The 46,624-nt window shown below is 29.2% G+C and carries 35 protein-coding genes, 1 other RNA gene and 1 pseudogene; 19 read left to right on the forward strand and 18 right to left on the reverse strand.

Annotated features, from left to right (window positions below; translation table 11 throughout):
• Positions 1-72: pseudogene (locus QM495_RS03580) on the reverse strand (30S ribosomal protein S12); the annotation flags it as partial.
• A gap of 160 nt (positions 73-232) precedes the next feature.
• Here QM495_RS03580 and QM495_RS03585 point away from each other — a divergent pair.
• The 10 genes from QM495_RS03585 to rlmB all read left to right on the forward strand — a co-directional run bounded on the left by QM495_RS03585 (position 233) and on the right by rlmB (position 15,332).
• Positions 233-1,918 (forward strand): hypothetical protein, encoded by a 1,686-nt coding sequence (locus tag QM495_RS03585; protein ID WP_408670738.1) that lies wholly within the window; start codon positions 233-235, stop codon positions 1,916-1,918.
• Positions 1,919-2,156: 238 nt separating this feature from the next.
• On the forward strand, positions 2,157-5,285 hold the full coding sequence (locus tag QM495_RS03590; protein WP_408670739.1) for a SusC/RagA family TonB-linked outer membrane protein: 3,129 nt from the start codon (positions 2,157-2,159) through the stop codon (positions 5,283-5,285).
• A gap of 25 nt (positions 5,286-5,310) precedes the next feature.
• Positions 5,311-6,741 (forward strand): SusD/RagB family nutrient-binding outer membrane lipoprotein, encoded by a 1,431-nt coding sequence (locus tag QM495_RS03595; protein ID WP_408670740.1) that lies wholly within the window; start codon positions 5,311-5,313, stop codon positions 6,739-6,741.
• A gap of 28 nt (positions 6,742-6,769) precedes the next feature.
• Positions 6,770-7,621: a hypothetical protein gene (locus QM495_RS03600; protein ID WP_408670741.1), complete on the forward strand. Its 852-nt coding sequence runs from the start codon at positions 6,770-6,772 to the stop codon at positions 7,619-7,621.
• Between the two features lie 16 nt (positions 7,622-7,637).
• The gene (locus QM495_RS03605) at positions 7,638-8,891 is read left to right on the forward strand and encodes a hypothetical protein (protein WP_408670742.1); all 1,254 of its coding nucleotides are present in this window, start codon (positions 7,638-7,640) and stop codon (positions 8,889-8,891) included.
• Between the two features lie 330 nt (positions 8,892-9,221).
• Entirely contained in the window at positions 9,222-12,269 is a 3,048-nt protein-coding gene (locus QM495_RS03610; protein ID WP_408670772.1) for a SusC/RagA family TonB-linked outer membrane protein, read from the forward strand.
• A gap of 17 nt (positions 12,270-12,286) precedes the next feature.
• Entirely contained in the window at positions 12,287-12,541 is a 255-nt protein-coding gene (locus QM495_RS03615) for a hypothetical protein (RefSeq protein ID WP_408670743.1), read from the forward strand.
• A 7-nt stretch (positions 12,542-12,548) separates the two neighbouring features.
• The gene (locus QM495_RS03620; protein ID WP_408670744.1) at positions 12,549-13,766 is read left to right on the forward strand and encodes a hypothetical protein; all 1,218 of its coding nucleotides are present in this window, start codon (positions 12,549-12,551) and stop codon (positions 13,764-13,766) included.
• A gap of 28 nt (positions 13,767-13,794) precedes the next feature.
• Positions 13,795-14,463 (forward strand): hypothetical protein, encoded by a 669-nt coding sequence (locus QM495_RS03625; protein WP_408670745.1) that lies wholly within the window; start codon positions 13,795-13,797, stop codon positions 14,461-14,463.
• Between the two features lie 122 nt (positions 14,464-14,585).
• Positions 14,586-15,332, forward strand: coding sequence for a 23S rRNA (guanosine(2251)-2'-O)-methyltransferase RlmB (gene rlmB, locus QM495_RS03630; protein WP_408670746.1), 747 nt, complete (start codon positions 14,586-14,588; stop codon positions 15,330-15,332).
• 5 nt (positions 15,333-15,337) lie between these two features.
• On the opposite strand, the gene QM495_RS03635 is transcribed toward rlmB, so the two are convergent.
• Positions 15,338-16,039, reverse strand: coding sequence for a hypothetical protein (locus QM495_RS03635; RefSeq protein ID WP_408670747.1), 702 nt, complete (start codon positions 16,037-16,039; stop codon positions 15,338-15,340).
• Positions 16,040-16,113: 74 nt separating this feature from the next.
• A complete protein-coding gene (locus QM495_RS03640) occupies positions 16,114-16,785 on the reverse strand; it encodes a rhomboid family intramembrane serine protease (RefSeq protein WP_408670748.1) in 672 nt (223 codons plus the stop codon).
• A gap of 124 nt (positions 16,786-16,909) precedes the next feature.
• Between QM495_RS03640 and QM495_RS03645 the strand changes: the two genes are divergently transcribed.
• Positions 16,910-18,184, forward strand: coding sequence for a replication-associated recombination protein A (locus QM495_RS03645; RefSeq protein ID WP_408670749.1), 1,275 nt, complete (start codon positions 16,910-16,912; stop codon positions 18,182-18,184).
• Here the strand turns inward: QM495_RS03645 and QM495_RS03650 are convergent.
• From QM495_RS03650 to QM495_RS03665, 4 genes are all read right to left on the reverse strand, one after another.
• Positions 18,181-19,086 (reverse strand): hypothetical protein, encoded by a 906-nt coding sequence (locus tag QM495_RS03650; RefSeq protein WP_408670750.1) that lies wholly within the window; start codon positions 19,084-19,086, stop codon positions 18,181-18,183. The two genes, QM495_RS03645 and QM495_RS03650, sit on opposite strands and share 4 nt — an antisense overlap.
• 57 nt (positions 19,087-19,143) lie before the next feature.
• Positions 19,144-20,514 carry a DUF5723 family protein gene (locus QM495_RS03655; protein ID WP_408670751.1) on the reverse strand — a complete coding sequence of 457 codons (1,371 nt, stop codon included), beginning with the start codon at positions 20,512-20,514 and terminating at the stop codon, positions 19,144-19,146.
• Positions 20,511-21,017 (reverse strand): hypothetical protein, encoded by a 507-nt coding sequence (locus QM495_RS03660; RefSeq protein ID WP_408670752.1) that lies wholly within the window; start codon positions 21,015-21,017, stop codon positions 20,511-20,513. Before QM495_RS03660 ends, QM495_RS03655 begins: the two co-directional genes overlap by 4 nt.
• Before the next feature lie 76 nt (positions 21,018-21,093).
• Positions 21,094-21,777 carry a YjjG family noncanonical pyrimidine nucleotidase gene (locus QM495_RS03665; protein WP_408670753.1) on the reverse strand — a complete coding sequence of 228 codons (684 nt, stop codon included), beginning with the start codon at positions 21,775-21,777 and terminating at the stop codon, positions 21,094-21,096.
• A gap of 81 nt (positions 21,778-21,858) precedes the next feature.
• Here QM495_RS03665 and QM495_RS03670 point away from each other — a divergent pair, with 81 nt between their 5' ends.
• Complete coding sequence (locus QM495_RS03670; RefSeq protein WP_408670754.1) at positions 21,859-23,088, forward strand: oligosaccharide flippase family protein; 1,230 nt, start codon at positions 21,859-21,861, stop codon at positions 23,086-23,088.
• On the forward strand, positions 23,063-23,680 hold the full coding sequence (locus QM495_RS03675) for an acyltransferase (protein ID WP_408670755.1): 618 nt from the start codon (positions 23,063-23,065) through the stop codon (positions 23,678-23,680). The genes QM495_RS03670 and QM495_RS03675 overlap by 26 nt, the downstream gene beginning before the upstream one ends.
• Here QM495_RS03675 and QM495_RS03680 read toward each other — a convergent pair.
• Genes QM495_RS03680 through radC form a run of 3 tightly spaced genes read right to left on the reverse strand, consistent with a single transcriptional unit; the run spans position 23,672 to position 26,568 of the window.
• A complete protein-coding gene (locus QM495_RS03680) occupies positions 23,672-24,550 on the reverse strand; it encodes a hypothetical protein (protein WP_408670756.1) in 879 nt (292 codons plus the stop codon). The two genes, QM495_RS03675 and QM495_RS03680, sit on opposite strands and share 9 nt — an antisense overlap.
• Complete coding sequence (locus QM495_RS03685) at positions 24,550-25,848, reverse strand: DUF7033 domain-containing protein (RefSeq protein WP_408670757.1); 1,299 nt, start codon at positions 25,846-25,848, stop codon at positions 24,550-24,552. The genes QM495_RS03680 and QM495_RS03685 overlap by 1 nt, the downstream gene beginning before the upstream one ends.
• Before the next feature lie 21 nt (positions 25,849-25,869).
• The gene (radC, locus tag QM495_RS03690; protein ID WP_408670758.1) at positions 25,870-26,568 is read right to left on the reverse strand and encodes a DNA repair protein RadC; all 699 of its coding nucleotides are present in this window, start codon (positions 26,566-26,568) and stop codon (positions 25,870-25,872) included.
• A gap of 56 nt (positions 26,569-26,624) precedes the next feature.
• Here radC and trkA point away from each other — a divergent pair, with 56 nt between their 5' ends.
• Both trkA and QM495_RS03700 read left to right on the forward strand, forming a co-directional pair.
• Positions 26,625-27,971, forward strand: a complete 1,347-nt coding sequence (gene trkA / locus QM495_RS03695) for a Trk system potassium transporter TrkA (protein ID WP_408670759.1) — start codon at positions 26,625-26,627, stop codon at positions 27,969-27,971.
• A 3-nt stretch (positions 27,972-27,974) separates the two neighbouring features.
• Positions 27,975-29,474, forward strand: a complete 1,500-nt coding sequence (locus QM495_RS03700) for a TrkH family potassium uptake protein (RefSeq protein WP_408670760.1) — start codon at positions 27,975-27,977, stop codon at positions 29,472-29,474.
• Here QM495_RS03700 and QM495_RS03705 read toward each other — a convergent pair.
• From QM495_RS03705 to murC, 4 genes are all read right to left on the reverse strand, one after another.
• Positions 29,471-29,788, reverse strand: a complete 318-nt coding sequence (locus QM495_RS03705; RefSeq protein WP_408670761.1) for a metal-sulfur cluster assembly factor — start codon at positions 29,786-29,788, stop codon at positions 29,471-29,473. The two genes, QM495_RS03700 and QM495_RS03705, sit on opposite strands and share 4 nt — an antisense overlap.
• Positions 29,781-31,070 (reverse strand): hypothetical protein, encoded by a 1,290-nt coding sequence (locus tag QM495_RS03710; RefSeq protein WP_408670762.1) that lies wholly within the window; start codon positions 31,068-31,070, stop codon positions 29,781-29,783. Before QM495_RS03710 ends, QM495_RS03705 begins: the two co-directional genes overlap by 8 nt.
• Positions 31,071-31,074: 4 nt before the next feature.
• A complete protein-coding gene (locus QM495_RS03715) occupies positions 31,075-31,881 on the reverse strand; it encodes a DUF2249 domain-containing protein (protein ID WP_408670763.1) in 807 nt (268 codons plus the stop codon).
• A gap of 89 nt (positions 31,882-31,970) precedes the next feature.
• Positions 31,971-33,323: a UDP-N-acetylmuramate--L-alanine ligase gene (gene murC, locus QM495_RS03720; RefSeq protein ID WP_408670764.1), complete on the reverse strand. Its 1,353-nt coding sequence runs from the start codon at positions 33,321-33,323 to the stop codon at positions 31,971-31,973.
• Positions 33,324-33,488: 165 nt separating this feature from the next.
• Here murC and QM495_RS03725 point away from each other — a divergent pair, with 165 nt between their 5' ends.
• Positions 33,489-40,115 (forward strand): MG2 domain-containing protein, encoded by a 6,627-nt coding sequence (locus QM495_RS03725; RefSeq protein ID WP_408670765.1) that lies wholly within the window; start codon positions 33,489-33,491, stop codon positions 40,113-40,115.
• 75 nt (positions 40,116-40,190) lie between these two features.
• The gene (gene kdsA, locus QM495_RS03730) at positions 40,191-41,015 is read left to right on the forward strand and encodes a 3-deoxy-8-phosphooctulonate synthase (RefSeq protein ID WP_408670766.1); all 825 of its coding nucleotides are present in this window, start codon (positions 40,191-40,193) and stop codon (positions 41,013-41,015) included.
• On the opposite strand, the gene QM495_RS03735 is transcribed toward kdsA, so the two are convergent.
• On the reverse strand, positions 41,012-41,389 hold the full coding sequence (locus QM495_RS03735; RefSeq protein ID WP_408670767.1) for a DUF1801 domain-containing protein: 378 nt from the start codon (positions 41,387-41,389) through the stop codon (positions 41,012-41,014). The genes kdsA and QM495_RS03735 overlap by 4 nt on opposite strands.
• Positions 41,390-41,450: 61 nt before the next feature.
• Positions 41,451-44,000 (reverse strand): adenosylcobalamin-dependent ribonucleoside-diphosphate reductase, encoded by a 2,550-nt coding sequence (locus QM495_RS03740; RefSeq protein WP_408670768.1) that lies wholly within the window; start codon positions 43,998-44,000, stop codon positions 41,451-41,453.
• A 165-nt stretch (positions 44,001-44,165) separates the two neighbouring features.
• On the opposite strand from QM495_RS03740, the gene QM495_RS03745 reads away from it, so the two are divergent.
• The gene (locus QM495_RS03745; RefSeq protein ID WP_408670769.1) at positions 44,166-44,732 is read left to right on the forward strand and encodes a hypothetical protein; all 567 of its coding nucleotides are present in this window, start codon (positions 44,166-44,168) and stop codon (positions 44,730-44,732) included.
• 18 nt (positions 44,733-44,750) lie between these two features.
• Here the strand turns inward: QM495_RS03745 and QM495_RS03750 are convergent, their stop codons facing one another.
• Entirely contained in the window at positions 44,751-44,969 is a 219-nt protein-coding gene (locus QM495_RS03750) for a DUF3820 family protein (protein ID WP_408670770.1), read from the reverse strand.
• Positions 44,959-46,161, reverse strand: coding sequence for an NAD(P)-dependent oxidoreductase (locus tag QM495_RS03755; RefSeq protein WP_408670771.1), 1,203 nt, complete (start codon positions 46,159-46,161; stop codon positions 44,959-44,961). The genes QM495_RS03750 and QM495_RS03755 overlap by 11 nt, the downstream gene beginning before the upstream one ends.
• Before the next feature lie 121 nt (positions 46,162-46,282).
• Here QM495_RS03755 and ssrA point away from each other — a divergent pair.
• Positions 46,283-46,624, forward strand: a transfer-messenger RNA (tmRNA) gene (gene ssrA, locus QM495_RS03760); the annotation flags it as partial.

Raw genomic sequence — 46,624 nt, forward strand, 5'->3', positions numbered from 1 at the left:
TAAAGCAGCCGATTTACTCTTCTTAGTTATTTTGGTTCTTCCTTTTCGTACTAATTGCGAAATTGTTGGCATACTAAAATTTTGTTATTAATTGTTTTTATTCTCTTAGCTCTTTTCTAAGAGTTTGCAAATGTACAAATATTTTCTGCTTAATCAAATATGATTATATTTTATTTTAAAATGATTTTTCACCATATATATCATGTATATTCACCCCTTAATTAGTTAGGGTTTGAAAATAGTACTTAAAACCATTATTTACTTCTTTTTAATTACTATTTCTTTTGTTGAAATGCATGCTCAAGATTTTGAGTTAAGAATTCACACAAAGGATAGTACTACTATGTATGTTTTAAAATCTTTTGAGTATTTAAAAAATCATAAATCTAAGCAAAGTGTAATAAACGAAGTTAGAGATATTTCAAAAAAAATAGCGCTAAAAGGTTTCATTAATAACAATTATTATTTAACCCAAAATGATTCTGTTTTTAATTGTTTATATGTATTTAATACTAAAATTGACAGTGTGCGTATTTATTATAACAACAAACTTATTGACAAAACTATTTTAAATAGATTAACAAAAAATTATACCAATACCTATTTTGAAATACTCACAAGTGATATTGAGTATTCTTTGAATTATATCGTGGCGTATTTTGAAAATAAAGGTGCTTCATTTACTTCAACTTCATTAATTAACTTATCACAAGAAAAAAATAAATTAACTGCAAACCTTCAATTAAATATTTCTGCAAATCGAAAAATAAATACTGTTATAATTAAAGGGTATTCTAATTTTCCGAAAAAATATTTGAATCACTATTTAAATTTGAATCAAAAAGCTACTTTTAATTTAAAAACTTTAAATTTAGTTGGTCAACTAATAAATACGATTCCTTTTGTTGTACAATTTAAAAAACCAAAGGTTTTATTCACTAAAGACTCAACAACCCTTTATTTATATCTAAAAAAGAAACAGATTAGCACTTTTGATGGAGTTATTGGTTTTTCAAACAAAGAAGATAGCAATAAACTTATTTTTAATGGCTATTTAAATTTAAATTTAAACAACATATTTAATAAGGGTGAATTATTTAGCTTAAACTGGAAAAACAACGGTGAAGAAACTCAAACTTTAAATTTAAAATTTACAACACCTTATATATTTAACTCTAAATTTAACACTTCTGGTGAATTCTCAATTTACAAACAAGACTCAATATATGTTAATACTACCTCTAAAATTAATATTAGCTATAACATTACTAGAAATAATTATATTGATATAATCCTAACAAATGAGAATTCAAATTTAACTTCAACAAGTACTACTTTAGATATTTCCGACTTTAAAAATACATTTATTGGAGTATCATACGCCTACAAGTCACTTCAAAATATAAAAAACTCAAACAGTCCTAAAATATTTATAAATATAGAATATTTAAAGGGTAAAAGACTTATTAATAACACAAAAAATAAGCAAGACAAAATTAAACTCTCAGGAGCATATCTTTTTGAATTAAATCAAAAAAATTCAATCTTTATAAAAAGCACGAACGAATTATTGATTGGAAAAAACCTATTACAAAATGAACTTTATAGAATTGGTGGAATAAACTCTATAAGAGGTTTTGATGAACAAAGTATATTTACTTCCAAATATGCTGTATCTAATATTGAATACCATCATAGTATAAGTCAAAACTCTCAACTATATTCAATAACAGATGTTGGTATTTTATTAGATCCTATTACAAATTCAACTTCGAAGTTATATAGTATTGGTTTAGGCTATACCACAATTTCAAATAATAGTATCATAAATTTGAGCTACGTAATTGGAAAAAGCAAAAAAACTTCACTAAACTTTAATACATCTAAAATACACATTAAAATAACATATCCATTCTAAAAGTATTCCATTCAATCTAGAACAGCCAAAATCTAGCGCAACCTTTTAAAAAAAATGCATCTATTTTAATAGGTCGAGTATATTTTAATAAGTTTATAACCGCTTTTAGGCTTAATTTAACATGTTTAATAGAAAACACTATTAAATATTAACATATTTTAAGACTTTAACACTCAAAAGTTTGGTTTATTAACAAATTATTAAGATTTTTGACATAATTAATTCAAATAATTATATAATGAAAACAAAGTTTAATGGTTTTTTAACGCTTATACTAGCGTTTATGGTGCAAATAACATTTGCACAAGAAAAAACTGTTACAGGGAATGTGTCCGACGCAAGCGGACCCCTACCTGGTGTAACAGTTCTAATTAAAGGTGCCAATGTAGGTACTCAATCAGATTTTGATGGAAACTTTTCAATGAAAGCCAATGTTGGCGATGTGCTGCAATTCAGTTTTATGGGAATGCAAACAGTTGAAAAAACCGTTGGAACATCTAATAGCATAAACGTTGTTATGCAAGAAGATTCCCAAGCATTAGAAGAAGTTGTAGTTACTGGATTTGGTCGTAAAGTTGAAAAAAGATCTGCCACATTTGCCGTTCAACAAGTTGGAGGTGATGAAATGACACAAGCTCGTGAAACTAATATTGTAAACTCTTTGTCAGGTAAAATTGCAGGGGTACAAATTACAAATAGTTCTGGTGCTGTTGGTTCTTCTTCAAGAGTTATACTTAGGGGTGCTGCTTCTATTACAGGTAATAACCAACCACTATATGTGGTAAATGGTGTGCCTTTAGAAAGCGGAAACATTGGTAATTCAGATAGTAGTGGTGGTGCTGATATTCCAAATGGTATATCAGATATTAACGCAGATGATATTGAATCTATTTCTGTTCTTAAAGGACCTGCTGCTGCTGCACTTTACGGTGTAAGAGCTGCAAATGGAGTAATTCAAATTAAAACAAAAACCGGTAGAAAAGGACAAGGATTAGGAATTTCTTTTAACAGTACTATGTCTGTTGAAGATCCTTTATTGTTACCAGATTACCAAAATTCTTATGGTCAAGGTGGAAACAATACATCTTTTGAATGGGTTGATGGACAAACTGGAAGTGGTTCTGTAGATGAAAGTTGGGGACCTCCATTAGATGTAGGTTTAAACTTTGTTCAATGGAATTCTTATACTGTTGGTGGTGCACCATTACCTTGGGTATCTAGACCTAATAATATAAAAGATTTCTACGAAACAGGGGTGACTCTTAACAACAGTATTTCTTTTACTGGTGGTGCAGAAAATATTGGTTATAGATTATCTGTTGGTTCAATGGATCAAACAGGTATGGTACCAAATACAGATCTTAGACGTTTTTCAGTAAGTGGATCTTCTACATACACTATGTCTGATAAATTCACAACTTCTATTGATATTAATTATACACGTTCTAAAAGTGATAACTTTGTAACTCAAGGTTATAACAACGAAAACCCAGTACAACAAATGATTTGGTCTGGTAGAAACGTTGACTTTAATGCATTAAGAGATTGGAGAAATCTTCCATTAGCAGCAGCTGGAACTGCAGCGGCTGGTACTCCTCTAAACTGGAATACAGTTTTCCAAAACAACCCTTATTGGGTGTTAGATACCAATACAAGAGAATATAGTAGAGATAGAGTTGTTGGAAACATTGCTTTAAACTACGAAATTAATGATCACTTTAATTTAAGTGGTAAAGTTGGTACTAACTTCTGGAGCACAAGACAAAACTTCAGACAAGCTTTTGGTAGTAATAATGCACCGAATGGTTATTATTCAGAAACTAACCGTACTTATATGGAGAGAAATTCTGAAGTTATAGGATCTTATAATACAAAAATAACTGAGGACTTAGCTTTTGAAATGAGTGTAGGTGGAAATTCAATGTATCGTAAATCTGAGTTAGCATATACTGCAGCTCCACAATTACAATTACCTGGATTATATAATGTGAGTAACTTAGCAGCTGGAAGTAGTTGGGTAGTTTCTAACTCTTTTTCAGAACAAAAAATTAATAGTGTATTTGGTTTTGGTAAATTCTCTTACAAAAATTATTTATTCTTAGAATTTTCTGGAAGAAATGACTGGTCTAGTTTATTACCTAAAAGTGATAATAATTTCTTCTACCCTTCTGTTACAGCAAGTGCTGTAGTTACAGATATGGTTGACTTTAATTCAGATGTAATTTCTTTCTTAAAAATTAGAGGTGGATGGTCTGAAGTTGGTGGTATTGGAGCATTAAGCCCATATCAATTACAACCTACTTTTGCATTATCTACTGAAACTTGGGGTGGTAACTCTGTAGCTTATTTACCAGGTACTTTAAACAATCCTAATATAAAATCAGAATCTACAGTAGGTACTGAATTTGGTTTAGACCTTAGATTATGGAATAGTAGAGTTCGTTTTAATGCTACCTATTATGACCAAACAAGTTCTGATTTAGTAGTGCCAGTTCAGGTAACTGCTGCTTCAGGTTATACTAATGCGGTACAAAATGTAGGGGAAATGAATAATAAAGGTATTGAATTACAATTAGGAACTACTGTTGTTGAAACTGGTGATTTTAAATTTGATTTAGATTTAAACTTTGCAAAAAATACCAATAAAGTTGTTTCTTTAGGAGGCTTAGAATCTTTAGTGTTAGGTGGACAATGGTCTATGACATTAGAAGCTAGAGAAGGTCTACCTTATGGGTCTATTGTAGGTTCTTATTTTGAAAGAAATAACGGAGACATCGTTTTTGAAAATGGATTACCTAAAATTGCTTCTGGTACGAAAGTATTAGGAAATATTACTCCAGATTGGACAGGTGGTGCAAATTTCACTTTTAGCTACAAAAACTTAAGTTTCAATGCTTTAGTTGATGCTAAAATTGGTGGAGATATTTACACAATGACAACAACTTGGGGTAGATACGCTGGTGTATTAGAAGAAACTCTTTTAGGTAGAGAAACTGGTATTATTGGAGACGGTGTTATGCTAGAAAATGGTGTTTATGTACCAAATAATGTAGTAAGAAGTGCTGAAGACTATAATAAAAGAGCTTATTCAAATAGTATTGTAGAAAGTTCAGTATTTGATGCTTCTTATGTGAAATTAAGACAAATAATGTTAACATATAAATTACCTAAAAAGCTAGTTGCTAAAACGTTATTTACCAATATTAATTTTTCAGTAGTAGGTCGTAACTTGGCTATATTGTACAAAAATATACCACATATTGATCCTGAATCTTCTTTTAGTGATAGTAATGAAAATCAAGGTCAAGAGTTTGGACAATTGCCTTCTGCAAGAAGTATTGGTTTTAACATTCAGTTAAAACTATAAAGTAACAATTCTAAAATATTAAAATATGAAACGATTTAAAATTATAACAATTCTCTTCTTAAGCTTACTGGTTTCAGTTGGTTGTGATAGTGATTTTGAAGAGATAAATCAAGATCCTAACAACCCACTAGAAGTTCCTTCTAGTTTATTAATACCAGGTGTTGTTAGAGCTGCTCAAAACGAATCTTACAGTACTTTTACTGGAGGAGATATGGGAGCATGCTGGTCTCAACAATTTGCAAAAGTGCAATACAATGACGAAGCAAGATACATCCCTAGACAATCTGTAATCTCTAGAGTATGGAATACATATTATGCGGTAGTTATTGCAGACGCTGATGCAATGTATAGCATCGCTGAAAGCGAAGGAAATAACAACATGATGGGTGTAGCCTTAACATTACAAGCGTATGGGTATGCTTTTTTAACAGACGTATATGGATCAATTCCTTTTACTGAAGCTATTCAAGCTGCTACTGAAGGAAATATAGCTCCTGTTTACGATAGTCAAGCTGATGTTTATGCAGGTACTTTAGCAATGTTAGATAATGCTATTTCTTTATTAGGAACTGGCGGAACTATTGATGGTATCAATGATATTTTATATGGTGGTAATGCTAACTTATGGAAGAAATTTGCAAGTTCATTAAAATTTAGAATGCTTATGAGAGCTTCTGGACAAATGAGTGTATCAGGAGATTTACAAGCTTTAGTAAATGCAGGAAATTTATTTCAAAGTAATGCAGATGAAGCTAAATTAGTTTATTTAGGTGCTGATCCAAGTGCTAATCCATTATATGAATCTATTGTTTTTGGAACAAGAGGTGAATGGAAAATCAACTCAGAAATGGTTGATAAATTAGCTTTTGATGCGGATCCTAGATTAGCAGTGTATGCTGGTTTAAATGATGCTGACGAATATAGAGGTAAACCTTCTGGATTTGTGGATGTGCCAAATGATGATTATAACTATACCAATGTATCAGCTTTAGGAGATTTCTATTTACGTCCTGAATTACCAGGTGTATTTGTTTCAAATGCTGAATTAAAATTCTTAATGGCAGAAGCTGCTCAAAAAGGATTCATTAGTTTAGATGCTGAAGCTTTATATATGGAAGGAATCACTGCTTCTTTAGATTATAATGAAGTTCCTGGTCCAGATGCTGCTGCTTTTTTAGCACTTCAAAATTTACAACCAGATACTGCAACTGCTTTAAAACAAATTGCAGAACAAAATTGGGTTGCTTTATTTTCTCAAGGTGTAGAATCTTGGAACGAATGGAGAAGAACAGGTTACCCTGTATTGTCTCCTGCTGCTGAAGCAGATTTAAACCAAATTCCATCTCGTTACAATTATCCAACGACTGAGAATTCAATTAACAAAGCAAATCTTGATGCTGCTGTTGCTGCACAAGGTCCAGATAATTTAACAACACCAGTTTGGTGGATGAATTAAGACAAATTAATATTAAAAACTTATAATTATGAAAAAAATATTTAAGCTGTTTGTAGCGGTATCTTTATTACTTGTGTACTCTTGTAATGATAATGCTGATTATAATACAGACGACTATTTAACAGGTACAGCTAGCGAAGGTGGTGCCATTGTAGCTGTTAACAAAGATACAGGAGGTAAACTTTTAGGAATACCTTCTTCAACAGATTTTGCAACTGCAACTGTTTCATTTGCAGCTTCAGAATTAGACTTTAGCGTTATACTAATGTCTGGAGGAAATGATGTTAGTGGTTATGAAATTATGAAATCCTTAAATGGAGGTACAGAAGTTTCAGTAGCAACTAGTACAACACTTCCTATTTCTTTAAGTTACTCAACTCCAGAAGAGTTTGTAAGTAATTTAGGAATAGCTCCTACTGATTTAAGAATTGGAGATGTTATTTCATTTAGAACTAAAATGATTAGAACTGACGGCTCTGTTGAATTTGCAGGACCAAATGAAGGTACTTTTTCAGTAACTATTAGTTGTTCTTCAGACTTAGCAGGAACTTACCATTTAACTGTTGTTAGAAGTAACGGTCCAGATGTTATTTTCCCTAACGAGAAAATTATTGAAGTAAGCCCAGGTGTTTACAAAACAGAATCTATCTACAAATGGGACGTAGGATCTATTGCTCCAGATCAAGGATTTAACTTCCAAGATATTTGTGGTGAATTAACAGTTCCTGAACAAGGTTTAGCGCAAGGATATTATAGTAATGTTGTTATTGGTACAGAACCTGGTTTTGTAGATGGTGCTACAGGTGATTTGAAAATATTTTACTCTGTAGATTTTGCATCAGGACCTGTAACTTGTATTGGAACATACGTGAAATTATAATTTAAAAAATAAAAAGATGAAAATAAAATTTATAAAAAAGTTCTTATCACTTTTCGTTTTAAGTGCTGTACTATTTAGTTGTATTGATGATGATCAGACTGGTGAAAGCCAGTTGACTCCTTCATCTCCAACTCTTTCAGTAAATTTAGGATTTACAAATCCTACGCTAGTTGAAGATGACACAGAATATACCTATACGGTTACTCTAAGTGAAACTCAAATAGTTGATGTAAAACTTCATGTAACACAAATTGGTGGTACTGCAAGTGCTGATGACTATGAAATGACTACTTCAATTACAATACCTGCAGGATATACTTCTGCAAGTGGAAGCATTAAAATACTTAATGACGAATTAATTGAAGATACAGAGACATTACAAATCCAAATTGGTGATAATAGAGTTGCGAATGCAGCTTTTACTGCTGTAACTACTGAATTTACCATTTTAAATTATACTGAAGGAGATTTAGTTATAGATATGGATTGGGCGTTAACAGCTATTGCTACTGATGATTCTGGTGAAGAAATTAGTGCAACAGATTTTGCTGATATGCGGTTATTATTAACGGATGCTCCAACTAATCAAGCTATTCTTGATGGTGCTGATGGTGGAAGTTTTGAAACGTATGTTTTATCAGGTAATGCTCCAGATGGTGACTATTATTTAGTGGCAGATTTTTACGATGCAAATGCAGATATCGTTAGAACGTTGGATATTAACCTAGAGTTTAACCAAGCGGGTGTTATTAATGGAGATGCGCATGCGTTTCCTTCAGCAATAACTAACGACTTTATTTGTGGAGCTAACTTCTTTGTATTAACCAAAGTAACTAAAGCTGGAACTACATATACATTTGAAGATATGGGTATTAACAACATGCTGTCTAGCCATAAAGTTTGGTTAGGTACTGATGCAGGTTTTGATAGCCAAATTGAAACTGGTGTTGATTGTACAGGAGGTTTAACTATTTCTAATGTAATTGCAGGTTGGATGTTAGATTTTTGGGGTGAAGAGGTACAAGTAGCTGGAGATGTATATTATACTATAGATGCTAGTGGTGTTATTACCATTGCAAACCAATTTTTATACACTACTATTTGGAATGGTGGTGTTCAACCAGATTATTATATAGAAGGTACTGGTACTTTAGATGAAGCTAATGGTACTTTAGATATCGCTTACAAATTAATCCAAGATGGTTGGGATGTTAGTGGTGATTATGGAGAAGCTGATGGTTTTTTCCATGCAACTTTAACATTAGATTAAACTAAATAATAGTAATACACTATAAATTAAATTAAAAACCACCCATTAAAATGGGTGGTTTTTTTATGTAAAAAACAACTAAGAAATAAAATGATACTATTTTATATTTAGTTATGTCATAATTGTTACATATAAACTCTATGCTACGCAACCATTTAAATTTTTATCATCTATTTATTAATAATCTTAACATAATTTTTGGTTTTTTTTAACATTAAATTAGGAAATCAACTATTTAAGTAAGATTTTTGATTAATTAATTCAAATAATTATATAATGAGAACAAAATTTAATGGTTTTTTAACGCTACTTCTAGCGTTATTAGTGTAAATAACATTTGCACAGGAAAAAACTGTTACAGGTAATGTTTCCGATGCAAGCGGTCCCTTACCAGGTGTAACAGTTGTAGTAAAAGGTACTAATACAGGTACACAAACCGATTTTGATGGGAATTATTCAATTGTTGCTTCCTCTGGAGATGTATTACAATACAGCTTTATGGGTATGCAATCTATTGAAAAAACAGTAGGTACTTCAAATACAATAAATATTGTTATGAAAGAAGATGCCGAAGCATTAGAAGAAGTTGTTGTAACTGGTGTTGCAGGTGCTACTTCAAGAAAAAAATTATCTATAACTGTTGCTTCAGTAACTGCAGAAGAGTTACAAAAGGTACCGGCAGGTTCTGCGGCAAGTGCTTTGCAAGGTAAAGTTGCAGGTATTTCTGTAACTAACTTAGGTCGCCCAGGTCAAGGTGCTACTATACTTTTACGTGGTGCTGCTAACTTTTATGGATCACAAGCTCCTTTAGTAATAATGGATGGCGTTTTTGTGGAAGGTGGTTTAGCTGATATTAACGTAGATGATATTGCTTCTTTCGAAATTGTAAAAGGTGCATCTGCATCTTCATTATACGGTTCTCGTGCAGGAAATGGTGTAATAGTAATTACTTCAAAGAGAGGTAAATTAGGTAAAACTCAAATTACAGTACGTTCAGAAATTGGTTATTCAGAAATTAATAATTTTATTGATACAAATCAATCTCATGGTTTTGAATTAGCTTCTGACTGGCAAAACTTCCAAGGACAATACACAAAATATGAAGGAGTTACTTATGGCCCTAATTATCAAAGTGTTTATGCAGCTTCTGGAGATAATGCAGTTGTAGGTACAAGAATTCAATCTGCCGACCATTATTCTGATAATCCTTATGGAGTATATAATAATTTCCAAGATTTGTTCTTCCAAACTGGAAGTAATATGACAAATTATGCTTCTATTTCTAATGGTAATGACAAATCAAAAGTATTTATTTCAACAGAAAACACTGAAGTTGATGGTGTTTTAGCTGAAGTAGGCGGATATACAAGAAATAGTATTCGTTTAAATGCTGATTATTATTTTAATGACTGGTTAAAATTTAGTGCTAGTAATAATTTCATAAAAATTAATGACAATAGTCCTGTAGGTGATTCTGATATTTATAGAATTGTTTCTAGATTAGCTCCAGATGCAAACGTATTATTAGACAATCCTGATGGACAACCTTATTATTTCAAACCTGATCCATGGGAAAATGAAATTGATAACCCATTATATGATTTATATGTAAGAGATGCTGTTGCAAAACAACAACGTTTTTTAGGTGGTTATAAATTAAATTTAAAATTTACTGAAAATTTAAACGCAGATTTAGAATACTCATTTGAGAATAATAATTATAGATATACACGTCATAATAAATATGAAACTTATACAACTACAGGAGACCCTATAGGTTTTGGGTACAGTAAAGGTTCTATATACAAACAAAGTTCTTTAGAATTATCTCAAAAATTACAGGCTACACTAAACTACGCTCAACAATTTGGAGAATTAGACGTAAAAGCAAAAATTAGTTATTTAGCAGAAGATAGAGCTTATGAAGAATTTCATGCAGCTGGTAATGATTACCTATATTCAGGCTTACCAACATTAGATAACTTTAACAATACTAATGTAACTGCAGGGTCAAATAAAGAAGATGTAAGAGCACAAAACATGTTTGCAATTGCAGGGTTTGTTTATAAAGATCGCTATATTTTTGATGGTTTATTTAGAAGAGATGGTTCTTCATTATTTGGAGAAAATGACCGTTGGAATAACTATTATAGACTTTCCGCAGCATATAGAATTACTGAAGATATAGAAATTCCTGGTGTACAAGAATTAAAAATTAATGTAGCTACAGGTACTTCTGGACAACGCCCTGGATTCTCTTGGCAATATGAACAAACTGGAATTGCTGGTGGTGTTTTATCAACTAATAGAATTAAAGGTAACCCAGATCTTAAACCTTCTTTAACAACTGAGACAGAAATAGGGTTGAATGCTTCTTTCTTAGATCGTTTTACGTTAGAATTTGCATATTCAAATCAAGTATCTTCAGATCAATTTATGCTTGTGAATCTATTTGCTCCTGCTAATGCTGGAAAAAATAAACAATGGCAAAATGTTGGTAATTTAGAGTCTAATACCTACGAATTTACATTAAATTCTAAAATCATTGATAAAGAAGATATGAAATGGAGAGTTGGAGTTAACTTCACGAAGTCTGATTCTCAGATTACAAAATTAAATGCTCCAGAACAACTTGTTGGTACAGATGGTTTATTCTTACTAAGAGAAGATACTGAATTTGGATCTATGTTTGGTAGAAGTTTTGTAACTGATTTGGAAACAATGGCAAATCAATTACCAGCTGGAACGTCCATTACCGATTATGTTGTTAATAGAGATGGAGTTGTAGTAAGAGCTGATGCTATTGGTACTATTAATGAATCTGCAATCATAAAAGTTGATGAAAATGGTGTTGCTACCTTTGAAAAAATTGGGAACCAAAATGCTGATTTTAGAGTAGGAATAGTATCTAATTTCTCATATAAAGCTTTCGATTTCTACATGCTTTGGGATTGGAAAGGTGGAGGAGACATTTATAATAGAAATGGACAATGGACAACAATTAGTGAACGTAATGGTATGGTAGATCAAGCTGGTAAAGCTGAAAGTGAAAAGAAAACTATAGATTATTATGCATCATTATATGATGTTAACCAAAATCAAGCTTTTTGGGTTGAAGATGGTACTTACGTAAAATTAAAAGAAGCATCTGTTTCTTATACTTTTGACACTGACAAACTATCAAGTATTGCTAACGGATTCTTTGATGAAGTTAAATTTAGCCTTATTGGAAGAAACCTATTAACTTTTACTGATTACCTTGGTTGGGATCCTGAAGTAGCGAATTATGATTCAGCTACACAACAGTACTTTAGTGTAGATTATGGTGTGTACCCAACAAATACATCATACTCATTATCTGTACAATTTAAATTTTAATTAAAAAATATTTAAAAATGAAATACATAACAAAAATATTTTCAATCGTGTCAGTGCTACTTTTTGTAGTTTCTTGTCAGGATTTTAATACAGATTTGGATGTTAAGAATTTAGAAAATCCTAATGACTTCATCCTAACCTCAGATCCTGTTGCACTAGAAGCAACAGCAGGTACTTTATTACAAAATTGGTTTATGTCTGTACATAGTACCAGTGCGCCAGGTGCAGCTTTTGCAACTATGGCTGATAGTTTCTACATGTTCTTGGGGTAACTTTGGTATGAGAGATACTTCAAGCGAACCTAGAGTGGCCTTTAACAATAGTAGTTCTTATAGTTATGCATATATAACTAATTCTTATTTCAATGCATTGTATTCTGTACTTTCAGATTCTAATACATTAGCATTAGCAATTCAAAATGGTACTGAATTTTCAAACAGTAATCAAATTGAAGTTATTGCCAAATTAGGGCAAGCTTTATCTATTGGATATTTAGCACTAGTATTTGATAAAGTTTGGATATCTGATGAAAATGGCGCTGTTGAAGGTGCTGAAGGTGATGGTGCTTCAACTTATGCTGAAGCTATGACATTTGCTCTTACTAAATTAGATGAAGCAATTGCGATTGCTCAAACGAATGGTGTTTCTGTTCCAGAAGCATGGTTACCTAACAATGGAGGAAATAGTAGTCAATTTATTGCTTTTATGAATAGTATGGGTGCTCGTATGCAAGTTAATAATGCACGTAATTTAACTGAAAAAGGTGCTACTGACTGGAATAAAGTGTTAACTTATGCTAATAATGGACTTACTTCCGATTTAGAAATATTTATGGATGATGTTACTTGGTATGATTTAATTCCTAAAACATATTTAGTATTTCCTGGCTGGGCACAAGTTGATATGAGAATTATTAGTATGATGGATCCAAGTATGCCAGACTATTGGACTGATGATATTACAGTAATACCAGAATCTTCATATGGAGCTGGAGTTGATGCAAGATTGGCAACTGATTATGGCTATTTATCTGCACAAAGTTTTAGACCTGATAGAGGTATTTATCACTTTAGTAACTACCGATATAGTAGATACGATAGCTATATAACTAATTGGGTTGAGAATGTAGTTGAATTTTCAGCTGCTGAAAATGATATGTACAAAGCTGAAGCTATGGCAAACTCTGGAAATGTAGCTGGAGCCGCAGCAATTATCAATGCAGGTACTAGAACAACAAGAGGTGGTTTAGCTAATGTAGCTACTGATCTTACTGCTGTTAAGGCTGCAATATTCCATGAAAGAATGGTAGAATTTTCTTTTACAGGAATGGGGCTTGGTTTCTTTGAAATGAGAAAAGAAAACTTATTACAAGCTGGTACATTATTACATTTTCCAGTACCAGGGCAAGCTTTAGAATCTATTCCTGCTGATGGATATACTTTTGGAGGTTCTGAAGGTATAGCTGGTGAAGATTATTCAAATGGAGGTTGGAGATAATTAAAATTAATAATTTAATAATTATAATATGAAAAATATTTTAAACAAATATATTTATTTAAGCTTATTCTTAGCTTTAAGTTTAGTAATCACATCTTGTGATGATGATGACTTAGAAAGTGACGCCTCAAAAGTTGTCCCAATAGTAACAGCTATAAATGGTGAGGTAGTAGCATTCATAGGAGATACATATACTTACACCTTAAAACCATATAGAGGTGGATCAGAGTATATTTGGAGTATAACAGGAGCCGAAATACAACCTGTTGAAGGAAGAAAAGATCAAATTAATGTTCATTTTAATCAATTCAGTGAACCTGTTTCACTTTCAGTGTATGAATTGGCATTTAATGGGAAATCTTCCGATCCAATTAATACTGGAATCACTGTTTTTGGAACACCTTGTGACTGGACTATAGAAATGCAAGATGCATTTGGTGATGGATGGAATGGAGCTTCACTTTCTTTTACCTTTGATGGCTTTGATGGAGGTGAATTTACTTTAGATGATGGAGACGAATTAACACAAAAAGTGCCTGTTCCTGATGGTAGTGTCGTTGAAATTAAATTTAATTCTGGAGATTGGGACGAGGAAGTCACATTCCAAATTTATGATGGAAATGGAACATTGGTTTTAGATGCTGGGCCTACGCCTACTATAGGAACTATCGTGTCAATGACTAACTCATGCAACTAATATAAATGATGTGATTTAAATTATTTAGTGAAAACACCTTTAAATCAATAAATTTTATGCATAAAAAAACCACCTCAATTGAGGTGGTTTTTTTATTCCTACAATATAACTACATTTGCAGCATGGAAAATGAAGTTTCAAAAATATTTGGTATTAGAGCTGTTATAGAAGCAATTAATTCAGGAAAAACTATTAGTAAAATATTTTTACAAAAAGATTTAAAAGGTCATTTGTTTTCAGAATTAAATGTACTTATAAAAAAGAATAATATTGCAACAAGCTATGTCCCTATTGAAAAATTAAACAGACTTTCAAAAAATAGCAATCATCAAGGTGTTGCAGCACAAATATCACCTGTTGAGTTTGCAGATTTAGATACATTAATTACTAATACACTAGAAAAAAAAGAAGCTCCTCTATTTTTATTACTCGACCAAATTTCTGACGTTAGAAATTTTGGTGCAATTATAAGAACTGCAGAATGTACAGGTGTAAACGGTATTGTAATTCAAAAACAAGGAAATGCACCTATAAGTGCAGATACTATTAAAACTTCAGCAGGCGCTGCTTTTAAAGTTCCAATTTGTAAAGTTGATCATTTAAAAGATGCTGTTTTTCAATTTCAAGCTGCAGACATTCAACTTGTTGCAGCTACAGAAAAAACTGAAAATTTAATTTATAATATTGATTTAACAAAACCCACTGCAATAATTATGGGATCAGAAGATAGAGGTATTAATCCTTCAATATTAAAAATTGTAAACCACAAAGCTAAACTTCCTTTATTAGGTGAAATAGCATCGTTAAATGTTTCTGTAGCGTGTGGTGCTTTTTTATATGAAATAACCAGACAAAGAATTGTAAAATAACTTTCTTACAAAGAATAATAATAATTTACTAATTTAATTATATCACCTTCTTTTCTGAAATTTATTTTATGTGCCTTTATAAAAGAACTAACTAGTTTAGAATTCGCATTTAAAACTTCAAGAATACTTTTCTTCCTAAGTTTAACATGAACATATAATCCCTGACTGTTTTTAATATAATAGGTAACCTTTTCCTGAAATTCAAGAGGGAAATTATTTTCGGTTTGACTCCCTTTACTTCTATTAGGATCAAATACTATTTTTTGGTTTTTTTTAATAAAGTAATTGGTATTTTCTAAATTAAACACTATCTCATAAAAACCTCCTTCATCTAGTGAATTAAAGTTGTTACTTTTAAGTTTCACAAAATCATGCTTTAACATTCTTCCTTTTTCTAAAATCGAAAACCCTGTTAATGAGTTATCCGTAATTTCGATAATTTCATCAAAATTTTTCATATTTTTAATTAAAACTCTGTTTTTATAAACATCATATTGCAAATAATTTTGTTTAGAAAAAATACTATCATTCAAAACTAACATACCATCATTCCACTCATTATATATGAAATTATCTCCTTTAATTTTATCACTCCTTTTAATAATGTATTCTCTAACTACTTTACCACGATAATCTAAATTCTGCGCAGTTTGTGAAAATACATTTGAAAAAATAAACATTAATACGATACTTATAATTGGTTTCATAATTACTTTTTTTTAATTTAAAATAAATATACAAAAATTATGCCCAAAACATAAAATGCTAACTTTTAACTCTTTTATGAATTTTCGTTCGTAGTATTAGTTACATCAATTTCAATAAAATTTCCATCTTCATCAAATTGATTTTCAAACTCTTCATTTTTTGTGAATATAAATTTTTCTGGTTGTGGTCCTTGTTTTCTAAAAAGAAAGGCAAAAAGAAAACCTACTACAAAACCCGATAAATGACCTTCCCAAGATATACGTTCTTCCGTTGGAAAAATGTACCAAACCATACTTCCGTATAAGAAAACTACAATAAGCGATAATGCAATTAATCTATAATATTTTCTGATTATTCCACTAAAAAAAATAAAACTAACTAATAAATATATGATTCCACTTGCACCTATATGATAAGATGGACGACCAATTACCCAAGTTAATAACCCGGTTAGAATTAAGCCCATAATAAGTATTTTAGTTGCTATTTTTTGATAGAAATAATACAAACAACCCATCATTACAAATAATGGTACCGAATTATTTATTAAATGGCTTGTATTACTATGAATAAATGGTGAGAAAAGAATACCTCTTAAACCAATAATAGATTTTGGGTAAATCCCATACTTATTAAAATTAAATCCAAATTTAATTTCAACATAATAAATAATCCAAATTAATATAATTGTTATTAGGGGAACAACAATTACATTCGGCCTAAATTTAAAGTTAGTTTCGCTCACTTATTTTAATTATTTAATATACAAATATCAAATATAAGTCCAAATAATTAGTTACTGAAATATTGGCAGAAACAAAGTAACTAACAATTAAATTAACTACTAATATATTTCTTATTTTTACGCTATGAATGAACCTTTAGCTGAACGCATACGACCAAAAACACTTGACGACTATATAAGTCAACAACATTTAGTTGGCAAAGATGGTGCGCTAACGCAACATATAAAGCGAGGCGTAATTCCGTCATTAATTTTTTGGGGACCACCAGGTATTGGTAAAACTACGTTAGCAAATATTATTGCTCAAGAATCACAACGACCATTTTATACATTAAGTGCCATTAATTCGGGAGTGAAAGATATAAGGGAAATTATTGCAAAAGCGAAACAAAGTGGTGGTTTATTTACTAGTAAAAATCCTATTTTATTTATTGATGAAATACACCGCTTTAGTAAATCTCAACAAGATTCATTACTTGGCGCAGTTGAAAAAGGTTGGGTAACGTTAATTGGAGCAACAACTGAAAATCCTAGTTTTGAAGTAATACCTGCTCTCCTGTCTCGTTGTCAAGTTTATATTTTAAACTCATTTAACAAAACCGATTTAGAAGATTTATTAGAACGTGCTTTAAAAACTGATCCTATAATTTCTCATAAAAAAATTACAATTAAAGAAACTGAGGCTTTATTAAGAATTTCAGGTGGAGATGCTCGAAAATTATTAAATATTTTTGAACTAGTAGTAAATTCTGAAGACGAACCAATTACCATAACTAATGATTTGGTACTTCAAAAAATTCAGAAGAATACGGTACTTTACGATAAAACTGGAGAGCAACACTATGATATTGTTTCAGCTTTTATAAAATCTATAAGAGGTAGTGATCCCAATGGTGCTGTTTATTGGTTAGCTAGAATGATTGAAGGTGGTGAAGATGCAAAATTTATTGCTAGAAGGTTACTTATTTTAGCTTCAGAAGATATTGGAAATGCAAATCCTACGGCACTTATTTTAGCCAACAATACATTTCAAGCTGTTAACATCATTGGATTTCCTGAATCTAGAATTATATTAAGCCAATGTGCCATATATTTAGCAAGTTCACCAAAAAGTAACGCTTCTTACGAAGCTATTGGAAAAGCACAAGCTTTGGTTAAAGAAACAGGTGATTTATCTGTACCTCTTCACTTAAGAAATGCACCTACAAAATTAATGAAAGAATTAGATTATGGAAAAGACTATAAATATGCTCATAGCTATGAAAACAACTTTGTAGCACAAGAATTTTTACCAGAAGAATTAACCAATACTAAATTTTACAATCCTGATGATAATCCTAGAGAAAACAACTTAAGGGATTTTCTAAAGAAACAATGGAAAGATAAATACCACTATTAATCTACTCTTTTATATATTTTCACTTCATTTTTAGTATCAATAACTAAATTTCCATCACTATTTAGTTCTACTAATTGAGGCTGTTTATAAGCAATCCACTTAATAATAAACAATGTTCGTTTTGAAGTTTTATAAATAGTGGCAAATTCAAAATTTTCATCACCTCCAACAATAATGTAATTATTTCCTTTTTTTAAAATAGTACTTATTCCCCAATTCTCAAATACAAATTTCCCTTCAATAGATGTAACAACTGTTTTTTTAGGAACCTTTATACTTACAGTTTTTTGGTGTAATTTATTTGTTTTATTTTCCTTGTCTAAAGCTATTTTTTTCTCTATTACTGGCAGTTGTACTAATTTTTTTTCTTTTTTAATCTTAATCTCTTTTACCTCAATTGGTATATTATTTTCAGCTACAATAACTGTTTTTTTAGGTTCTTTATAACTATTATTTTTGGAAATATTTTCATTATATGAATACTCAAATTCCTCAAGTTCTATAAATGTTAATCTTATTGCTTCCTGATATGCTTTTTTATACTCTTTTTGTTTTGAAAAAGCCTGTTTAGTTGAATAGACAATTTTATTATAACAGTCTAATAAATCTATATTCATTCTAGTTTTAAATAAACCAGGACTACTATTTATGTTAACTTTTAAAGCCAAACAGCTATTTTTTGCTAAATCTTCAGGGTAATTATCATCGGTAAATAAAACGCTGTATCCGGCTCTATTAAATAAAAATTTAGTTAAAGAATTTAATTGGTGTTGATCCTCAAATTTTTGGAACTCGTACTGTTTTGGAACTAGAATATATTTGTATGAATTGATATTTTTTTGAGCAAAAAGGATTGAACTAAAAAATAAAAAAACGAAACTTATTGCAATTGATTTGCTCATGATTATATACTTTTTAAAGGTGTTAAACATACTTATTTTTTAACAATCGTAAATGTACTAATTTTTATTTTGAATACTAAAGTTGACCCCTAGCTGAAAGCTTGCACTTTTGGCATTGTACAAATTATTTAAACTCAATAAATTATCAGCTACAAAATAAGAGTTAAATATTCCTAGCTGAATTGCTACTCCTACTCCAATATTTGAATATGAATAAGGATCAGCCGTGTAGGTAAATTTACCTTGTAAATACTTACCTAATTTTCGTTCATAAAACAATGTTGCTGCTAAATATGAGTGTACAGCTCCAACAGTTGAATATAAGTGAAATCCAATTTTATTTAAATATGTTTGAGGATCAATTAAAAATCTACAATCATCATACTTCTGACCAAAAGAATAACTAACTGAACCATTTAATTTTACAGGACGTAATGAAATATAGCTTTTATATAAAGTGTCTAATACAATACTATTGTCAAATTCATCTTTTAAATCGTTCCAATAATCTTGTGGGTTATCTGGGTCAAAATTTAATTGAAACCCTTCGACTTCATAATCCCCACTTACTTTATATGATTCAACATTTTTAGAATAATTTACAAACCCAAGATCAAGTATACTTCCCGTTACAATCCATTGGGATTTTAATTGGTACGTAAATCCCATATCTATCCCAAACCCTAAATTTCCGCCAAAAAGCAATTTACTTTTAATAAAAGATGCATCTATGTTTTCATCACTATCAAGAAACATACTTGATGTTTGCATTAAAAAATTGACATTATTTAAATGCTGATTATAAACATTATTAGTTCCTTGTTCTGTAAAAAATGAACCAGAATTTAACTTAGTATTTGCATTAAAAACACTCGAGTATATTTTAAATCTCCCTCCTACCTGCCATTTTTTATTAATTCTTTTAGATAATCCTACATGAAGAACACCAAACAATTCAACTCTTGATGCTAATTTATTGATAGAATAATGTCTGTTAATATCCGTATTTCCTTCATAAAATAAGTCAACAATGTCACGTGGGATTTTTGCTAAAAAATCAAATTCCTGATAATAGCCAAAACTTAAGTAATTAGTGTCATTTAATCGAAAACCCGCACTTAAAATTTCTAACTGTTGATTTATGGCCATAAATTCAGTAGTGCCATAGTTATTTACAGCATCTCTAATTTTATCGTTGATATCAATTCCATCATCAGCAAAAATATCGTAAACTGAAAATCCTGTAAATCCTGCCTGAGCACTTAATTGCGAAAATAACGGTAAACCTACATGAAACTTATGGCTAACCTCAGCTCCTGGATTTAATAGTAATGTTTGTGGTAAATCTGCAAAATCATATAAAATTTGTTTATTTTGAGAATAACCTATAGTACCTACAAGAAAACTTAGTATTAATAATTTTCTCATATATTTTTGTAATTAAAAAAAAGTTTTACAAAAGATTGTATTTCTAATGTTGAAGTTTCATTAATTGTTAATACACTATCATCTTCACTTGGTAAAAGTATCATTGTAAAACCAAAATATTTGGTATTATAAATTACATGAATATCTTCTTCCGGTATTTCAATAATGGTTGTTAATTCTGAAGTATTTTTAGGAATATTTACTTCGGGGGTAAGCTCGTAAATAGCTTGGCTAGATTCATCATAAAAAATAACACTTAATATAAAATTTCTATCAAATGTATTTTCGGTAACTACTGTAAATTCTATTTTTTCTAAAGATGCTCTGCTATCATCTGATATAGGCGCTTGAATTAAATCTTTAGTGAAAATTATTTCTTCATTAAATTCATTCAAAAAATTTGAAACAGTTAAATTTAAATGGATTAAGGTCGCTAAATATGTTGTATGAATACTTGCATCATCTATCTGATTGAAATCAATATCTTTAATACAACTTTGCATACTAATGAGTATTAATATTGCTAGAATTATTTTTTGGGGATTCATTAAAAATTGATTTAAATACTACACTTATAAATTATAAATATTGCTTTATTTCTAATAACTGGTTAACGCTTTTTATATTTTCACTAACAGGTTGTTTTTTATAATTAAAATAAATAGCATCTATCCCATTATTTATAGCTCCCATAACATCAGCTTCCCAATTATCACCTATCATTATTGATTCTTTTGATGTTGCGTCAGCAATATCTAGTGCATAATTGAAAATTATTGGATTTGGTTTTTTTACACCTGCATCTTCAGAAGTAATTATTTTATCAAAATATTTACTTAACCCAGAATTCTCTAACTTTTTATACTGAACTTCATTAAACCCATTCGTAATAATATGAAGTTTGTACTTTAAATACAAATGCGCTAATATTTCGTGAGCACCTTCAAAAAGTTGATTATTATTTGGTAAAACTTCAATATAATCTATAGATAAATTATCTATTAGCTCATTATCAAACTGATACTTTATTTTAACAAAAGTATCTCTTAATCTTCCAACCCTTAACTCTTCTTTGGTTATTTTTTCATTTCTATAAAGTCTCCAATAATTTTGGTTGATACCTCTATAATAATTTAAAAACTTTTGAAGATTTAGACCTACATTGTGTTTTTTGAAAATAGTTTCAAAAGCAATATCTGAATTTGTTTCAAAATCCCAAAGCGTATGATCTAAATCAAAAAATATGTGGTTGATATGTTTCATTTACATTATATTTGAAACAAAGTAATTAAATTGAAATTAAAATTTAACTATAAATCAATATCTTTTTTCCAAAAAAATATTTTGCTAATGTTTAGAGGAACAATTTTATCTCAAATATTAGGTTTTGTTGGCTCTATTTTTCTTGCAAAAATTTATGGATCAGAAGCTTATGGTGTATTTGGAGTTTTTTTAAGCATTTCAAGTATTTTAATGATTATTAATACATTACAGCTTGAAAATGGAGTAATAACTGCAAAAACTGAAGATGAGAGTAAAAATTTAATGAATTCACTATTTATCATTTCATTTTTTTTAGCTCTTATTATATTCTTAAGCTACAATTTTATAACTTATTTATTAAATTTTAGTGATTCCTATTCTGCAATTGTAAACATCTCAATTGCTGCATCAATTGCACTATCATATAATAAAATTCATGAATCTTTTCTAACTTTTAGAAAAAAATTTAAACCTATTTCAACTAAAAAAATATTAACTGTTGTCTTTAATATTTTATTTCAACTAATATTATTTTTAAAATTTAAATTGATGGGATTAGTATATGGAGCTACTATTTCAAGTATCCTAGTTTGTATATATTACTTTCAAAAAAACTTAAAATATTTAAAACCTATTAAATTTAAGGCGTTAAAAGAAAATGTTTTACAACATAAATCTATTATAAAATTTATACTCCCTTCAACACTTATTAATAGCCTAGCCGTTAATTTAATTCCTATTCTAATTGTAACATTTTTCAGTTTAAAAGATTCGGGTGTTTATACATTAAGCCTTAAAATTGTTGCAACACCATTATTTTTAATTTCATCATCAATATCTCAAGTTTATTACCAAAAATCTGCCAAAATATTTCAATACTCTAAAGAAAAATTGTATGATTTAACAAAAAAAATAGTATTTGCAAATGTTGGATTAATGCTACTTTTTTTGATTGTAATTAATACTATTGGAATTTATTTACTAGAATTTTTACTTCCTAAAAATTGGGAAAACCTACGATTATTCATAGGTATTTTATCATTTTTAATATTAGCTAGATCTTCATTTAATCCAATAAGTAATATTATTATAGTATTGAATAAAAATAAAATTAGTTTACTTTTTAACCTATATTTATTGTGTGTAAATTTATTGGGAATATATATTGGTTTTTTGACCAACAATTTAATTTATACATTAACAATTATTTCTATATTTGGAGGTTTTGGATATTTAGTATTACTACTCTATTTTTTAAAAACATTAAAGTCATTTAAAAGAAGCTATGAAAAAAACATCCTTACTTCATAAAATTGATTTTTTATTGTTTGGTTGGATAATAAATTTAGCCTACCCTCAATATTATAGACCAAAATATGGTTATCAAAAATATTATATTCTATTTTTTCATTTTCTGATACCTCAAAAATTATTCAGATTAAATCCAAAAATAAATTGGCCGGTTCACTTTACTTCAAAGATAGTTGCACCAGAGAATATTAAAAAAGGTGTTTTATGTGACCCTGGAGATAATCCTGGTATATATATTCAAGCTAATAATGGAATTATTTTTGGAAATAATATTGAAATTGGTCCTGGAGCCAAAATTATTTCATCAAATCACGATATCTCAAATTTCAGAAAACACATTTTATCTAAACCAATAAAAATTAGTAATAATGTATGGATTGGAGCAAATGCAGTAATTTTACCTGAAGTTGAAATAGGAGAAAATGTAATTGTAGGAGCCGGCTCTCTTGTAACAAAAAGTATACCTCCAAATTCAATTGCAGTAGGAAATCCTTGTATTGTAATTAAACAAAAGGAGCCTTATTCTGAGGATTTTTCAATCATTAAATTCAATAAAAGAATCTCTAAAGAATTTAAAGGTTTCTCAAAATAATTGAAATGGTTTTTGGTATAAAAAATAGCGTTCTGCCTCAGCCCCAAAACTTTTAAAAAAAGAAGCAATCCCAGGGATTACTGATCCTTCAAAATCAAAAATATATAAAGAATTTTGAAACCTTTCAAACACTTCATTAATTAAAAAGCTAGTTGCCTGCAATTTTTTTCCTTCAAATGAGGTAACTGAAAATAAATAACTTATTCTTTTATTATCTTTCAGAAAAACTGCTCCACCTAACAAAATATTGTCTTTAGAATAAATTCCTAAAACAAAACCTTTATTCTTTTTTTCAATTAAATCAACTATTAATTTTAATTTAGAATAATCTGAATTTGGAATATCAAGATATGAATAATCTAATTTACCTATTGAAGCTAAACTCTTAAAAGTACAACTTTTTATAATTAAGTTATTCTTTTTAGCTTTATTCACACTATACTTTCTATTACTTTTATAACTCTTTTCTATACTATTTATAGATTTATTCAAAGGCAATATATAATTAACTCTTTCAGTTGCTTTCAACAAACTTAAATCGTTATCTGAATTAAACTGAATTGTTACTTTCTTAAATTTTTTAGGTATCTCTTTTATAAAATTAGAAATTAATTGTTGAGAAATTTCTTTTTCTGAAAACACTCCTAATTGCTGTGTCCAAGTTGGTGGATAGATGTATTTAATAAAATATTTACTTCTCCAAGGTAGTGGCATTACGGCTTTATAATCATCCAAAATTAAAACATCCCAATTATCTGCAACAATATCTAAATACCAACTATATGCATAAATTCTAGAATTTGTAGCTAATTCTACACAAGTGTTATATTTAACAACATCTATTTGATACCTTTTTAAATAATGAATCATTAATCATTTATTACGGTTGTTTTATAAATTGTATTCCAACCTTTCCAAATTTCATTTTCGCTAAGTGTTTCATTATGAAATAACGAAATAAAAGTACCATTTACATTTTTAACGCTTTCTTTTAATTTAAGAATTTTTAGCAAACTTTCCTCGTTAGATAGGCTCATATAATGTTTTAAAGTAACATCCATAAAAGCAAATGGAAATATTTTTAAAGGTGTTTGAATTTCAAAATCTAAATCGTAAAAATAAAAAGGCGTGCAGGTACTTGCTCTAAATCCTGCAACTTTTGCATACCCCATTGTATAATCTTGTTCAATATCTAAATCTATTAAATTTTGATAAGTTTCTGGAATACTTAATCGTAAATAATGTTGACGCGAAAATGTAATAGGAGTATTTATAATGCTTTCTAATCTTATTTTCTCTTTTTTTAATTTTTCGACACTTTTAAATGTAAAATATGATGGGTGCAGTCCTATTTTAGCATAATCTGCAACCGATTTAATTAGTGATTTAAATTTATTGTTTGAAGATGAAATATTTTTGTCGAATGTAGTATAATCACCTATTAAAAAGAAAAAAATAGTTTTAACATTATACTCATCCTTTATTTTTAAAAGCTCCTTAAAAGTATTAAACGGGTCTGATTTAAAATTTAAAATTGTTAACATTCTACGCCAAAAATTTACAAATCTAAATTGAAAAATATCCTTCAAAATCCCTCCAAATGTTCTAACAATACCTTTATTTTTATAAGCATAAGCTGCATCAACATCAATAGTTGAAATTATATTAAACGCTCTTGTACTGTAATTATAGTTTGGAAATTTCATTTTTAAAGCTTCCAAAAACTTATAGGCCCAAATATCTATAACTGGTTGTTCAATAAAATTATTTTTAATAGCCAAGCTTTCTTCAGCTGGAAAACGCTCATGTATATCTTGTACATGAGGTAAATATTCTTCATATCTACTAATTAAATAAAACCCTGCAGCAAAAATATCAAAAGGTATACTCGATTTTTCTCCAGCGGCAAAAAAGCAAATTGTATCTTCCCAATTAGCTATATTTATATCAATATCATTAATTCCTTGTTCAAATAATAAATCATGACTTCTAATAAAGAATTCTGACCCTAAAGGAACTTTTGAATAGGTCATTTTTGGACCACTATGAGCAACAAATTCATCAACTTTTGTAGTAAAAATAACAGGTATTTGTAATATTCTAACAAAATAATGTTTAAATATATAGTTTAGGCGTGGAGTAATTTTATGAGTGTAAACTAATAGCATTATTTAATTTAAAAGTTTCTTTTACAAAATATTTTCATCGGCAAAGCTAAAATACGCATTTTCTGTAATAATTAAATGATCTAACACTTTTATATCAAGAGTTTCTCCCGCTAGTTTTAATTTACTAGTGATTGCTTTATCTGCACTACTTGCCTGTAATTTCCCTGAAGGGTGATTATGACATAAAATAACGGCTGTAGCATACAACTCAACTGCTTTTTTAAACACCAACCTTACATCAACTAAAGTTCCCGTTATTCCTCCTTTACTAAGTTGTTCTTTAAATAAAATCTTGTTAGAATTGTTTAAATAAATAACCCAAAACTCTTCATGTTGTAACTCACCTATTATTGGTTGCATTACATTAAATACTGTTTGGCTACTAGTTATTTTGGGCAATTCTAGTGCTTCCTCAAGCCGCTTTCTTCTACCTAATTCTAATGCCGTAATTATTGAAATTGCTTTGGCTTCACCAATACCTTTAAATTTTATTAGATCTGAAACTACTAACTTTCCTAACTTATTCAAATTATTATCTATTGAAGCTAATATTCTTTTTGACAATGCAACGGCACTTTCATTTCTACTCCCTGATCCTATTAAAATTGCAATTAATTCTGCATCTGACAATGCTATTTTTCCTTTAAGTAACATCTTTTCTCTTGGTCTATCATCTTCAGCCCAATATTTTATTGAAGTTACTTTATTTTCATAACTCATATCCAATTTTTTTATCAAAGATAAGTGTAATATATTTGCTCTAAATATTTCAGTATATGAAAATTATTATTGTTGGAGCTGGAGACGTAGGTTTCCACTTGTCAAAACTACTTTCTTTTGAATCTCAAGATATTTACCTTATTGATATGGACGCCGAAAAGCTTGAATATGCAAGTAGTCATATTGATGTTATTACAATAAAAGGTGATGCCACTTCAGTCAAACTTTTAAAAGAAGTTAACATAGACAAGGCTGATATTTTTTTAGCAGTTACTGAATCTCAAAACACTAATTTCACATTAGCTGTAATAGCAAAAAAATTAGGAGCTAAAAAAACAATTGCTCGTATTTCAAATCATGAATTTTCTCAAAATACCGATATTGATTTTGCCGAATTGGGAATTGACAATATGATTTCTCCTGGTGAATTAGCTGCAGAAGAAATTAAAATGTTATTACATCAATCTGCTTTTAATGATACTATTGAGTTTGAAAATGGCATATTAAATATTTTAGGAAGCACATTAGAATACAATTCCCCATTAATAAATTTAACAGTACAGGAGGCTCGTGAACGTTTTTCAGATGTAGAATTTATTACCATTGCTATTAAATCTAAAAAAAGTGGTAAAACAGTAATTCCTAGAGGAAATACCGTTTATCAAGCAAATGATCAAATTTATTTTTCCACTCCAAAAGAGAGCATTAAAAAACTCTATAAGTTAATGGGTAAAACTCAATTTGGACTGAAGGATGTTATGATTTTAGGAGCAAGTAAAATTGGTGTTAAAGCGGCTAGAAATTTATGTGAAGGTAATTTTAATCTAAAATTAATTGAAATAAACAAAGAGCGGGCTAAAGATGTTGCTGAAAAATTACCAAATGCTCTTGTTATAAAAGGAGATGGTAGAGATGTAGAGTTATTAGAAGAAGAAAATATTGCCGAAATGGATGCTTTTATAGCTGTTACTGGAAATTCTGAAACAAATATTATGTCTTGTCTAGTAGCAAAATCCAAAGGAGTTAAAAAAACAATTGCCTTAGTTGAAAATATGGATTATATCAATATTTCTCAAACTATTGGAATTGATACATTAATTAATAAAAAACTATTAGCAGCAAGTGCCATTTTTAAACACGTTCGAAAAGGTGAAGTATTAAAATTAGCCAACTTACACAATGTTGATGCCGAAGTTTTAGAGTTTAGAGTTAAAGAAAACTCTCCAGTAACAAAAAAATTAGTAAAAGATATAAAATTAACTAAAGACGGTGTATTTGCTGGTGTAATTAGAAACGGAAAAGCAATGATGACTTTTGGAGATTTTCAAATACTCGCAGGTGATAAAGCTGTTGTTTTCTGCCTTCCTGAAGCTATTGCTAAAGTTGAAAAATTATTTAACTAACACATGAAGCATCTTAATTTAAAAATTATTCTAAGCTTTTTAGGTTTAACTTCTATGCTCAATGGCTTATTTATGTTAGCTGCTGTTCCATTTAGTATTTATTATAATGAAACTGAAAGATGGGGTATTTTAAATGCTGGTTTAACTACAATAATTATCGGTTTTTTATTATGGTTTTTAAATAGAAATGCAAAAAAAAACTTACAGAAAAAAGAAGGTTACTTAATTGTTACTTTGGGATGGTTAATGTTAACTTTTACAGGTACACTCCCTTATGTTTTTACAGGAGCAATACCAAGTTATACTAATGCTTTTTTTGAAACTATATCAGGGTATTCAACCACAGGTTCATCTATTTTAACAGATATCGAATCGATGTCAAAAGGAATTTTATTTTGGCGAAGTGCAACACATTGGATTGGTGGTATGGGAATTATTGTGTTAACTGTAGCTATTTTACCTCTTTTAGGTATTGGAGGAATGCAATTGTTTATGGCTGAAGCTCCAGGCCCATCTGCCGATAAAATGCATCCTAGAATTACTGAAACTGCTAAAAGACTTTGGCTTATCTATTTTATATTAACAATTACTGAATTCTTCCTTCTTAAAATTGCCGGTATGACCTGGTTTGATGCCATTAATCATGCAATGGCCACCATGAGTACTGGTGGATTTTCAACAAAAAATGCAAGTGTAGCCTATTGGAATGGAGCTCCCATTATTCAATATATAATTACACTCTTTATGTTTATTGCTGGGGCAAACTTTGTTTTGACCTATTTTGCTTTAAAAGGCAAAATTCGAAAAGTTTTTAATAGTGAAGAGTTCAAGTATTACTTTTTTGGTGTTATTGGCTTAACCCTTTTAATTAGCTTTTTAGTTGTGAATTATCAAGATCCTAATTTAGTAACTACTATAAACCACCCTAAGCCCTGGGGAGAAACTGAAAGTGCTTTTAGGCATGCAGCTTTTCAGGTAACTTCAATATTAACCACCACTGGATTTGTAAGTGCTGATTTTACAATGTGGAACTCGTTTGCAACTATGCTTATGTTTTCTCTATTTTTTATTGGTGGTTCAGCAGGTTCAACAAGTGGTGGAATTAAAATTGTACGTCATATTATTATGATAAAAAATAGCTTTTTTGAATTTAAAAAATTATTACATCCAAATGCCATTATTCCTGTTCGTTACGATGGAATTGGTGTTCCAAAAAATATTATTTATAATATTTTAGCATTTTTTATATTGTATATGCTAATTTTTATTGTTAGCTCAATAATACTAACTTTTTTCGGATTAGATTTTGAATCGGCTTTTGGTGCTGCTGCTTCATCACTTGGTAATATTGGTCCCGCTTTAGGTTCTGTAAGTCCCGTAGATAATTACGCTCATTTATCTATTAGTGCAAAATGGTTTTGCTCTTTCTTAATGTTAATTGGCCGATTAGAATTATTTACGGTATTAATTTTATTAACTCCATTTTTTTGGAAGAAGAATTAAAGCCCTAAAACACGTTTTCCTTCTTCACTTACCATTGAAGTATTCCAAACTGGGTGAAAAACAACATCAATACTAACTGTAAAATCTGAATGTTTTTGTTTAATTGTTTCCATTATATTTGTTTTAATGGTATCACCTAATGGGCAAGCTGGTGTTGAAAATGTCATTACAATGTTAATTTTTTTATCTCCATCATAATACAGTTCATAAATTAGCCCTAAATCAACAATATTAATTTCAATTTCTGGATCCATTACCTTTTTAAGTAATTCTAACATTTCAAACTCAAATTGAGTTATTTCTGATTTATTCATTTTCAATATTTTTAACTTTATGAAAAATTATTTTTAAAACATTTATATTATAAAGAATCGATACTACCAACAATGCATAACTTCCAACTTTTACTATAATAGTATTATTTAACAACAATCCTATTGGTATTAATAGTATAAATAATAAATAAATATAAAATTGAATAGTAGCAACCTTTTCTGAATATAGTTCTCTAGGTAGTGGGGTTTTTGTTTTCCCTACTAAATTTTTATATTTCTCTAACCAAATAATAAATGGTAGTGTTTTATATGTTTGACCTAGAATTAAGGTTGTTATAAATCCAAAAATTATAGAGAAACCATAAAGTGTTGTTATTCTAGACAACAATTCAAAATTAAAATTAAAGCCTATTAACACTATTAAACTAATTACAATAGGCACTACAACACCTCCAATGGCTAGCATTGAATACTGCATTCCTATATCTAATTTTTTACGTATTCTTTTTTTATAGGAATCATAAATAAATGACAAAAAAAATAAAATCCCTACTATTATTAAAATCCAGCTAACTAAAGTAACTATTATTAGTTGTAATAAAAACCAATTAAAAATAAGCCCAATTAATCCACTATTCATCAAGTAATAGGAAATACTAAGTTTCTTGTGATTTAGCTTATGAGAAATTAAAAACATAGGTAATAAAGTTGATCCAACTCCTATAATTAAAAACGAAAACCAACCTATTAAGCCAATTGTGGCATGAATTTTTAAATAATGTAAATGTATTTCAGAAAAAAAATTAAATTTAAAATTTAGAGCCATTAACACACCCAACAATCCTGTAATTAATAACCAAAATACAGCAGTGATAATAAACCTTGATGAATTATTTTTTAATACTGAATTTTTATAAGAAAATAATACGTTAAAAGCGAATAATAGTAACGAGAAAAACATTAGCAATGCCGCATAAACTAACAAGTTTGAAAAGGCTCCTTCCCAAAAAGAATAGGTTAGTAAGAGTACACTTATTACTAAACTCCAAAAAGTAAATTTAGCTAGCTTTTCACTATACAATTTTGTTTCAAAAACAATTGGAATTAATTGATATAGAGCACCAAAAACAATCATTATTGCCCATCCTAAAACAGCCATGTGTGTTATTGCAAGTAACTTACCATTAAAGTAAACGCCAAAAATATTTTCATCTGCTAAAATTATTAAAACTGCTAATACAAATAAGCTAATTGCTCCAAATATAAAATGAGGTACAACTACACTACTATGTGGGGCATTATTTGTTTTTAAATCATTCAAAATATTAATTTTTAAAAATTAATAATTGTAAATGATCTTCTGATTTTTTATTATATAAAACTTCAAAATTTCTAGCTTTTAATTCAGGTAGTAAAAACTGAGGGATTTTTTTATGTTCTACGAACAAAGCATTTCCTTCGGGTAATAACTCCAATTCTTCTAAAATTGTTGTCATAGGTTCTGGCATCTCTAAATGTCTAACATCAATTTGCTTAAATTTCCCAAAAAATTCTTTATATTTTTCATCAAAATCTAAAACTACATCTTCTATATTGGTTTCATCTAAATCTTTAGATTCGAATTCTTTTCTGAAAAAAGAGTGAATTGTTCCATCATTAGATTTATCAGTCCACGTTTTAAAACCTTTACTTTTTAACTTATTAATTAGTGGTATTGGTTCAAAAGAATTAATTATCTCTAAGGTTTGGTTATTGGTTAATTTTTTAACCGCTATCATAATTTCTTTAAATGGATCACTCCCACTTTCAATAATTGGTCTTACATCTAAACTAATTAGGTTCTCTTTATTCATTGAAATGTTATTTAAATTGTTTTTAAAATCGTTTATATAATTTTCTTCTTTAGTAAGTTCAATTTCAAAACCTACTTCAGCAATTTTATTTAATAAAATATTAATTGAGACTCCTCCAACTTTGGCTGCGTCTGCAACAGAAACACGTGGTGCCAAAACCTTACGCAAAATAGGATTTTTAAGCTTTTTAAAATGTTTATTTAATGAGGTTATTGCTTCAATTACATTTTCATTCTCTGTAATAAGTATAGAAATTCGAGTATTTCTATTTACGACCATTTTATCTTTTTTTCAAAGGTATATATTAAATACATTCTATCATAATTTAGAATGATTATAATTAACCTCTTATGACAAAAGTCATAATTCTAAATTAATTTTGATAATTCACTAAGGTTTAAACCTCCATAATTACCCGAACTCATTAATAACAGCACTGAGTTATTATAATTTTGACTATAAATAAACTTTTTAAAATCTTTTGGATTGGTATAAATTATTAAATTATCACATTCAAAAGCATCTTTAATTTGATTTTTAGAAATATTTTCAAGTCTCTTAATTTCTAATGCACTTGGCGAGTAAAAAACAACTGCTATATCTGCCTTATTTAAAGTTCCTTTATACTCTTTTAAAAATGTTGCATTTAAACTGCTATACGTATGCAATTCAAGACAAGCAATAACTGTTCTTTCCTTATATTGATTTTTAACAGCATTTGTAGTTGCAACTACTTTACTTGGTGAGTGTGCAAAATCTTTAAAAACAACAGCAGTTTTATTCTCTGCTATTTTTTCTAATCGTTTGCTAGCACCTTTAAAACTTGCGATAGCTTCAAAAAATTCATCTTCCCCAACTCCCATATGTTGACAAATCCACTTTGCTCCTGCTAAATTTTGTAAATTGTGCTTTCCAAAAATTTCCAATGGCATTTCACCTAAAGAAGTTTCTATAAATGTTACTCCATTTTCTATTCTATATTTTGGTGTTTTATATGGATATTTTTTTATTGGATTTTCAGCTTGTTCTACTACATTTTTCACCTCGCCATCTTCTTCGTTATATACCATTATTCCTCCATTAGTGAGTGAATTAGTGAATATTGAAAACTGTTCTACATAATTTTCAAACGTAGGAAAAACATTGATGTGGTCCCAGGCAATACCACTTATTAAAGCAATATTAGGTTTGTACAAATGAAACTTCGGACGCCTATCTATCGGACTTGACAAATATTCGTCACCTTCTAAAACTATAAATTCATTTTCAGAAGTTAAATGTACCATCGTATCAAATCCTTCTAATTGAGCTCCAACCATATAATCTACACTAATATTGTGATAATCAAGCACATGTAAAATCATTGATGTTATAGTTGTTTTACCATGTGAACCACCAATAACTACACGTGTTTTATTTTTAGATTGTTCGTATAAGAACTCTGGATATGAATAAATTTTTACACCCAGCTTTTTAGCTTTTAACAACTCTGGATTATCAGGTTTTGCATGCATTCCAAGAATTATAGCATCTAAATTTGAAGTAATTTTTTCTTCAAACCAACCAAATTCCTTTGGTAATAATCCTTTTGCTTCCAATCTCGATTTTGAGGGTTCAAAAATAGCATCATCACTACCCGTTACTTGGTATCCTTTTTGTAGTAGAGCAATAGCAAGGTTGTGCATAGCACTTCCTCCAATAGCAATAAAATGTATATTCATTCTGAAAAATTTGTTGCGTAAATGTACAAAATAGCTTTCAAAAATTTAATAAATTTAGAATCACTAATTAATATTTTATCTTTAATTTATTTAAAAGGAACTTTACTCAAAAAAATGTATTTAAAATACTTTATAAAGTTACTTTTACTTATAAATGAAATAATTATGAAAAAAATTGCCTTAACTATAATGTCTATTGTATTATTTAGTTACATTTTAAATGCACAAAGCTTTAACAATTATAACAAATTGTGGAAAGAAGTTCAACAATTTGAAATTAAATCTTTACCTAAATCAGCTTTAAAAGTAGTTGAAATCATTTATAAAAAAGCGGAAAAAGAAAAGAATTCGCCTCAACTAATAAAAGTACTTATTTACAAATCTAAGTTTGCCTTAACGTTAGAAGAAAATACTCAACTTAAAATAATTAAACAGCTGGAACGTGAAATTGAAACAGCAAAAACACCCACAAAAAATATATTGGAAAATATTTTAGCTAATTTGTACTGGCAATATTTTCAACAAAACAGATGGAAATTTTACAACCGTACTAAAACTTCTAAAAAAGTTGATACAACCGATTTTAGAACTTGGGATTTAGAAACCATTTTCGCAGAAATTCATACTCATTTTCAAAACTCTTTACAAAACGGAATTATTCTTCAAATAACAAAACTTGAAACGTATAATGATATTTTACACTTACAAAAAGATTCTAAAAAATACAGACCTACATTATTTGATTTTATAGCAAATAATGCGTTAAATTTTTATAAAACAAGTGAAAATTCTATTACAAAACCATCTGAAAAATTTGAAATATCGAAAATACATTTTAATAGTAATAACAATAATTTAATTGAAAAACCAAAACACTTTTCATTACAATACCAGGCGCTTGAAATATATAATAGTTTAATCACTTTTCATTCTAAAAGTAATAATTTAAACGCTTATGTAAATGCTGAATTAGAACGATTAACATTTTTAAAACAACATGCTCATTTTGATGATATTGATAAATTCTATTTAGAGAAATTAAAAGCACTTAAAACAGGAAGTAAAAAGCACGAATCATTAACATTAATAGATTTTAAAATAGCAACTATTTATAGAAATGAAGGACTAAAATATCAACAAAATTTAAACACAGCATATCAATTCAAAAACGCTGAAGCATTAGAAATTTGTAATAATGCTATTGAGAACTTTCCAGAAAGTTTAGGTGCTAAAAAATGTAAAAACCTAAAAACAAGTATTTTACAGCCAAGAATAACAATTACTACAGAAAAAAACATACCTACCAATTTACATAGCAAATTTTTAGTATCATATAAAAATTTAAGCAACTTAAATACTGCTATTTACAGTATTACAAATAAAGAAATTAGAGCTTTCAATAAAATTAATAATGATTCTATTAAAATTGCTTTCATCAATAAGCTAAAACAAAATAAAATTTTAATAAACACATTAAAAAACGAAAAAGATTATCAACAACATTCAACTGAAATTATTATTCCGCCACTACAAAATGGCAACTATTTAATGGTAAGTACACCTGAAAATAAGGTGAAACAAAATGCAATTTTTGCGACTGCTACAATTCAAGCAACCAATATTTCATTAGTTCAAAAAAGTGATAACGAGCGAAACAGGTTTCAAGTAATAAACCGAAATACAGGAAAACCTTATACTCATGCTAAAATATTTTTAAAAAATTACAACACAGGAAGATACAACAAAGCAATTTCACAAAATTTTACAACCAATGCCTATGGTGAATTTAGTTTTAAAACAAAAAATTATCATAGAAACGTTGTTATTTTAGTAAAAACAAAAAACGAAAGTGCTTCATTTGGAGATTATTATTTAAATGAAAACAGAAAACAAAAAACAGAAAAAAATGAAGATGAAGAGATCACTATAAAACCTTTCATTTTTACTGATAGAAGTATTTACCGTCCAGGACAAACTGTATATTTTAAAGCAATATTCCTTAAAAAACAAGGTGATAAAACAACCGTTTTAACTAATGAATATGTTGAGTTTATATTGGAGAATCCAAACGGAGAAGAAGTAAAACAATTAGATTTAAAACTAAATGAATTTGGTTCAACTTCAGGAACTTTTATTTTACCAAACAATGGTTTAAATGGTGAATACACTATTAATATTGATGGTAGTTATGAATATGACAGCAAATTATTTGATGATAAAAATTCTTATTTTGAAAATGATGAGTACAGTTTTTCAGTAGAAGAATACAAGCGTCCAAAATTTGAAACCAAATTTAAACCCGTTACCAATACTTTTAAAGTAAACGATTCAGTAACTGTAAAAGGAAATGCCATTGCTTTTGCTGGAAGCAATATTTCTAATGCAAAAGTAACCTATAGAGTTCATAGAAAAGTTCAATATCCTAGTTGGTTTTATTGGTACCGACCTTCGTTTAATTCTTCCGAAGCTATGGAAATTACACACGGCGAAACAAAAACCGATAGTATGGGTGATTTTGAAATTACGTTTAAAGCCATTCCAGACAAAAGCATTAATAAAGACGATAAACCTATTTTTACCTACGAAATTGAAGCAGATGTAACAGATATTAATGGTGAAACTAGAAGCTCAACAACACAAGTTAAAGTTGGTTACCATACGTTAACCATCGATGTATCTATTAACAAGCAAATTGATATTTCAGAAAAAAATCATACAATAAATTTAAAATCTACCAATTTAAACGGTGAGTTTACAGCCACTACAGGTGTTTTAAAAATATACAAATTACAAGCTCCTAAAAATGTACTTCGCCAACGGTCTTGGAATGTTCCTAATTATCAAGTAATCTCAAAAGAAACCTATCAGCAACTTTTCCCTCACGAGCCTTATACCGATGATGAAAACAATATTAATAATTGGAAAAAGGGAAACAAAGTTTTTGAAATAGAATTTAATACAGAAAACAGTAAAGAAATCACTTTAAAAAAGATTAAAAATTGGAATATTGGCAACTATATTATTGAAGTTGAAGCGAAAGACACATACAATCAGTTAGTTGAAGGGAAACAACGATTTAGCGTTTTCAACTCTAAAAAACCTCAAATAGCAGACAAGCAATTGTTTAAAATTTCAGCTACCAAAAATAACTACAAACCTAACGAAACAGCAACTTTAAAAGTTGGTTCTGCATCCAATAATTTAATAGTAACTATTGCCATTGAAAAAAATCACAAAATTGTAAGTCAGCAAATAGTGAAGTTAAATGATGAAGTTAAATTCATAAAAATCCCTGTAACTAAAAATGATTTAGGTGGGTTTGCAGTTAAATATAGTTTTGCAAATTACAATGAATTTAAAAGCGGAACAATTCAAATTCCAGTACCTCGTTCAATTCATAGTTTACAAATTGAAACCGAAACTTTTAGAGATAAATTACAACCTGGCCAAGAAGAAACTTGGAGCTTTAAGATAAAAGGTGAAAATACGGATAAAGTAACTGCTGAAATTTTAGCAAGTATGTACGACGCTTCATTAGATGAATTTAAACCACATAATTGGAGTTTTAACCCTATTCAACATGCATCCTATTATTCATACAATAACTGGAATAGCTCAAACAGTTATGGTAATACCAATTTCAGAGTATATAATTTACCTAGAAGTTATTATCAAAATAGCACTCAACAATTTGACAAATTAAACTGGTTTGGATTTAGCTTAAATCAAAATAGATACCAACAAAATTTATATATGTCAAGAGCCATAAGCAATGTTGAACGGGAAGAAACTCAAAGAATTTCTTATGACAAAACTGTTTCGGGAGTTGTTACAGATGCTTCTGGGCCATTACCTGGTGTAAGTATAATTATAAGCGGAACATCTTTTGGAACTCAAACAGATTTTGACGGAGCATATTCTATTAAAGTTAAAAAAGGTGATGAATTGCAGTTTAGTTATATTGGTTTTAGAACTTCAGGAAAAATAGTTGGAAATTCTTTAACGATAGACATTGAGCTTAAAGAAGATTCAAATGCATTAGAGGAAGTTGTGGTAACTGGTTATGGAACTGTAAGAAAAAAAGAATTAACTGGAGTTGTTTCTTCAGTTCTTGAGGGTAGAGTTGCCGGTATTTCTATTGCTGAAACCAACGGAGTTCCTGGAGCTGATAAAAATATAATGATTAGGGGGGCCAATTCAATAAACAAGAAAAATGCTTTATATATTGTTGATGGTGTACCCGTTGATAAATTTGAATTAGACCAAAACAATATATTAAATATCTCAATTTTAAAAGGTACTGCTGCAACTTCACTTTACGGTAACAGAGCAGCAAATGGTGTCATATTAATTACTACCAAAAGTGGACAAGAAAAATTAAGGAGAGACTTTTCTAAAGTTAAAACTCGTAAAAACTTTAAAGAAACTGCTTTTTTCTTTCCTCATTTAAAAACCGATAAACACGGAAATGTTAGTTTTAGTTTTACAATTCCAGAAGCACTAACACGTTGGAAATTGCAATTAGTAGCTCATACAAAAGAGTTGGCTACAGCTACCAAAACATTAACAACAGTCACTCAAAAAGAGTTAATGGTGTTACCAAATCCTCCACGTTTTTTACGTGAAGGCGATGTTTTACAGTTTTCAAGCAAAATTTCAAACCTAACAAACAAAGCATTAAACGGAATTGCTCAATTAATTTTAACGGATGCCATTTCAGGCAAGGACATTACTAAAACGGTTATTGAGCGGAGTCGAAATGACTTACAGAATTTTACTATAGATGCCAAAGGAAATACCAATGTAAATTGGACATTAACTATTCCTGATGACGTACAAGCTGTTCAGTATAAAATTGTAGCAAAAGCAGGTGAATTTTCTGATGGAGAACAAAATGTATTGCCAGTTTTATCTAACAGAATGTTGGTTACTGAAACGTTGCCAATGTGGGTACGTAGTAATCAGACAAAAACATTCTCATTAGATAAATTGAAGAATCAAACTTCGACTACGCTCAGTCACCATAAACTTACATTAGAAATTACATCGAATCCAGCTTGGTATGCAATTCAAAGTTTACCTTATTTAATGGAATATCCGTATGAATGTGCCGAGCAAACGTTTTCTCGTTATTATGCAAATACGTTGGCAAGTTTTATTGCAAATTCAAATCCACGCATTCAAGAAGTATTCAATTTATGGAAAACAAGTGATGCGTTGGTTTCTAATTTAGAAAAAAATGAAGAACTGAAATCTATTATTATTCAAGAAACTCCTTGGTTGCGTGATGCTCAAAATGAAACAGAGCAAAAAAAGAGAATTGGTTTATTATTCGACTTAAATAAAATGAAAAATGAGCAAGAAATAGCTTTGAATAAACTAAAAGAATTGCAATTTAGTAATGGTGGTTTCCCTTGGTTTAAAGGTAGTAAATATCCTAACCGCTACATTACGCAACACATTGCTGCAAGTTACGGACACTTAAAACAATTAAATGTTGTTGAGAGTAAAGAAACTGAAAAAATGATAGTAAAAACCGTTCAGTTTTTAGATGATGAAATTTTAGAAGATTATAATAAGGTTTTAAAACAAGCTAAAAAAATTAGAGAAAGAGCCAAAACAAAGTCAAAAAGCATAAAAGCTGAAACAGCTTATTTAGAGAAGAATCATTTAGGGCATACACAATTGCATTATTTATATATGCGTAGTTTTTATAAGGAAGTTGAAATTCCTTCAAAAGTTAAAAAAGCTATTGATTATTATACAAAACAATCAGTAACGTATTGGACAGGTTTCAACTTGTATTCAAAAGGTTTAATTGCTTTAATTCAACATAGAAATGAGAATTCAAAAATCACTTCTGAAATATTAAAGTCATTAAAAGAAAATAGCATTTCTAGTGAAGAATTAGGAATGTATTGGAAAGAAAATACAGCAAGTTGGTACTGGTATCAATCACCTATTGAAACTCAAGCTTTACTAATTGAAGTTTTTTCGGAAATAGAAAATAATATTGCAATTGTTGACGAGTTAAAAGTTTGGTTATTGAAAAATAAACAAACTTCTCAATGGAAAACTACCAAAGCAACCACAGAAGCTGTGTACGCTTTATTATTACAAGGAAGCGATTGGTTATCTATTAATGAAAGTGTAGAGGTTACTGTTGGAACACAAAAAATAGAGCCTTCAAAACTTTCAACCATAAAAATTGAAGCCGGAACTGGTTATTTTAAAACTTCGTGGAATGGTAATGAAATTACTCCAGAAATGGGAAAAGTTACCATTTCTAAAAAAGACAAAGGAATTGCTTGGGGTAGTTTGTATTGGCAATATTTTGAAGATTTAGATAAAATTACATCGGCTGAAACTCCGTTAAAATTATCTAAAAAACTTTTCTTAAAACAAAATACGGATACCGGAAAAGAGTTAACAGAAATTACAGAAACTTCAAACTTAAAAATTGGAGATTTAATTACCATTCGTGTTGAATTAAAAGTGGATAGACCTATGGAGTTTATACATATGAAAGATATGCGTGCCAGTGGTTTAGAACCAATTAATGTTTTATCAAGTTACAAATGGCAAGATGGTTTAGGTTATTACGAAAGTACCAAAGACGCTTCTACCAACTTTTTTATAGAACGTTTACCAAAAGGTGTGTATGTTTTTGAATACGATTTACGTGTAAACAATGCTGGAAATTTTAGCAATGGAATTACAACTATACAAAGTATGTATGCTCCTGAATTTAGTAGTCATAGTAAAGGTGTTAGAATAACTATTTTGAATTAATTTTTGAATATGAAGTCTAAGAGACTGTTTTAACAATTCAACTCAAAAAACTACCTTTGTATAAAAATAGATAAAATGAATTTAAACCTAATTCCAAACATAAAACATGCAAATAGTAATAACTTCTTTTTATTAGCAGGTCCTTGTGCTATTGAAGGTGAAGAAATGGCATTAAAAATTGCTGAACATATTTTAAAAGTAACTGATAAATTAGAAATTCCATTTATTTTTAAAGGAAGTTTTAAAAAAGCGAATAGGAGTAGAATTGATAGTTTTACCGGAATTGGTGATGAAAAAGCATTGAAAATATTACGAAAAGTTTCAGAAACTTTTAATATACCAACAGTCACTGACATTCACGATGTTACCGATGCTGTAAAAGCTGCTGAATACGTTGATGTACTTCAAATTCCAGCATTTTTGGTTCGTCAAACAGACTTGGTTGTAGCTGCAGCAAAAACGGGGAAAGTTATTAATTTAAAAAAAGGACAGTTTATGAGTCCTTCTGCAATGAAACACGCAGTACAAAAAGTAAAAGATAGCGGTAATAACAAAACTTGGATTACAGATAGAGGAACTATGTTTGGGTACCAAGATATGATTGTAGATTTTAGAGGAATTCCTGAAATGAAACAATTTGCACCTGTAATTTTAGATGTTACGCATTCACTTCAACAACCAAATCAAAATAGTGGTGTTACTGGTGGAAGACCTGATATGATTGAAACTATTGCAAGAGCTGGAGTTGTAAATAATATTGATGGTTTGTTTTTAGAAACTCATTTTGATCCTGCAAATGCAAAAAGTGATGGTGCTAATATGTTAAATTTAAAACATTTAGAAAGCTTACTAAGTAACTTAGTAGCAATTAGAAAAACAATTAATAGTTTCTCAAATTAAATTCCCCAAGATCTTCTGCTATTATCTAAAAAAATGGTAGCATCTTTTAGTAATTGAACAAACAATAATTCATCAAAATCTTCTAAAGATTTAACTTGAAGTGAGCGCACTTGTTTACGATTGTTGTTATCTTTTAATTGGTCATACTTTTCTTCCAGCAAAATACCTTGAACAAAAGCAACATCAACAAAATTTGTTCCTTTTAAAATATTTAAATACAACATCGGTTTTTTATTATGTGTATAATAAGGAACTTTGTATTTGTAATGCTCTTCTATAGTTGGTATTGTTTTAAAAATTACACTACGAACATATAACATTATAGATTGATAAGGCTCTTTTTGATTTAGAATATGTTGATTAGAAAGATTCATAAAAAAACATCAACAAGATATAAATTTTGTTGATGTTTTTTCAATTTAACCAAAAATAAAATTATCCACACTTAGAATGACCACAGTTTTTACATTTTAAGCAACCTTCTTCATAAATAAGTCCTTCAGGATCCCCACAATCTGGACATTTTTTATCAGCTGCTTGTGTACCATCCTCAACAAATTGTTTTAATGTACGAGCTATACCATTTTTCCATGTATTAATATTGTCATCAAACATGTTTAAATTACTAATTAAATCTACAACATACTGTATTGGCATTCCGTGTCGTAAAACGCCTGATATTAATTTAGCATAATTCCAATATTCTTTATCAAAAGTTCTAGATAAACCTTCTAAAGTAACTTTATAACCTTGTTTATCTAAAAACTGAAAATCGTAACGAGAGTTACCTTCATCATCTCTATTTTTTATAACCCAACCTTGTTCTAACCAAACTGGCAAAATAAAAGCATCTTCAATTTTACCAGTAAACACTTCATAAGGCCTATTGTTGATTAAACCAACAACTGCAACCCATTTGTCATAATCATTTTGAAAACGAACTACTTTTGCTTCAATTTTTTTAGGTCGTTTAGGGAAAATAGTTTCTGCATAACAACCTTCTCCTCTAGTTTCTTTTTTATCATCATTAGATACTAAAATTCCACTTCTTGAACCATCTCTGTATACTGTAATTCCTTTCAGCCCTTTTTTCCAAGATTCAATATAAATATCACCTACCAATTCAACAGGTACATCTGCAGCTAAATTTATTGTTGAACTAATTGAATGTGTGGTGTATTTTTGAACCAAAGCTTGCATTTCTACACGCTTTACCCAATCTATTTCTGGTGCTGTGGCTCCTGCATAAGGGCTCTCACTAATATCTGTTTTCCCTGTAACTTCCATCCATTTTTTTAACTTTCCATGGTACACATCAAACTCTTCATAAGCATCACCTAATTCATCTACATACGCAATTTTAGCATTTGGATCATCTTGATTTACTTTCCGCCTTCTTTTATAAGATAATAAGAATACAGGTTCTATTCCAGATGATGTTTGTGCTAGCATACTTAAACTTCCTGTTGGTGCTACCGTACTAACTGAAATATTTCTACGTCCATATTTCATCATTCGCTTATAAATTGAAGGGAATTCCTTTTCGATCATTTGAACAAACTCAGAATATTTTTCAATTTTAGGGTTGAAAATTTCAAATTTTCCACGAGTTATAGCCATATCAATACTACTATCAAACTCGCCTTTAAATTTAGTTTTCATTATTTTATCAACAACTGCTATGGCTTCATCTGTATCAAACTTTTTACCCATTGCTGCCATAGCATCAGCTAAAGCAGTGAATCCTAAACCTGTTCTTCTACCTTTTTTCCCTGTTTGATATAATAATTTCCAGGTATCTATTTCAACTTGTTTAATACTTGTTGGCTCTTTATCGTGCATTATTTTGTTGAAAATTTTATCAACTGCTTCTAATTCTAAATCAACTAAATCATCCATTAATCGTTGCGATTCATATACTACTTCATACAACTTTTTATAATCGAATGCTGCTTGTTCTGTAAAAGGGTTTTTAACAAAGCTATACAAATTAATTGCTATTAAACGACAACTATCACCTCCTTGCATAGCAATTTCAGAACACGGATTTGTAGAGCTGTTTTTAAAGCCTGGATAAATTGAAGAAGTTGAATAATAATGTTGGCGATCCCAAAATATTAGGCCTGGTTCAGCAGTATTGTGAGCACAATTTATTATAGTATCCCACAATGTTTTTGCTCTTATAGTTTTGGTATATGTTGGTGTTTTACTATCTATAGGCCAGCGTAATGTAAAATCATCATCGTTTACAACTGCTATCATAAACTCATCAGATAAACGTAATGAAATGTTAGCACCTGTTATTTTTGTTAAATCTTGCTTAATAGTTACAAAATCCTCAATATCTGGATGAGCAATATCCATAGTTAACATTAAAGCTCCTCTTCTTCCATTTTGTGCTACTTCTCTTGTAGTATTTGAAAAACGCTCCATAAAAGATACTGCACCAGTTGTACTTCCTGCAGAATTAGAAACCATAGCTCCATTTGGTCGTAAATTTGATAAATCTACACCTACTCCACAACGACGCTTAAATAATTGTGCTAATTGCTGATCTGTATGAAAAATACCTCCATAAGAATCTAAAACTGGAGGAACAACTACACAATTAGATAAAGATGCAATTACACTTTTATTACCTAAAGAAGACATAACACTTCCTTGTGGAATTGTATATTTAAAGTCTTTAAATAATTCAAAAATAGCCTCTTCTGATAAAAAATTTCTCTTTTTCCCATATACAGATAGCCCTTCAACACTTTTTTCTTTTCCAAAATATTTTTTTTCAATCCTAGCAAATTCAATTGCCATCCTCTGATGCATATCATTAGGTGTTAATTCAAAAAATTCACCATCTTTATTCTTCATTGCATACTTGTTAATCCAAGTAGTTGCTGCAAGTTCATCACCATCAAAGTACTCTAATGCACTCTTTAACACTTCTTTATGCGTGTATTTTTTAGAAAAAACTAATTGTTCGGCCATTTTTAAGTAATTTTTTTTATATTTTTTTTGAGTTATTAAAACTATTAAATAATTAAAACTAATTCATCTTTTAACTAAATTAGTTAATAACATTGATTGTTGAAAAGTTCATTTTTTTGCTTTCTTTTTTTTTGTAGATTTAAGCTTTAACTAATTTAAATTAATTTGAAACCCAAAATTCATAATCTATCTTTAAATGGAGTTACTGGAATTTTGTTTGGTATAATTTCAACTATATTGATTGTGTTAATCAATATTTTAATAAATCAATTTACTTCCTCAAATGGAATCACATCGGTTTTACCAATTTCTTTTTTAGAAATTACACTATTAATTTGTGGAATCTTTTTTGTATTTATTTCTTATTTAGTTATTGTTTTTGTGAATAAGCGAAGAAGAAAAAAAAGTAATTTTAAAGGTTGGGAATTGAATGCAAAGAAAATTAGACTTATCTTTTTTATCCAATTCATTGTAGTTATTTGTATTTCCTACTTATGTATACAAATAGGAATGCTAAAATTAATTGTTCCTATATTACTTTTAATTTATGGCATTAGCTGTATTTTAGTAAACCCTTTTACAAATGGGTATTCAACCATACTAGGGTTATTTTTTGCACTACAAAGTTTATTAGCCATGTTTTTTTCTGAAATACAATTTTTATTACTTGCCATAGCTTTTGGAGGTTTTCATATTATTTATGGAATAGTTAGCTCTAAAAAACAGTTTTAAAAAGTTAGGTAATAACCCTTACATTTTTAGTTTTCTTACTAAATCTTCTAATCCGTTTAACTGTATTTCATATACTAAATGTAATTGCTCCCCAAACTTCCCAGAAGGAAACCCTTTATTTTTATACCACACAATATAATGTTCAGGTAAATCAATTAAATAAGTGCCTTTATATTTGCCATAAGGCATTTTTGTATTGGCTAATTTTTCTAATAAATGCTGTTGATTATTTTCCATCAACAAAATCTTGTAAATAGCTAAATCTTTCTGTTAGCTTACCATTTTTTGTCATTCTTGCTCTTTCCAATACACCTTCTTTATCATTATTAAAAAAAGCTGGAATAACATATTTCGCAAAACTATCTCCAAATCCTTCGGAAGCATCTTTAGGAAGTTCACAAGGTAAATTATCAACTGCCATGACAGCAATTGCATCTTCATTTTTATAGTTCACTTCTTGTTCTGTTTTTGGATGATAACCGTAAATTGGATTCGCTATGGTTGAAGGGCGAATGGTTGAAGCAACTGGGCCGTCAATATCACAACTTATATCAGCCACCACTTTTATATTAAAATTATTAGATTTTGCATCTTCACGAGTAAAGATATATGGAGAACCTATTCCAAAAAAATGACAGGCAATATATATATCAGACACTTTGGCAAAACGCATAAAATCACCTTCATATTCTTGTGGGTTATTAAAAAAATCTAACTGATTAACAACTTTTCCATCTTTTCTTTTATTGTAATCTAAAACATCTATTTGAACATAAACAGGTTCTTTAAACGTTTGGTTCAAAAATTCATCTACCGAAACCTCTTTTAGTCCCATTCCATCCAACATTTCTTTAGCACCATTACTAACTCTTCCTTTTCCTGTTAACACAATTTTAATAGCAGGAAGCTTGATTTTTTGAAGTTTATGTATTAACATTAATTGATCATGAAGTCTTTCTGCTTTAGGTAAATTATACAGGTCAAATTTTAATCCATAGGTTCTAAATCCATTGTAAGCTCCTACAATTCCAGCATACCTACCAAAAGCTACTAATCTTACATTTTGTTTATTAGTAATGGTCTCGTGGTCAAACATCTCAATATTATTAGTCAATATTTTTTGTAACAAATCTCTATTATAAGCTTGCTTTTTTATGGTATGTGAAAAGAAAAAATACTTTTTATTAGGAATTAAATGTGTTTTCGGAACTTCTTTTACACCCAATAAAACATCACAATCTGAAACATCATCCACAACTTCAATTCCTTCAATTTTATAATCAGCATCGGTGAAAAATCTATTTTTTGAACTTTCTACTTTTATAGTAAGTTGTGGAAATTCATTCAATAATTCTTTGCATTTTTTTGGTACTAAAACTACTCTTCTATCTGGCGGGTTTTTACGTTCTTTTATAATTCCTATCTTCATAAAATAATTGGTATAAATTTTGCACGAAGATATTATGAATTAAAAGAAATTACAAATAAATTAATTGACTTATTTTACCTAAATTTGCTTTCTTTTAAAAGATTCTGATCTTTGAAATTTTGGGGACGACTGGTTTTGACTGCAAGGTCAATTGAACTAGAAGCATGCCGAGTAATGAAATAGCACTCGTAAATCTCAATTTCAACATTTTAAACGGCGAAGATAACTACGCTTTAGCTGCTTAATCCGAATTACAGTAGGATGAGCCTCGTTGCACTAGGTGCAAAAGCTAAATGTCTCTTGAAAGCCTTGGTTAGCGGCGGTCAATAAAGGGGCATCGTAAAAGTTAACATAGATTTGCTAATGTTTCGATAGCATTTTGAAACTTAAGAAACTAAGCTAAAAGCAGATTGTTTTCGATACGCTTTTAGTCGAAAATTAAAAGAAAACTAAGCATGTAGAA

The organism is Lutibacter sp., assembly GCF_046055765.1.
Classification (GTDB): Bacteria; Bacteroidota; Bacteroidia; order Flavobacteriales; family Flavobacteriaceae; genus Lutibacter.

What these genes read in the sequence shown, in the direction of transcription:
- QM495_RS03590 (WP_408670739.1), top strand. Translation starts at nt 2,157, where the DNA reads ATGAAAACAAAGTTTAATGGTTTTTTAACGCTTATACTAGCGTTTATG.
- QM495_RS03595 (WP_408670740.1), top strand. Translation starts at nt 5,311, where the DNA reads ATGAAACGATTTAAAATTATAACAATTCTCTTCTTAAGCTTACTGGTT.
- QM495_RS03600 (WP_408670741.1), top strand. Translation starts at nt 6,770, where the DNA reads ATGAAAAAAATATTTAAGCTGTTTGTAGCGGTATCTTTATTACTTGTG.
- QM495_RS03605 (WP_408670742.1), top strand. Translation starts at nt 7,638, where the DNA reads ATGAAAATAAAATTTATAAAAAAGTTCTTATCACTTTTCGTTTTAAGT.
- QM495_RS03615 (WP_408670743.1), top strand. Translation starts at nt 12,287, where the DNA reads ATGAAATACATAACAAAAATATTTTCAATCGTGTCAGTGCTACTTTTT.
- QM495_RS03620 (WP_408670744.1), top strand. Translation starts at nt 12,549, where the DNA reads ATGAGAGATACTTCAAGCGAACCTAGAGTGGCCTTTAACAATAGTAGT.
- QM495_RS03625 (WP_408670745.1), top strand. Translation starts at nt 13,795, where the DNA reads ATGAAAAATATTTTAAACAAATATATTTATTTAAGCTTATTCTTAGCT.
- rlmB (WP_408670746.1), top strand. Translation starts at nt 14,586, where the DNA reads ATGGAAAATGAAGTTTCAAAAATATTTGGTATTAGAGCTGTTATAGAA.
- QM495_RS03635 (WP_408670747.1), bottom strand. Translation starts at nt 16,039, where the DNA reads ATGAAACCAATTATAAGTATCGTATTAATGTTTATTTTTTCAAATGTA.
- QM495_RS03645 (WP_408670749.1), top strand. Translation starts at nt 16,910, where the DNA reads ATGAATGAACCTTTAGCTGAACGCATACGACCAAAAACACTTGACGAC.
- QM495_RS03650 (WP_408670750.1), bottom strand. Translation starts at nt 19,086, where the DNA reads ATGAGCAAATCAATTGCAATAAGTTTCGTTTTTTTATTTTTTAGTTCA.
- QM495_RS03655 (WP_408670751.1), bottom strand. Translation starts at nt 20,514, where the DNA reads ATGAGAAAATTATTAATACTAAGTTTTCTTGTAGGTACTATAGGTTAT.
- QM495_RS03660 (WP_408670752.1), bottom strand. Translation starts at nt 21,017, where the DNA reads ATGCAAAGTTGTATTAAAGATATTGATTTCAATCAGATAGATGATGCA.
- QM495_RS03665 (WP_408670753.1), bottom strand. Translation starts at nt 21,777, where the DNA reads ATGAAACATATCAACCACATATTTTTTGATTTAGATCATACGCTTTGG.
- QM495_RS03675 (WP_408670755.1), top strand. Translation starts at nt 23,063, where the DNA reads ATGAAAAAAACATCCTTACTTCATAAAATTGATTTTTTATTGTTTGGT.
- QM495_RS03680 (WP_408670756.1), bottom strand. Translation starts at nt 24,550, where the DNA reads ATGATTCATTATTTAAAAAGGTATCAAATAGATGTTGTTAAATATAAC.
- QM495_RS03685 (WP_408670757.1), bottom strand. Translation starts at nt 25,848, where the DNA reads ATGCTATTAGTTTACACTCATAAAATTACTCCACGCCTAAACTATATA.
- radC (WP_408670758.1), bottom strand. Translation starts at nt 26,568, where the DNA reads ATGAGTTATGAAAATAAAGTAACTTCAATAAAATATTGGGCTGAAGAT.
- trkA (WP_408670759.1), top strand. Translation starts at nt 26,625, where the DNA reads ATGAAAATTATTATTGTTGGAGCTGGAGACGTAGGTTTCCACTTGTCA.
- QM495_RS03700 (WP_408670760.1), top strand. Translation starts at nt 27,975, where the DNA reads ATGAAGCATCTTAATTTAAAAATTATTCTAAGCTTTTTAGGTTTAACT.
- QM495_RS03705 (WP_408670761.1), bottom strand. Translation starts at nt 29,788, where the DNA reads ATGAATAAATCAGAAATAACTCAATTTGAGTTTGAAATGTTAGAATTA.
- QM495_RS03715 (WP_408670763.1), bottom strand. Translation starts at nt 31,881, where the DNA reads ATGGTCGTAAATAGAAATACTCGAATTTCTATACTTATTACAGAGAAT.
- murC (WP_408670764.1), bottom strand. Translation starts at nt 33,323, where the DNA reads ATGAATATACATTTTATTGCTATTGGAGGAAGTGCTATGCACAACCTT.
- QM495_RS03725 (WP_408670765.1), top strand. Translation starts at nt 33,489, where the DNA reads ATGAAAAAAATTGCCTTAACTATAATGTCTATTGTATTATTTAGTTAC.
- kdsA (WP_408670766.1), top strand. Translation starts at nt 40,191, where the DNA reads ATGAATTTAAACCTAATTCCAAACATAAAACATGCAAATAGTAATAAC.
- QM495_RS03735 (WP_408670767.1), bottom strand. Translation starts at nt 41,389, where the DNA reads ATGAATCTTTCTAATCAACATATTCTAAATCAAAAAGAGCCTTATCAA.
- QM495_RS03740 (WP_408670768.1), bottom strand. Translation starts at nt 44,000, where the DNA reads ATGGCCGAACAATTAGTTTTTTCTAAAAAATACACGCATAAAGAAGTG.
- QM495_RS03750 (WP_408670770.1), bottom strand. Translation starts at nt 44,969, where the DNA reads ATGGAAAATAATCAACAGCATTTATTAGAAAAATTAGCCAATACAAAA.
- QM495_RS03755 (WP_408670771.1), bottom strand. Translation starts at nt 46,161, where the DNA reads ATGAAGATAGGAATTATAAAAGAACGTAAAAACCCGCCAGATAGAAGA.